General features: G+C 45.8%; 45 protein-coding genes (1 of these 45 running past the window's edge). 16 read left to right on the top strand and 29 right to left on the bottom strand.

Going from position 1 to position 57,671, the window contains the following annotated elements:
• The 4 genes from ACKLNH_RS18585 to ACKLNH_RS18570 all read left to right on the top strand — a co-directional run.
• Positions 1 to 1,034, top strand: the 3' portion of a protein-coding gene (locus ACKLNH_RS18585; RefSeq protein ID WP_413113759.1) for a DUF3549 family protein. Its footprint begins 1 nt before the window's first position; the window shows 1,034 of its 1,035 coding nt (coding positions 2-1,035); the start codon is cut by the window's left edge — 2 of its three bases fall inside, at positions 1 to 2; its stop codon occupies positions 1,032 to 1,034.
• 12 nt (positions 1,035 to 1,046) lie between these two features.
• Positions 1,047 to 1,361 (top strand): DUF3301 domain-containing protein, encoded by a 315-nt coding sequence (locus ACKLNH_RS18580; protein ID WP_413113758.1) that lies wholly within the window; start codon positions 1,047 to 1,049, stop codon positions 1,359 to 1,361.
• A 110-nt stretch (positions 1,362 to 1,471) separates the two neighbouring features.
• Positions 1,472 to 1,708: a DUF2789 domain-containing protein gene (locus ACKLNH_RS18575; RefSeq protein ID WP_413113757.1), complete on the top strand. Its 237-nt coding sequence runs from the start codon at positions 1,472 to 1,474 to the stop codon at positions 1,706 to 1,708.
• Positions 1,709 to 1,793: 85 nt separating this feature from the next.
• Positions 1,794 to 2,063 carry a hypothetical protein gene (locus ACKLNH_RS18570; protein ID WP_413113756.1) on the top strand — a complete coding sequence of 90 codons (270 nt, stop codon included), beginning with the start codon at positions 1,794 to 1,796 and terminating at the stop codon, positions 2,061 to 2,063.
• An 81-nt stretch (positions 2,064 to 2,144) separates the two neighbouring features.
• Here the strand turns inward: ACKLNH_RS18570 and ACKLNH_RS18565 are convergent, their stop codons facing one another.
• A complete protein-coding gene (locus tag ACKLNH_RS18565) occupies positions 2,145 to 2,921 on the bottom strand; it encodes a Zn-ribbon-containing protein (RefSeq protein WP_413113755.1) in 777 nt (258 codons plus the stop codon).
• A complete protein-coding gene (syd, locus tag ACKLNH_RS18560; protein WP_413113754.1) occupies positions 2,921 to 3,472 on the bottom strand; it encodes a SecY-interacting protein in 552 nt (183 codons plus the stop codon). Before syd ends, ACKLNH_RS18565 begins: the two co-directional genes overlap by 1 nt.
• A 63-nt stretch (positions 3,473 to 3,535) precedes the next feature.
• Here syd and queF point away from each other — a divergent pair, with 63 nt between their 5' ends.
• The 5 genes from queF (at position 3,536) to xni (ending at position 10,861) form a co-directional block, all read left to right on the top strand.
• The gene (gene queF, locus ACKLNH_RS18555) at positions 3,536 to 4,381 is read left to right on the top strand and encodes an NADPH-dependent 7-cyano-7-deazaguanine reductase QueF (RefSeq protein WP_413113753.1); all 846 of its coding nucleotides are present in this window, start codon (positions 3,536 to 3,538) and stop codon (positions 4,379 to 4,381) included.
• A gap of 136 nt (positions 4,382 to 4,517) precedes the next feature.
• Positions 4,518 to 6,746, top strand: a complete 2,229-nt coding sequence (locus tag ACKLNH_RS18550) for a GGDEF domain-containing protein (protein WP_413113752.1) — start codon at positions 4,518 to 4,520, stop codon at positions 6,744 to 6,746.
• A gap of 161 nt (positions 6,747 to 6,907) precedes the next feature.
• Positions 6,908 to 8,470 carry a GGDEF domain-containing protein gene (locus tag ACKLNH_RS18545; RefSeq protein ID WP_413113751.1) on the top strand — a complete coding sequence of 521 codons (1,563 nt, stop codon included), beginning with the start codon at positions 6,908 to 6,910 and terminating at the stop codon, positions 8,468 to 8,470.
• Positions 8,471 to 8,658: 188 nt separating this feature from the next.
• Entirely contained in the window at positions 8,659 to 10,014 is a 1,356-nt protein-coding gene (ppnN, locus tag ACKLNH_RS18540) for a nucleotide 5'-monophosphate nucleosidase PpnN (protein ID WP_413113750.1), read from the top strand.
• Positions 10,015 to 10,084: 70 nt separating this feature from the next.
• A complete protein-coding gene (gene xni, locus ACKLNH_RS18535) occupies positions 10,085 to 10,861 on the top strand; it encodes a flap endonuclease Xni (RefSeq protein ID WP_413113749.1) in 777 nt (258 codons plus the stop codon).
• A gap of 65 nt (positions 10,862 to 10,926) precedes the next feature.
• Here the strand turns inward: xni and rlmM are convergent, their stop codons facing one another.
• From rlmM to ACKLNH_RS18520, 3 genes are read right to left on the bottom strand one after another with little or no spacing between them, the layout of a single operon-like run.
• Complete coding sequence (rlmM, locus tag ACKLNH_RS18530; RefSeq protein ID WP_413113748.1) at positions 10,927 to 12,021, bottom strand: 23S rRNA (cytidine(2498)-2'-O)-methyltransferase RlmM; 1,095 nt, start codon at positions 12,019 to 12,021, stop codon at positions 10,927 to 10,929.
• A gap of 9 nt (positions 12,022 to 12,030) precedes the next feature.
• Positions 12,031 to 12,399 carry a DUF423 domain-containing protein gene (locus ACKLNH_RS18525; protein ID WP_413113747.1) on the bottom strand — a complete coding sequence of 123 codons (369 nt, stop codon included), beginning with the start codon at positions 12,397 to 12,399 and terminating at the stop codon, positions 12,031 to 12,033.
• Between the two features lie 36 nt (positions 12,400 to 12,435).
• A complete protein-coding gene (locus tag ACKLNH_RS18520; protein ID WP_413113746.1) occupies positions 12,436 to 13,338 on the bottom strand; it encodes a transcriptional regulator GcvA in 903 nt (300 codons plus the stop codon).
• A gap of 318 nt (positions 13,339 to 13,656) precedes the next feature.
• On the opposite strand from ACKLNH_RS18520, the gene csdA reads away from it, so the two are divergent.
• Positions 13,657 to 14,856 (top strand): cysteine desulfurase CsdA, encoded by a 1,200-nt coding sequence (gene csdA, locus ACKLNH_RS18515; protein WP_413113745.1) that lies wholly within the window; start codon positions 13,657 to 13,659, stop codon positions 14,854 to 14,856.
• Positions 14,857 to 14,887: 31 nt separating this feature from the next.
• The gene (gene csdE / locus ACKLNH_RS18510) at positions 14,888 to 15,310 is read left to right on the top strand and encodes a cysteine desulfurase sulfur acceptor subunit CsdE (RefSeq protein WP_413113744.1); all 423 of its coding nucleotides are present in this window, start codon (positions 14,888 to 14,890) and stop codon (positions 15,308 to 15,310) included.
• 149 nt (positions 15,311 to 15,459) lie between these two features.
• Here the strand turns inward: csdE and tcdA are convergent, their stop codons facing one another.
• The 3 genes from tcdA to ACKLNH_RS18495 all read right to left on the bottom strand — a co-directional run bounded on the left by tcdA (position 15,460) and on the right by ACKLNH_RS18495 (position 18,059).
• The gene (tcdA, locus tag ACKLNH_RS18505; RefSeq protein ID WP_413113743.1) at positions 15,460 to 16,260 is read right to left on the bottom strand and encodes a tRNA cyclic N6-threonylcarbamoyladenosine(37) synthase TcdA; all 801 of its coding nucleotides are present in this window, start codon (positions 16,258 to 16,260) and stop codon (positions 15,460 to 15,462) included.
• Positions 16,261 to 16,342: 82 nt separating this feature from the next.
• On the bottom strand, positions 16,343 to 17,404 hold the full coding sequence (gene mltA / locus ACKLNH_RS18500) for a murein transglycosylase A (RefSeq protein WP_413113742.1): 1,062 nt from the start codon (positions 17,402 to 17,404) through the stop codon (positions 16,343 to 16,345).
• A gap of 274 nt (positions 17,405 to 17,678) precedes the next feature.
• A complete protein-coding gene (locus ACKLNH_RS18495; protein ID WP_413113741.1) occupies positions 17,679 to 18,059 on the bottom strand; it encodes a DUF2850 domain-containing protein in 381 nt (126 codons plus the stop codon).
• A gap of 173 nt (positions 18,060 to 18,232) precedes the next feature.
• On the opposite strand from ACKLNH_RS18495, the gene argA reads away from it, so the two are divergent.
• Positions 18,233 to 19,558 carry an amino-acid N-acetyltransferase gene (gene argA, locus ACKLNH_RS18490; protein ID WP_413113740.1) on the top strand — a complete coding sequence of 442 codons (1,326 nt, stop codon included), beginning with the start codon at positions 18,233 to 18,235 and terminating at the stop codon, positions 19,556 to 19,558.
• Positions 19,559 to 19,593: 35 nt separating this feature from the next.
• Here argA and ACKLNH_RS18485 read toward each other — a convergent pair whose 3' ends face one another.
• The 13 genes from ACKLNH_RS18485 to ACKLNH_RS18425 all read right to left on the bottom strand — a co-directional run bounded on the left by ACKLNH_RS18485 (position 19,594) and on the right by ACKLNH_RS18425 (position 39,653).
• Complete coding sequence (locus ACKLNH_RS18485) at positions 19,594 to 21,471, bottom strand: hypothetical protein (protein WP_413113739.1); 1,878 nt, start codon at positions 21,469 to 21,471, stop codon at positions 19,594 to 19,596.
• A gap of 8 nt (positions 21,472 to 21,479) precedes the next feature.
• The gene (locus ACKLNH_RS18480) at positions 21,480 to 22,658 is read right to left on the bottom strand and encodes a mechanosensitive ion channel family protein (RefSeq protein WP_413113738.1); all 1,179 of its coding nucleotides are present in this window, start codon (positions 22,656 to 22,658) and stop codon (positions 21,480 to 21,482) included.
• Positions 22,659 to 22,728: 70 nt separating this feature from the next.
• Positions 22,729 to 23,304 carry a hypothetical protein gene (locus ACKLNH_RS18475; RefSeq protein WP_413113737.1) on the bottom strand — a complete coding sequence of 192 codons (576 nt, stop codon included), beginning with the start codon at positions 23,302 to 23,304 and terminating at the stop codon, positions 22,729 to 22,731.
• A gap of 9 nt (positions 23,305 to 23,313) precedes the next feature.
• Positions 23,314 to 24,588: a hypothetical protein gene (locus tag ACKLNH_RS18470; RefSeq protein WP_413113736.1), complete on the bottom strand. Its 1,275-nt coding sequence runs from the start codon at positions 24,586 to 24,588 to the stop codon at positions 23,314 to 23,316.
• Complete coding sequence (locus ACKLNH_RS18465; RefSeq protein ID WP_413113735.1) at positions 24,588 to 25,739, bottom strand: hypothetical protein; 1,152 nt, start codon at positions 25,737 to 25,739, stop codon at positions 24,588 to 24,590. Before ACKLNH_RS18465 ends, ACKLNH_RS18470 begins: the two co-directional genes overlap by 1 nt.
• A 5-nt stretch (positions 25,740 to 25,744) precedes the next feature.
• Positions 25,745 to 26,416 (bottom strand): hypothetical protein, encoded by a 672-nt coding sequence (locus ACKLNH_RS18460; RefSeq protein WP_413113734.1) that lies wholly within the window; start codon positions 26,414 to 26,416, stop codon positions 25,745 to 25,747.
• A complete protein-coding gene (locus ACKLNH_RS18455) occupies positions 26,406 to 27,347 on the bottom strand; it encodes a hypothetical protein (RefSeq protein WP_413113733.1) in 942 nt (313 codons plus the stop codon). The genes ACKLNH_RS18460 and ACKLNH_RS18455 overlap by 11 nt, the downstream gene beginning before the upstream one ends.
• Positions 27,347 to 28,624, bottom strand: coding sequence for a transglycosylase SLT domain-containing protein (locus ACKLNH_RS18450; protein WP_413113732.1), 1,278 nt, complete (start codon positions 28,622 to 28,624; stop codon positions 27,347 to 27,349). Before ACKLNH_RS18450 ends, ACKLNH_RS18455 begins: the two co-directional genes overlap by 1 nt.
• Before the next feature lie 9 nt (positions 28,625 to 28,633).
• Positions 28,634 to 29,362: an ETEC_3214 domain-containing protein gene (locus tag ACKLNH_RS18445; protein WP_413113731.1), complete on the bottom strand. Its 729-nt coding sequence runs from the start codon at positions 29,360 to 29,362 to the stop codon at positions 28,634 to 28,636.
• A 291-nt stretch (positions 29,363 to 29,653) separates the two neighbouring features.
• The gene (recD, locus tag ACKLNH_RS18440; protein ID WP_413113730.1) at positions 29,654 to 31,651 is read right to left on the bottom strand and encodes an exodeoxyribonuclease V subunit alpha; all 1,998 of its coding nucleotides are present in this window, start codon (positions 31,649 to 31,651) and stop codon (positions 29,654 to 29,656) included.
• Entirely contained in the window at positions 31,648 to 35,241 is a 3,594-nt protein-coding gene (recB, locus tag ACKLNH_RS18435) for an exodeoxyribonuclease V subunit beta (protein WP_413113729.1), read from the bottom strand. Before recB ends, recD begins: the two co-directional genes overlap by 4 nt.
• 236 nt (positions 35,242 to 35,477) lie before the next feature.
• Positions 35,478 to 38,843: an exodeoxyribonuclease V subunit gamma gene (gene recC, locus ACKLNH_RS18430; RefSeq protein WP_413113728.1), complete on the bottom strand. Its 3,366-nt coding sequence runs from the start codon at positions 38,841 to 38,843 to the stop codon at positions 35,478 to 35,480.
• Positions 38,844 to 38,966: 123 nt separating this feature from the next.
• Entirely contained in the window at positions 38,967 to 39,653 is a 687-nt protein-coding gene (locus ACKLNH_RS18425; RefSeq protein WP_413113727.1) for a DNA-3-methyladenine glycosylase I, read from the bottom strand.
• A 79-nt stretch (positions 39,654 to 39,732) separates the two neighbouring features.
• On the opposite strand from ACKLNH_RS18425, the gene ACKLNH_RS18420 reads away from it, so the two are divergent.
• The gene (locus ACKLNH_RS18420) at positions 39,733 to 40,017 is read left to right on the top strand and encodes a YebG family protein (protein ID WP_413113726.1); all 285 of its coding nucleotides are present in this window, start codon (positions 39,733 to 39,735) and stop codon (positions 40,015 to 40,017) included.
• A gap of 184 nt (positions 40,018 to 40,201) precedes the next feature.
• Complete coding sequence (dapD, locus tag ACKLNH_RS18415) at positions 40,202 to 41,233, top strand: 2,3,4,5-tetrahydropyridine-2,6-dicarboxylate N-succinyltransferase (RefSeq protein ID WP_413113725.1); 1,032 nt, start codon at positions 40,202 to 40,204, stop codon at positions 41,231 to 41,233.
• Positions 41,234 to 41,303: 70 nt separating this feature from the next.
• Here the strand turns inward: dapD and ACKLNH_RS18410 are convergent, their stop codons facing one another.
• From ACKLNH_RS18410 to ACKLNH_RS18390, 5 genes are all read right to left on the bottom strand, one after another.
• Positions 41,304 to 41,654, bottom strand: a complete 351-nt coding sequence (locus ACKLNH_RS18410) for a DUF2799 domain-containing protein (protein ID WP_413113724.1) — start codon at positions 41,652 to 41,654, stop codon at positions 41,304 to 41,306.
• Between the two features lie 9 nt (positions 41,655 to 41,663).
• On the bottom strand, positions 41,664 to 42,872 hold the full coding sequence (locus tag ACKLNH_RS18405; protein ID WP_413113723.1) for a multidrug effflux MFS transporter: 1,209 nt from the start codon (positions 42,870 to 42,872) through the stop codon (positions 41,664 to 41,666).
• Between the two features lie 320 nt (positions 42,873 to 43,192).
• Positions 43,193 to 45,145: a family 20 glycosylhydrolase gene (locus tag ACKLNH_RS18400; protein WP_413113722.1), complete on the bottom strand. Its 1,953-nt coding sequence runs from the start codon at positions 45,143 to 45,145 to the stop codon at positions 43,193 to 43,195.
• A gap of 87 nt (positions 45,146 to 45,232) precedes the next feature.
• Complete coding sequence (locus ACKLNH_RS18395; RefSeq protein WP_413113721.1) at positions 45,233 to 47,890, bottom strand: glycoside hydrolase family 38 N-terminal domain-containing protein; 2,658 nt, start codon at positions 47,888 to 47,890, stop codon at positions 45,233 to 45,235.
• Positions 47,891 to 47,912: 22 nt separating this feature from the next.
• Positions 47,913 to 49,868 (bottom strand): fructose-specific PTS transporter subunit EIIC, encoded by a 1,956-nt coding sequence (locus ACKLNH_RS18390; RefSeq protein WP_413113720.1) that lies wholly within the window; start codon positions 49,866 to 49,868, stop codon positions 47,913 to 47,915.
• 299 nt (positions 49,869 to 50,167) lie between these two features.
• Between ACKLNH_RS18390 and ACKLNH_RS18385 the strand changes: the two genes are divergently transcribed.
• Positions 50,168 to 51,073: a helix-turn-helix domain-containing protein gene (locus tag ACKLNH_RS18385; protein ID WP_413113719.1), complete on the top strand. Its 906-nt coding sequence runs from the start codon at positions 50,168 to 50,170 to the stop codon at positions 51,071 to 51,073.
• 187 nt (positions 51,074 to 51,260) lie between these two features.
• On the opposite strand, the gene ACKLNH_RS18380 is transcribed toward ACKLNH_RS18385, so the two are convergent.
• The 3 genes from ACKLNH_RS18380 to ACKLNH_RS18370 all read right to left on the bottom strand — a co-directional run bounded on the left by ACKLNH_RS18380 (position 51,261) and on the right by ACKLNH_RS18370 (position 54,413).
• A complete protein-coding gene (locus tag ACKLNH_RS18380) occupies positions 51,261 to 52,154 on the bottom strand; it encodes an ROK family protein (RefSeq protein WP_413113718.1) in 894 nt (297 codons plus the stop codon).
• Positions 52,155 to 52,353: 199 nt separating this feature from the next.
• Positions 52,354 to 53,145, bottom strand: coding sequence for a MurR/RpiR family transcriptional regulator (locus tag ACKLNH_RS18375; RefSeq protein ID WP_413113717.1), 792 nt, complete (start codon positions 53,143 to 53,145; stop codon positions 52,354 to 52,356).
• A gap of 203 nt (positions 53,146 to 53,348) precedes the next feature.
• Complete coding sequence (locus ACKLNH_RS18370) at positions 53,349 to 54,413, bottom strand: porin (protein ID WP_413113716.1); 1,065 nt, start codon at positions 54,411 to 54,413, stop codon at positions 53,349 to 53,351.
• Between the two features lie 394 nt (positions 54,414 to 54,807).
• Here ACKLNH_RS18370 and ACKLNH_RS18365 point away from each other — a divergent pair, with 394 nt between their 5' ends.
• Positions 54,808 to 57,264: a beta-mannosidase gene (locus ACKLNH_RS18365; protein ID WP_413113715.1), complete on the top strand. Its 2,457-nt coding sequence runs from the start codon at positions 54,808 to 54,810 to the stop codon at positions 57,262 to 57,264.
• Positions 57,265 to 57,671: the final 407 nt, after the last annotated feature.

The following is a 57,671-nucleotide window of genomic DNA, read 5'->3' as shown; positions in this document are numbered from 1 at the left end:
TGACGGCAATACATCATCTTAGTCAGCTCCTCACACAAGCAGGGTGCACATTTCAGATCTTTGATTTAGGGCGACGGGTCAGCCCCATCGCAACAGACATATTCCAGTCTATTGAGAAAAACCAACAACCCTACCCTTACCCCCTACAACATCACGCGCAATTTGCGCTAGCTTTCCGTCAGCCAACAGAAACAGAGCCCTTTATTTGGTTGCTTAAGTTTCCTTTGGATGAGCGTGGGCTACTAAAAAGTGCTGCCGTTGGCGACTTTATTCGCTACGTCGCTGAGGCAATGGGGCAACAACTGACGGCCCCGCTATCGGATGAAAGGCAGAAGCAACTCGCCGCTAACCCTTACCTGTTTAAGCCCAGCGAAGACAAGCTGGCGATGCTGCATGCTTTTCTACGCTTAGAGCAACACCTGCCGCCCAGTCATTATTATGCGCAAGCGCGACACTATTTATCCCTCCAAGGAGATAAGCAGACGTGGCAACAACTCGGGTTACAGGGGTTTGCTGATATTGCGGTGCGTCTCGATAACGATAACAACGCCACATTAGTAAAAGAGGCATTAGCACAACTGCCGCCACCTCCCTTGTTCGCACTGCTTGGGTGTCTCGAACATGTCGCACTGCCCACGAACATCATCACATCATTGGGTGAGATGCTTGAAGAAGGGCTGAATACAGCCCAACCAGACCATGCGCGCATCACTGCACTGGTACGTGCACTGGCTGGTGCCAGACCCGACACCTTATCGCATTATTTACATCTTGTTCTGGCTCACCCCCTGCTCAATACGGCTGACATGTTGATCGCCATTGCAGGTCGATGCTGGCAAGGATTAAATGAGGCACGAGTGCAACAGTATCTGCTGCGGCTGGCTGAAAATGGCGATCAAGCGCTCTTTAATGCCCTGTTTGCTGATCTGGTGGCCATTCCGACCCTGCGCTGCCATCTATTGCCGTTATTGCATCAGCCTCTTCCCGGCACTCTACAGCATGCGCTGCAAAACATGCAGTCAACACTACATTAAGCAGGACGAATAATGAACACAGAACTTGGGCTGATTGTACTGATAACAGCCGTTGCCTGCCTTTTTTGGCAACAGAGAAAACAGTCAGAACATGCCCAACGCTACATTCAACAGCGTTGTGAGCAACTGGGGCTACAACTGCTTAGCATTCGCCGCGGACGCTATCACTGGCGTAGTCCTGCAGGAAAAACTGGCTGGTTCACACGTTACTATTTTGAGTTTTCCGCCAATGGCAGTGACTACTATCAAGGCAGCTGTTGGTTACAAGGGGTGCACTTGGTCCGCTTTGACATTCCTCCTCACCACCTACCTGATGCTGATTACTAAAGCACAAAAGGTGAAGGAGGTAACACCTTCGCCTTCAAACAACAAAACTCCGCAATACGAACAGTTATTTCTATACTTATAACTACCATCATTATTACGGAGGCAGGGTCATGGAGCTATTTTCGCATAACCTCGCTTCATTGTTTGAACAACTCGGTTTAGAAAGCAGCCCTCATGCGATCAAAACCTTCGTTTCAAGTCACCACTTGCATACCGGAGAGAGGCTTCACGATGCAGACTTTTGGCGTCCATCACAACGCCACTTTCTCAACGAAGCACTAGACGAAGATGCGGATTGGGCCGAAGCCATCGACTTGCTCGCCACGTTGCTACGTCGCACGTACTGAACGTTACTGACACAGACTTGCTTGCCTCGCCGTCATGGGCACGCTAAGGTGTGCCGTGTTCGGTAACAAACATGAAGGAGAGCGCGTGGCTAATGAGATACAACGCCAACTAGAAATGGCAATACAATCTTTAGTGCAAGAAGGAAAAGAGCCGACCACCGCATTGGTCAGGGCACGCCTTACACAATCGATTCCAATGCCCGTCATTCTTTCCGCATTGCAGAGCTGGAAAAGAACCAAAACCGTGCCCGGCTATACGCAAGTAAAAGAAGAGATCACGCTTGAGAAGCGGGTAGAGATGTTAGAAAAACAGGTGAAATTGCTGACCGAGAAGCTCAATGCGCTAGAGATGTAACCCCCTATTTTACTCACACCTCTTTTGCTAACACCGATAAAGGGGACTCGCGTCCCCTTTCTACTTGCAGCCCTGCCACCCTTATTGAAAGTCCCACGATAGATTAGAAACAATCCGGCAAGGTTCACAACGAAAATGAAACAGATCATGCAGTGGCGCATCTAAACGCCAGTCTGCACTACCACATTTCGGGCAGCAACGGGTTAACTCTTCTTCTCGACTGTTGCCACCAACTTGATACTGATAGTAATAGGTCGGAATTTTAGTCAAATACTCAATCCGTCCGCGCAAATCCCAACCACGCCGGAACAGATCGCTATCGACATCTCTCATCTCATGCAAAGCGGCATGCTCAGCTTGGCACCCTGCAGCCATCTGCAATTCATCACACGCTTGCCACTCTGTCTGCCACTTAACCACCGCTTTATGATCCCCGTTAAACGTCGCTGGTAATTGATACAACGGAATCGGCATTAACTGATCACCGCATTTAAGCGGCGAAGAGGTATGAACATAGCTGGTATAAAGAACAAACCACGTAGGGTGCTCTGTATCACTAGAGGTATCAGAATTTAAATCTCGGCCTAGCACTTTAATTTTTGGAGAGAGTAGACTGGCTTGAGATAAACGCGCTAAACACGCTTTCACCTGTGGGCTATGATAGTCAGGGTGCAAGCTATCCGATTCTGGCGTCACAGCACGAACACTAAACACCCCTTCGCCAATCACAACAGGAAACTCTCGACCTAAAACTTGACCGTTATAACGTAAAGCATCCATTAACGCATTAATGCTTACCTCTACATCCGTGAACGTCGTGTTATCAAACAGGTCAAATTGCAATTCACACACATACATCAGCTTTTCACCACAGGCTTAAGTTCAGCTAAAAATGTTTCAATGTCTGGGGCTAACACCTCGCGCTGCTTTTTCCCCACCGTCTCAAGTATCACTTCACCTGAGAGATTACAGATAGAGATCAACTGCTCTTCACTATCCAGGGCGGCAATAAACACCGTGGGTTTTAATTTTAGTCGACGCTGCATCACCAAATGACCCAACATGTTTTCTTGCAAGCGCAGCAGGTCTTCATCACTCCAAACTTGCAGCAAAACCAAGTCTCGCCCGCCGTGGTTTGCTGGCATATCCGCAGAGTACTGACTGCCAAAAAAGATCTTAATATCATCGTGCAAACGCAGCTCAATGCCTTGTTCTACATTGGTAAAATCAGCTAGCGGCGACCGGGGCACGGCTTTCCAACTCACCTCGTAACCCGAGTCCCTTTCAATACACGGTGATGGCAAACCACTGAGCTGATCATCTTGAGCTAAAGCAAAGCCAGCCTGCTGCCAGGCTTCATGAAAATCAGCAGAAAATGCAAATAATGCGCTAGCAACGGAATGTTCCATTCGCAACCTCTTTAAAGATTCAGTAAACTTCACTTATTCTAATCGAAATGTGTCACTTTCAGTATGAGCAAATACAAAGATGCCCCAGCATTGTCTGGATTAACATTGGGACAAGCAACAGAGTATCAATGTCACTATGATGCGTCCCTGTTACAACCCGTACCACGCAGCCTCAACCGTGATGACCTAAACCTAGGTGAGGCGCTCCCCTTTACTGGGTATGATATTTGGACACTGTACGAGTTATCATGGTTAAACAATAAAGGCTTGCCTCAAGTTGCCATTGGCGAAGTTCGTCTGCCTGCCAATAGCCCAAACCTGATCGAGTCCAAATCTTTTAAGCTCTACCTCAACAGTTTTAATCAAACCAAGTTTAAAAACTGGCAGCACGTTGCTGATACCTTGCAAACCGATCTTAGTCAGTGCGCAGGGGAACACGTTGATGTGACCTTATCGCCATTAGAAGAGTTTGATCAACAGCCTATCATTGATTTTGGTGGGGAGTGTATCGACAATCAAGATATCGAAATAGACAACTACGATTTCGATGCGTCGCTGCTTAGCGATGCGGCACAGGGCGACACCGTTACAGAAACCCTACACAGCCACCTATTAAAGTCTAACTGCCTGATCACCAGCCAGCCCGATTGGGGGAGTGTGCGTATTGCTTACACCGGTAAAAAAATTGACCGCGAAAAGTTGCTGCGCTATCTCGTCTCATTCCGCAACCACAATGAGTTTCATGAGCAGTGCGTCGAGCGAATTTTTACCGATATTATGCACTACTGCCAGCCGGAGTTACTTACTATCTATGCTCGCTATACGCGTCGCGGCGGATTAGATATTAACCCATACCGTACCAACATGGGTAAAACCCCAAGCGATAACTTCCGTCTCGCGCGACAATAATCCCAAAAATCGACCACTATATGTGGTCGATTTTCGCTTAATTTCACCGACCCACCACACACTGTTGAATCTAACGCTAGACTTCACTCAATCAACCAGTAAGATAAGTGCATCTTCACTAACACATTGATGTGGTATGCGTTTATTTTTGTTGCTTTGTTATCTTCTCGCGGTGATCAGTTTTCCCTCTATCGCACGCTCTTACAATGTTCCAGCCCTTGCCGAGGCGAATGCCCTCGTTGAGACCGCGCCCAAAAAAGCAATACGCTTAACAACTAAATACATCGCCCAGTCAATCAACAAAGAGCGAAATGGCGTACGTGGTGATGATGTCGATTTGTCCTTACGAACGCCACTGAATGTTGTGCATGCTATGTTCATCCAGTCTCAAGCCGAAAGCTACTTAGAGCAGCACTATAACGCCCTAAACACACTGGATGATGCCATCGAATTGGCCAACAACCATGAACTGACGATGGCGGTCACCGAAGCCTACATTCTTAAAGCACAAATTTACTGGCAAGGGTTGCATGATAATGAAAGCGCATTGCGCCTTCTGACGCTAACCAATTCTCGCCTCAACGAGACAAACAGCAGTGTGCTGATTAACGCCCAGCGCCAATTACAATATCAATCTACCCTATTGCGAGCTCAAATCCAGTCGGCCTCCTATAATGAAGAGCTAGCAAATCAACACTTTATGAATGCGCAAAGTTACCTTGAGCACCTTGATAACATCGATAACAAAATCGACTATTACTTAGCCACCGGTGAGCATTATCTACGTTATCTGAACGATGATCTGGCTCTTGACCAACTCATTTCCGGATTCTGGCTCGCTGATGAATATGAAAGTCAGGCAAAAATCGCTCAAGCAAATCTCCTACTCGCTCGATTATATGAACGGCGGAAAATCTTCGATAAAGCATTGCAACACGCCTCAGCAGCGGGTGATTTTTATGAGAGTCACCAACGACAAAAGCCACTGTCGCAAACCTTAACCCTGATCGCGTCTATTTACGAACAACAACGCCGATATAACCTCGCGTTAGTGCACTACTTCAATGCACTCGATGTAGAAAATCAACTCAGTAAACACTCACGATCCAGCCAGTTACGTCTCAATATCGCCAGAGTATATTGGCAGCTATACAACTACACACAAAGTGAAAAGTACTTACTCTTTGCCAAGCGAGTGGCCATAACGAATAACAACGAAAATGTAATGGCACAAATAGAAATACTCTACGGCGAGTTAAGGCTCACGCAGAACCAGCTCGATGAGGCGTTAATACATCTTGAGAATGGGCTCGTCATCGCTGATCGAATTGGTGACACCGCCTTACAAATCCAAGGTGAGCAGTTGCGTTCCCAAGCTTTACAAGAAAATCTTGATTTCCAGAACGCGCTTTTAGCCCAACGTCGTGTCGAGCAATTGTTGCAAACACAACAACAGCTCCGTAATAGAAGTGAAATTGAAATCTTTAAAGGGCGGCAGCGAATGTTGGAGCGGAATCTTAAACTGGATGAGCTTGAGCGCCAACAACTCAAGCAGCAACTAGAGCTCTATCGCAACGAAAAGGTTATTTACAGTTTACTTGCGATTATCACCGTCATTCTTCTCTATGCCCGCAATCGCGCTGCCAAGTACGGTAAAGCCATGGAACAGATGACGTCACTACAAGAGAAGCTGTATGAGCATCCTCGAAGTGGGTTACGCAATCTACGTATGCTCAATGCACGCCTATCCGACTCCCTACGTAAAACCAGTGCTCACTTCGAACAATGGCACCTCGGCGAACTCATCAATGAACCGCTCAGCGATCGACTTCGCTTTGCACTGTTTGACGTGCCGCAGATCCGTCAAATTTATATAGAAAGCGGCTATGAACAAGGGTTACAGCTCGAGAAGTCTTTTGGTCACTTTTTAACGCAGGAGATATGTGAACCAGCGCGTATTTATCACTTTTCTGACGGGATCTTTTTGTACATTGAACCCAATGCAAGAATGAGCAGTAATCCACGCGAATTATCTGATTCGATCCAAAGCTTAGTGACTCGCTTCATGGAAGCACGCCAACTAACAACAACAACTCGCATTGGTATGGCAGAGTATCCTTTCTTGCCCAGAGCATACACTGCCATCAATGCACAAGAGTTAATGGATATATTACTAATGACGCTATACGCAGCGAAAAAAGAGAGCCTGATTAGCGAAAGCAGCGAATGGGTACACATTCAAGCCATCGATGCCGCTCCAGCCGCCAGTTTTGTTAATCGACCAATTCGCGAGGCGTGTCAGCAAGGATTACAAAACGGACTACTGCGAATTGAATGCTCATCAAATAATGATATTAGCTGGTGAGATAACGGATATGACATTAAGTAATAAACTATTAATTACTAATATTTATTCACTCAATAGTGGCTAATAACTTGAATTTTGTTACAGTGACGAAGCACATTTTTTAACAGCGCAATACGCCGTATGCATTTGCGGCTAAACATAACTGCAGTACAGTAAATATGACCAATAACAACTATGCCGATCAGCTTTCGCACATGCGAGAGCAGCTTGAAACCGCACAAGCAGAATATCGAGAAAGCACTCTCGCTGCCGTTAGAGATATTGGGCTAATGAAACGCACTCTTATTCATATTTGCACAGCCTTAATTGGCGATAGCCATGAACTCGATGAACTGCTTCACGATGTCTGCCCGCTACTAGAAAATAAAAATACGCTTATCAGCCAACTAGTGCCTAAATTGGCTCTGTTAGAGCGCTTGTGCCAAAGTCAATCCGCGAAGAAAGTCGATCACTTTAAGCGGCTAAACCAGCAAATTGAACAATCATCTAATGTAATAAATCGTACGCGAGAGCTTCCCGCTCAGTTCCAGCGAGATATCGCTAATCAACTCCATCGCACTGCATCTACAGGCCACCACGATACGCTTACACGAGTAATTCAGCTCCTCGATATTTACGAAAAAGCGATAAAATTACTCAGTACCGACACAGAGCGTGCACATCACGCTCCAATCGTACAAGATTTACTGCATAACCTCTCTAATGAGCTACAGAACTTAATCACAGAGCTAGATTTTGACAGTAAAGCTGGGGATTCATTGCTGGATATTCGTAACCAACTGCTCATTGGCGTTGACGGTGAAACCCTTATTCAACTGGCACTAAAAGTCATCCGCTTAGTTATTGATGGCACCCATGATGAACGCCAGCAATCACAGCTATTTCTCAACACCCTAAATGGCGACCTCAGCAGTTTACAGCAGGCGATGCGCCATAGTTTAGAACATAGCCAAACCATGGTGTCACATCACCGTGACCTCACGGGTGAGTTATCACAGATCCAGCAGAAATTACTCTCTCGCATTCAAAATGAAAAATCGCCCAATAACCAATCACTCATATCCAGTGTTAAAGAAGCTTGTGATGATATGTTGCACCTGGTGGAACGTAATCGCCTGTTGGAAAAACGCGAGCAAGCACTGTTGGAGCGTTTACGTTATAACGAAGCTAAAATTGCCAGCCTATACGGACAAACCCTCGACTATCGTCGGCGGCTAAATGACCAAGAACGCAAAATGTTCATGGATCATCTCACTAAAGTATACAATCGTGCCGCTCTCGTCGACCGCATGGAACATGAATACAAACGCTGGCTCCGCTACCAACACCCGTTATGTGTTGCTTTTGTTGATATTGACCACTTTAAAAACATCAATGATAACTATGGTCATATCGCTGGCGACAAAGCACTTAAAATTATCGCCAGAACCATATACAAGAATGTCTCTGATACAGATTTTGTTGCCCGTTATGGTGGTGAAGAGTTTGTCGTCATCATGGCTGAGCGAAAAAAAGAGACGCTCACCAAACAGTTAAATGCGGTTCGTCATGCGGTCGAGTCGCTACCCTTTAAGTTCCGAGATCAAGATGTCTCTATCAGCATCTCTATTGGTGCCACCCTCTTCAGTGGTAGCGATACACCAGACAAAGTGCAAGAGCGTGCCGACAAAGCATTGTATGATGCGAAAGCTTCTGGACGAAATCAGCTGATTTGGGTCTAAACCGGACCTCTCGATAAAGTTTCATATAAATAAGCTGGTCAGCCCCACAGATGCTGTGTAAGGTGATAGAACAACGAAAATAAAACAAGCATTTAACTTTATTGCTTGGGGCGTGGTTCTTTTGGGTTCCTGCAACATTCGCCAAAAGCACTTCTCGCCCGACATAAACCCAGTTTATGGAGGTCAATATGATCACACACATCAGCCCGACTGGGGCCATGAACTTGCTTTCACAGTTAGAGGTCGACAAGCTCAAACACACCGCCAGCAGCGAACTCTATCGTTTATACCGTAACTGCTCCCTTGCGGTCCTCAACTCTGGCAGCCATACCGACAGCTCAAAAGAACTACTCGAACGACATAAAAGTTTTGATATCAATGTATTAAGGCGAGAGCGCGGTGTGAAGCTTGAACTCATTAATCCACCAGAGCATGCTTTTGTCGATGGCCGCTTAATCAAAGGCATTAAAGAGCACATGTTTTCTGTGCTGCGCGATATCCTCTATCTCAATAGCCATGTTCTTACCCGTAACGATCTCAATCTAACCAGCTCCGTCCACAATACGAACCTTATTTTCGATATCTTACGCAACGCCGATGTATTACACCCAGGTCTCGACCCAAGCCTTGTAGTCTGTTGGGGAGGGCATTCTATCAACGATGTAGAATATGAATATACCCGTAAAGTGGGAAATGAATTGGGGTTAAGGGAGTTAAATGTTTGCACGGGTTGTGGCCCTGGTGCCATGGAAGGGCCAATGAAAGGGGCGGCAATTGGTCACGCTAAGCAACGATTTAAAGAAGGACGCTTTATCGGTCTCACCGAACCCTCGATTATTGCTGCCGAGCCACCAAACCCAATCGTATCAGAACTGGTTATACTGCCCGACATCGAAAAGCGTCTCGAAGCCTTCGTTCGCATGGGGCATGGCATTATTATTTTTCCTGGCGGCGTTGGTACATCGGAAGAGCTACTGTATATCTTAGGGATCTTGCTGCACCCCTCCAACGCAGATCAGCCAATGCCGTTGGTACTAACGGGGCCCAAAGAGAGTGAAGCCTATTTCCGAAATATCGATAATTTCATTGCCACGACTTTAGGCAAGGAAGCACAACAGCGCTACCAGATCATTATTAATGACCCGCAAAAAGTCGCCAAAGTAATGAAATCAGCAATGCCAAAAGTAAAACAGCACCGCCAAGCCAGTGGTGATGCATACAGCTACAACTGGTCTTTGCGCATTGAACCGGAATTTCAATTACCTTTTGCGCCGACCCATGAGTCCATGGCATCACTCGATCTGCATTTAAACCAACAACCCGAAGTCCTCGCAGCCCACCTACGGCGTGCTTTCTCTGGCATTGTTGCTGGTAATGTTAAAGATGAAGGGATACAAGAAGTTGAACGTAACGGGCCATTTATTATTGATGGTGACCTCAATTTAATGAAGGACATGGATAAACTTCTGCATAGTTTCGTTTCTCAACAGCGAATGAAGCTACCGGGCACAAAGTACGAACCTTGTTATAAAATAAAAACCTAATTCATCCACCCTTGGCGTTAAGACAGTGAGCCTGATATTATCAGGACACTGTCCATTATAATTCGCTGCTATGTCTCTTCATCTTGTCGTTATTGATGCACTTAATTTGATCCGTCGTGTTCATGCTGTTCAAGCTGATCCAACGGATATCACCACCACTGCCCGCGTCTGCACGCAGGCACTAAGTAAAATTATCAAGATGAGTCAACCGACCCATATCATTGCAGTCTTTGATCATCAAAGCAGTGATCGTGGCTGGCGAGCAGCGCTGATTCCTGAATACAAAGTAGGCCGAAAGCCAATGCCAGAGGCTCTACTAAAAGGCCTAGATGAAATTCAAGAAGCCTTTTGGGCAATTGGTGTAGACTCCTTGCTATCCGATGGCGACGAAGCCGATGATCTCATCGCCACCATTGCATTAAAAGTTGCCGATCGCGGTGAGAAGGTCACTATCGTATCAACGGATAAAGGGTTTTGTCAGCTGTTGCGTCCAACACTACAAGTACGCGACTACTTCCAACAACGTTGGCTAGACGGCCCATTTGTTGAAAAAGAGTTTGGTGTCCCCATCGAGCAACTTACCGACTATTGGGGACTGGCTGGGATCAGTTCCAGCAAAATTTCAGGCGTGCCCGGTATCGGACCAAAAGCGGCGAAAGAGCTACTTTCACTGTACCCAAACCTCGACGCCATACTCAATGCAGAAGATATTCCAGACAAATATGCCAAAAAGCTAGCAGGACAAGCAGAGAATGCCCTTAATGCTAAACAAGCGGCGAGCTTAAAAACCGACATCGCCCTCGGTTTCAATTTACAAGATATTCGCTACAACGAAACAAATGAATAACCGGTGTCAACAAGTACAATAAAGGCCGCTACATGCGGCCTTCTCTATTGTTAGTGCGCGTTATTTTAGTGTGGCGAAATGTCGCTCAACACTTGCACATGTACTGTGATTTCTTCTCTATCATGGTAGAGGTGCTTGGCTTGCATATTAAACTTCACCTTATTTTGAATCAGATAAAGCTTCATATTTTCAATGTCCTGCAACACTTCATCGTAACGCCCCTTCATCGGTAGCTTTAGATTGAAAATGGCTTCTTTTGCCCAGCCTTTTACCAGCCACTGCCCCATTAAATGAGCAACACGAGCTGGTTTTTCAATCATGTCACACACCAGCCACGTCACATTCTTACGTGGCGGTTCAAATTTAAAGCCATCGACCTCATGGTGTTTTACTTGGCCTGTCTCCATCAAGCTGTCTGCCATCTGCCCATTATCAATCGCATGAACAAACATTGAACGCTTCACTAACTGATAGGTCCATCCTCCTGGACAAGCGCCTAAATCAACACCCCACATACCGGGCGCCAAACGGGTATCCCACTCTTGACGGGGAATAAAGACATGAAAAGCTTCCTCAAGTTTCAATGTCGAGCGACTTGGCGCATCTGCAGGGAACTTAAGGCGCGGAATGCCCATAAAGAATGGCGAGTTATTGTTAGGTCGGGAATAACCAATGTAACACTGGCCTGGAGCGGTGAAAAACAGATGGAAAACTGGCTTCTTGAGGTTATCTTTCGCATACATCAGCCCCTGCTTACGCAGTGCTTGGCGCAAAGGCACGGTAAACTTGCGACAGAACTTAGACAGCTCTTTGCCTTCGTTGGTGTCTGGCATTTCCACGCGCAGGTCACCACAGCAAGGGAACTCGCCACTGTAATCGGCCAGTGCAGACAGAAGTGGTGTGATGCGATCATCAACAGGTAAATCGTTAACCTGCCCTGCCACCAGCACCATCTGACGTGCAAAAATCAGGCTTGAAAACGTTAGGGTCTCGACCAGCTTTTCGGCATCACCGGGCTGGTAGCACTCAAAAATAACATAACCGGATTGTGTTTTTACACGCGGAAAGCCGTAGATCTCTACCTGATTGGCCCTGTTCTGAACTTCCCCTGCGCACTCTTTTTCAAATCCTGGTCGACAATAAAGTAAAACCTGATTCACGTTATAACCTCAAGCATGACGCCAGACAGCAATAAACAACGCTATCCAGCCAACAATAAAACAGATCCCGCCAAATGGCGTGATCGGGCCAAACCACTTTATTCCGGTTAACGCCAGCAGATAGAGACTACCGCTAAATGCGACAATTCCGACAATGAAAAAAATGGCTGCGTATAATAGCGTAGTTGCCGGTAAAAATCGCATCAAAATGGCAACCGCGAGTAATGCCAGCGTATGGATTAGCTGATAATGCACCCCAGTTTGGAAAACAGCCACCATCGCTGGAGACAACACCGCCTTTAAACCATGGGCCGCAAAAGCACCTAAACCCACCCCCAATGCGCCACTAAATGCCGCAAACAGCAGAATCCCTTTCATTGACTATGGCCCTCCATTGCCGGTATTGATAACAAGTTAATTAAATACCTCTTGTTCACTGCTCGCTTTAGCTAGAATCCAATTACGGAATGTCGCAATACGCCCCGTCTCGGCTTGTTTTTCATGGCAAACGAAATAGAACGCATTGTGACTGATCAATTTCTCTTCAAACGGACAGACCAAGCGCCCTGCTTCTAACTCAGGCTGCGCCAGTACATTGTTACCCAACGCAACTCCCTGACCGTGCACGGCTGCTTGCAAGACCATAGTCGAATGGCTAAAGATGGGGCCCTGGTTGTAGTTGCTCCCTTCTAGACAGAACTCACGGAAAAAGTGTTTCCACTCCTTGCGCGACGTGTCGTGTAGTAGGGTATGTGACTTGATATCAATTAAGTTGCGCAGCGGCTTGTCGCCAGTCAATAACATGGGTGAGCAGACTGGCAGCAAATATTCTTGATACAACTTGTCACATCGCAAACCATTCCAGTTTCCACGCCCATAATAAATGGCCACATCAACATCATCGGTTAGTGAGCCTTCATCCATATCAACCGCTTTAATACGTACATCGACTTCAGGGTGCTGGCGATGAAAGTCACTTAACCGCGGCACTAACCATTGAATAGCGAAGCTTGGTGGCAGGCTAATTGTCAATGCCCCTTTCGAACCACGTTCCAGCACCTTGTCCGTCGCTTCCGACAGCATAGTGAACACATCTTTTATATCTAAAAAGTAACTTTGTCCCTCTTCGGTTAATAGCAAAGAGCGATTTCTTCGCCGAAATAATTTTAATCCGAGGAACTCTTCCAGTGCTTTTATCTGGTGACTGATTGCTGCCTGAGTAACAAACAATTCATCGGCAGCTCTAGTAAAGCTAAGATTGCGTGCCGCAGCTTCAAAGGCTTTTAAGGAATTTAGGGGAGGTAAGCGTCTTGCCATTCTTTAGCTCTCAATAGATTAGTTTTTTTTATCTCAAATATTATAATTTGTCGATTGTCTCCTGGCTAGAAAATCCCTATAGTTCCCCTGTAATAAATACTACGCTGATGCGAGAGTACTTATTGCGATGTTGTGTTTGCATTTATCGGCACTTTTGCCGATTTGGGTATTCAATACCCTTCAATTCCTGTATTTTTGACCTGTCTGTCAAAGTTCTACATTAGCATCGTGCTTATTAACGGTGCTATTTTTTTGCTTGCAGTTTCGCAAGATTAAGCCACCATATACCCCAAATAACCCATTGTAGTAATAATTGTCATGTTTGATATCGAAAAGATCCGCAGCCAATTTCCTGCTCTGCAGACACCTGCAGCTGTTTATCTCGACAGTGCAGCCACGGCACAAAAACCACAAGCCGTTTTAGACGCCATTCAATCCGTATATCAACAGGGCAATGCCAATGTTCATCGCGGCAGTCACTCCATGACAGCAACGACAACAGCACAATTTGAGCACGCACGCACCACCGTACAACGCTTCATTAACGCCAACTTCGCGCAAGAGATCATTTGGACCCGAGGCGCGACCGAAGCCTTAAACCTGATCGCTCAAAGCTATGCCCGCCCATTATTAGAACTCGGCGATACGATTCTGGTCAGTGAAATGGAGCACCATGCCAATATTGTACCTTGGCAAATGGTGGCTGAGCAGACTGGTGCGCAAGTAAAGAAAATCCCCATGAATGCGGACTGCACACTCGATATGGCGGCCTTTCAACAACTGCTCGATAGCAGTGTGAAAATCGTTGCCGTCGCCCACATGACCAACGTGACAGGCACGCGCCTGCCCGTTGAAACCATTATCGAGCAAGCACACCGTATTGGCGCGGTGGTGGTGGTTGATGGTGCGCAAGCCATTGTGCATGAAAATGTCGATGTGCAGGCGCTTGATGCGGACTTTTATGTCTTTTCAGGTCACAAGCTCTTTGCACCAACTGGCATTGGTGTACTTTACGGCAAAAAGGCGCTACTCGATAACATGCCACCATGGCACGGCGGAGGAAAGATGGTGGAAAAGGTCTCCTTTTCTGGCACCTCGTATACTGGTTTACCGGGTAAGTTTGAAGCTGGAACCCCTAACATTGCAGGGGCTGTTGGCTTAGCCGCCGCCATTAATTGGCTCGAAGCTATCGATCGCGATGCTGCAGAAGCACACCTGCTTGCCTTACGCGATCGCGCCGTTGAGGGCATTAAGGCTATCGACGACCTGCGCTTTATTGGCTTACAAAAGCACAGTAGCGTTTTCTCATTCGTTATTGATGGCGTTCACTACCAAGATATTGCTATGTTATTGGATCAACAAGGGGTGGCGATCCGCAGCGGAAATCACTGCGCCCACCCACTCTGTGATGCATTAAACCTTGCGGGGACTGTACGGGTCTCAATTGCGCTATATAATACCGAACAAGATATCGAGCAGTTTATTGCTGCCCTGCAAAAGGCCAGTGATATGCTTTAAGTGTAATTCCGACAACAAGAGATAACATTTCATGCAATCACACCCGTTTGGTAACGAGATTACTGTTGAGACCATTACGACAACATTGGCCGCATTGCAAGGGTGGGAAAATCGTTACCGTCAGGTGATTTTATGGGGCAAGCAGCTGCCCGCACTGCCAGATGACATGCGTGACGAACAACACAAGGTCAATGGCTGTGAAAGTAATGTGTGGCTGTATTGGCACTTAGATGAGCAACAGCAGTATCAACTCTATGCCGATTCTGATGCGCGGATTGTGAAAGGGCTGGTTTGTCTGGTTCTTGCTGCCTATAACAATAAAACCGCAACGCAGATCCGTGCCTTTGATTTTAATGCTTACTTCAGCAGCCTTGGCATGGAGCAGCACTTAACACCAACCAGAAGTAACGGCATAAAAGCGATCGTCGAGCGTATTCAAGCACTGGCTGAATAGAAAAGAATCGCAACCTATAATAAAAGCCCGGCAGGCTACCACACCTGACCGGGCTTAACTGTTCAACGAGGATCAAACAGTAAAAAACAGAGTATCAGTTTTGCTTGGCGAACACGCCATGGGACATAGCGTGTTCTCATGGCTAACGCTTACTTTGCGGTTAGCTTGGCAATAATCCGTGACACAGCAACAAAGCCAAAGGTGGCTGTCACCATTGTCGCGGCACCAAAGCCGCTTGCACAATCCATTCGCTTTTCTCCCTCAGCGGTCGCTTTCATTGCACACACCGAACCATCAGGCTGTGGGTATTTGAGCTGCTCGGTCGAAAACACACATTCGATGCCAAACTTACGCTTCGGATTCTTGGGAAAATTGTGATGGCGACGCAAAGTATCTCTTAGCTTCTTGGCTAGCGGATCTTGAATCGTCTTGGTTAAATCTGCGACTTGAATCTGGGTTGGGTCAATTTGACCTCCAGCCCCACCGGTTGTGATCACCTTGAACTTATTACGCTTACAATAGGCCAACAGAGCCGCTTTCGGTTTCATGCTATCGATAGCATCTAGAATATAATCAAAACGGCCATCAATATATTCGACGATGTTTTCCGGCGTAATGAAGTCATCAATAAGGTTTACCACGCAGTCAGGGTTAATCAAGCGAATACGCTCCGCCATCATCTCAATCTTGCTTTGCCCAATCGTGCCTGTCAGCGCATGGATCTGACGATTAATGTTGGTCACACAAACATCGTCCATGTCGATAAGCGTAATTTCTCCAATCCCAGAACGCGCCAGTGCTTCAGCCGCCCAAGAGCCGACACCACCAATACCAATCACGCAAATATGCGCACCACGTAGGCGCTCAACATTGCTGTTGCCATAGAGGCGGCGAGTACCGCCAAATCGCTGCTCGTATTGTTCGCTAGCAGGAGAAAGATCTTCACGCATCGTGCTTATTCCGGAATCAAAAACAACTAGAGCGCGTTTTATACGCGCTCTTTCTCTATTTGTCCAGATTGGGGCAGCCAGCCTACTGTGCTAGCCCTAACGTCCACACCCGACCAAAGTGCTTGTAGTGACCTGCTTTTCGCCCTGCGTCGCTGCCCATGCCATGATAGAGGTCAAGGTGATTTCTCTTCACTGCGCCGCCAGTATCTAAGGCTACGACTAATCGTAATTCATGCTCACCCGTCCACAGCCCTGTTTCCGTTAGCAAAGGCACCTCAACCAACAACACGCTGCCCATTGGAATGTAATCGCGATCTGCTGCAACACTGGCTTCTGCCAACAATGGAATACCCGCACTACCTATCACATCCAAGGCGTCATTAGCCTTAAAAAAGACATATGATGCATTCTGCTCCATCAATTCAAAGACGCTCGCTTCATCCTGCTGCGAAGCCCAAAGTGTAATCGCTTCCAGTGACATCTGCTCAGCAGGTACTTCGCCGCGCTCAATCAATACTCGCCCAATGCTGCTATAAGGGTGGTTATTCTTACCGCTGTAAGCGAAATACTGTAACTGATCGTCATCACCAAAGTGCACAAAACCACTGCCCTGCACTTCCATCATGAAATTCGCTAGTGGATCAGCACTATAGCCCAACTCTAAGCCTTGCCCGTCAAGGGCTCCCCAGTAGATTTCCGCGCGTGACGGGCAGTTATCTCCACATTGAGGGTTCGCATAGAGCGGATATTGATAAGTGGAATCAGGTTGATGGCGCAACTCAATCACTGGCGAAAAATAGCCAGTCATCAATACATTACCGTAACCATCACTGCCTCCAAGCTGCTTTAGATCCAAGTTAACGTAAGGGAGGGCGTCAATATGCCCGCCCGTTGTTAGCCAAGCATTCACCATCTCATAGAGTTCAGCATACTGTTTTGCCATCGATGGCGAACGGCTCAATACCAACTCACTCTGAGCCAAAAAAGCCTCAGTCTCTTTAAGACTTAACGCCGTATTAATTTCAGTAACGGGATTTAGCATCTCTTCAAACTGACCGTCTAAATACTGCTGCCCTTGTTCGACATTTTTGGCACACCCTGTCAACAGAGCGCCCAATACACATACCTTAATGAAACGTACCAAAATGATTCCTTGTACCCATGATAAAAATAACTATCACTTATTGTGCATCATGTCGCTCAACAACGTGAGCAATGATGACAGAAATGATGGCTTGCACGTTATTTCGTTGCAGCTTATGCCACAAACGAGATAGCAAACCGAAAAGAACGAGTATAGGGTGAGAAAAGGGCAAAACTGTCATGCTTTTGTTTGTCTTCTAACAAGCATTCCCCCCAAAGGAGACGCTAAGTTGCCACCCCAAACACATTTACCACTGAATAAAGATGGCGACGAGTTATGACCCACTTAAGCGAGACTTACGCTCAAAGCGCGCTCGATAGGAAGGGCTTAAACGCACTAACGTTTCCGCGTTGAGTTCGTATTCATACTGCTCCTGACCAATACGGTAACGTAGACTATTGCCATCAAACTCATATTGTGTGGTCACTATCGCGCCACCAACCAAAATACCATCAACATGAATCTCAAATTCATCGGCATTATAGGGGGGAGCATCTTGTTCGCTCCACACCCCATACAGCTGCGAAATAGATATCGCCCCCGTTGAATGTTGTTGTAACACACCAATCGTTACCACACCCATGATGAATAAGCTCAGACCAAGAAATGAAAACAGCATTATTGATTGAAACAATTGGTGGTGTTTGGCTTTCATATTGCTACAGCACTCTCATCAGTAAATTACACATACAAACTGGCAAGTGAAGCATACCTATCAGCTTATTTATCAAATGATTATGCCATCATACACGTAAACACTTGCACTTTCACAAATAGTTCGCTTTAATCTGAATTATTATTCATTTTTTTATCATAGAATGTCAGATTATGAGAATTCGAAGTACCGCGCTAGTCAAAGGATTTAGACAGTCCGCCCCCTACGTTAATGCTCATCACAACAAAACGGTAGTGATTATGTTAGGTGGAGAGGCTATCGCTGATAATAACTTTAGCAATATTCTAAATGACATTGCGTTGTTAAATAGTCTAGGCCTCAAAGTTGTCGTGGTGTATGGCGCTAGACCACAAATCAGTGAACTGCTACAAGCTCACGATATTTCAACCCCATACCATAAAGGTGTTCGCATTACCGATGAACGGAGTCTAGAAATAGCGAAACAAGCGGCAGGGCAACTGCATTTAGATATTACCGCGCGTTTCTCAATGGGTCTTAACAATACACCAATGGCGGGATCGCAAATCACCGTAGTCAGTGGGAACTTCGTTATTGCACAGCCAATTGGGATTGATGACGGCATTGATTACTGCCACAGTGGGCGCATTCGTCGACTGCATATCGACGCAATTCAACGTCAGCTCGATAATGGCAGTATTGTTCTTATGGGCCCCATTGCCAGCAGCGTCACCGGAGAATGCTTTAATCTCAGCTCGGAAGATGTTGCGACCCATGTCGCTATTGGCCTCCATGCCGATAAGTTGATTGGCTATTGTTCACAGCAAGGGCTCACGCTAACCGATGGTGAAGTCATTTCTGAACTTCTCCCCGATGAAGCCGAGATCCATTTAAAACACCGCGAAGCGTTGGGAGACATGCAATCTGGCACCAGCCGATTTCTACGCGGTGCAGTACGCGCTTGTCGGGGGGGCGTTACCCGTAGTCATTTAATCAGCTACAAAGAAGATGGCGCATTAATTCAGGAGCTTTTTTCCGTTGAAGGGATCGGTACGCAAATTGTCATGGAGAGCGCAGAAAGAGTTCGCAATGCTACCATCAACGATATTGGGGGAATTCTTGAGCTTATTCAGCCACTAGAGCAAGACGGCATTTTGGTGCGTCGTTCGCGAGAGCAACTCGAACAAGAAATCGAACGTTTTATTGTTATTGAACGCGATAATGTCACCATTGGTTGTGCTGCGTTATACCCGTTTCCTGATGAAGGCATGGCTGAAATGGCCTGTGTCGCTGTGCATCCCGATTACCGTGATGGCGAGCGCGGTTTAACACTATTAAATAAATTAAAACAGCAAGCGAAAGGGATGGGATTACAGCACCTTTTTGTACTCACTACACGCAGCCTTCACTGGTTCCGAGAGCAAGGTTTTATTGAATCCGATGTCGAGCAACTGCCTGTGGCGAAGCAAGCACTCTACAACTTTCAGCGCCGCTCAAAAATATTGGCGCTGAAGTTGTAGGGGGAGTTAAAGCCATTTAATGAACATGCGAATAATTAGAATATCGCATTGAACTGCACAAATGGGCCGTGCCAAAGATCGGTTCGTTCATAAAGCAAGTAGTATTCATCGCTACTTGCACTATCCGAAGGTGATTGATATGTCCAGTCAACTTTGGCGCGATAGCCTGCTTGCAACGAGAAACCCAAACCGCGCAGCCTAGCTGAACGGCGCTGGTAGGTATAGCCCAACTCAACCGCCGAGGTCACCGCCAGCGCATAGCGACCGTAAATTTTACCCTCGCGGCTACCCACTGCATCTTCCAGTGCATCACGACTTACATTCAACTTATTTAGGCCTAAGCCGAATTCACCATCAATATAGAAGCGGTTATAGTCCAATTCGTAACGACCACCATACGATGTCTCATCGTAACCAAGAACTAGCATATAGCGGTCAACTGAAAAATCACGATCAAACGCTGCACCTTGATAACGGCCATTTTTTTTCTCAAAACCCACTGCGCTTGGAGCATCATAATTAGAAACTCTCAAGCCCAGATACAAGCCCTCTTCCATCACAAACGAGAGACCATACATGTTGTAGTCCGTCTCAAACGCATGATGAAACGCATTACTGTTATCATCGTAATAGTTGACCGTACCACCTGCCGCCATCTTTTCTAGCTCTAGACGCAGCGTCATCGCACCATCAAAGAACCCATTGAAGTCAACAACCGCGGTTAATAACTCAGTACCTTTTGAAACTAAGTTATTGTCACTCTCTTCGGCTTCGCTCGTTAGGTAGTTTACTGTGACCTGCGTGTCTCTGTAGCGGCCTTGCATATAGTAGTTATGCAAAATACTATCATTCATGTCATAGGTTGCGCGTGCGCGCGTGTCATCCCCAGTGCGAATTTTTTGGTTTACTTCCCAACTATTTTGCGTCACGCCATAACCAAACATCATATCAATAGATGATGCGCGTGGCGAAGCCATGCGAACCTCTTCACCAGCCTCATCTAAACCGAGGTTCCATAAATCGTACGTACTCAACTGGTATGTTTGTCTATCACGTGTCGACGTATTCTGAGCCGTCACATAAAGATCAGATCCACGACCAAATACATCCATGTTAGATCCGTAATTGAATCTAGGCGTATTAACTAGGTAGCCACTAGAATATAAGCTGTTGTTACTAAAGCGATAAAGAGAGACACCGCGATTTCTAACATTTAGCCACTCATAAACGCCAACAACCGTTTCATCATTTTTAACCGGGTACGGTGCAACTATGCCATTGAAGTCACTACGGTGATGCAGGTTCGTCTCTGCTGACACCCAATTCGCATACGAGTTAGATGTGTAGAGTTTATTGTCATCATGACCAATAAATGCCACCGCCGTTTGGCCGCTTAAATTATTACCAATCGCCCCAGTACCATAACGGGCTTTTACGGGAAGTTCGATGTTTCGAATATGCCCGCGACTGCCATGTAGCTCCAGCTTATCCTCGTGCAGGCACATCAGATTGCCATTACCATCAACATGCCGTGTCATCGCACGACGACATGATGGCCCAGGAAAGCGCGTCGCATTATGAGAAGAGTACATCGTGTAGTCACGGCAATCGCGTCGCTCACCACACTCGTATTTCACTCTTACGTAAGCGTAAGCGGTGTTTCCGTATTGTGCTTGAGCAAAAATCTCGGCATCGCCCGCACGTCGCGTTTGGTAACCTCGACCATTGCCCATATTAACGGTATAAGCACACTCACCTGTACAGTCCTTATTGGTCTTATAAATAGAGACTTCAGGTGCTCCGTGTTTAGCATAAAAGTCTGCCAGTTCAATGGGAGACTCAAGTGGTTCTTTATATTCATATGCAGATAATGGGTAGACAACAAACAAAAGAGACCAAAACAAATAACGCATTACTTTTCCTAACTACGAATTAATCCATGAATATTGGTGAGATGCTGATAAACCTTTAAATCAAACAGGTTAACCACAGCATAAAGGTGCTCAAATATTTCCGATTGAACATTTTCAAAATGACACCAGTTTGTATCCTTAGTAAAACAATAAATTTCAATCGGAACACCTTGTGAGGAAGAATCTAATTGTCTGACTAATAAAGTGTGTGCATTATTTATGTCATCTCTCGATTTAATATATGACTCAACATAAAGCCTAAATAGACTGGCATTAGTAACACACCGTTTATTCAAGTTATCCCCCACCTTAACAAGGTCATTTTCATGACAAAGCTGAGTGATTTGCTCTTGTATCAGAGGGATTTTTGCTAAGGCTTCTATTTCGCGCATATCTAAAAAACGAATACTGTTCACATCCAATGATATATTACGCTTTATCCTACGCCCCTGGGTCGTCATGCTGCGCCAGTTCTTCAGACCAACATTCAAAATTTCATAGGTAGGAATAATCGAGGTTGTTTTGTCCCAGTTCTCCACTGTCACAACACTTAACGTGATATCTTTAACCTCTCCATCAGCACCATATGCGCCCACTTCTATCCAGTCGCCTTTTCTAACCAAGCGGTGAATATTGATTTTTACTGCTGTAACGGTGCCCAAGATACTGTCTTTAAATAACAATAGTAAAATAGCAGACATCGCACCAACACCACTAACTAGGGCCATAGGAGGAATTTCTAGCAAAATAGCGACCATCATAAAAAACAAAATTGCCACACTAATTAATTTAATTAGCTCAGCAAAAGGCTTGATCGGTATTTCTCCGCTATTCTGACGATGACTAAATTTATATTCAAAGAAATCCAATATAGAGTGAGCCATTAACACCGCAAAAATGGCAGCACCGGCTTCGGACAACTTACTGTACCAACCATAAACATCAAAATATCTAAACCAAAAGATGGAAAACAAAAAACCAACAAAATACTGCGCACGATGTATAAACTTAACCTCATGCGCTTTTTTCTCACCACTTGCTCTAAAGTTCAAAAATATACTTAATGTCGTTCTTACCAACCAAGGGATAATACAAAATGAAAACAGTGTGACCGCAATTTGGAAAAAATGCTTTTCAAACTCTGAAAAAGTGATATAAAAATTCTTTAGCGATTCTAAAAACTGCACAATTCTAACCATATAGATGAAAGAAGAGCTTAAGCAGCACAATGCAGCTCAAGCTCTTTTTAGTTTTATGCTATTGCGTCAAACGCAATAATTCTTCTTCTAAGCTATCCAATGCTTTTTGAGTACGAAACTCTTCGTACATCGCCGCTTCGTTCGTTGGGTCTATAACCTCACCAGATGCGGTAACGATATCAGAGAAAATACCTTTAACCAGCTCCTCTGGAATCGCCGCCATTGCACAAATTTGGGTCTGACCATTAATCAATCCAGTATCAACGTTCACAATCTGTGCGCCAACCATGCGTACATCAGACACACTCTTCGCGACACTCTCAAACGTCTCACCAGTCTGTGTGCCTTCCGCACTGTTATTCATACGCGAATAAGTGCGATCCATGACGCTGGCTTTAACATTGATGCTTTGTGCCAGCGAGTTACGAGCGCCCGCTTCAGCATGACGCTTATCGATATTGAAGTTATTGGTGGCATTGACACAACTCGACGCAGCAAGACCATCGGTCACTGACGGAGACAATACCCAACTTGGTAAATCATACGCTTTGTGTTCAGCAACGCTTTCTGCTGTTGACGCACATGCCGTTAAAAGCGTGGCCGCAGCCAAAGTAAAAATAATATTACGTTTCATCTATTTTCCTCAATTAAGTAATAATCGGCCATCTTTATCTATTGAGAGCTGCAAGGCACTGTTCGTTTCAGCAACGGTTAACGCTATCAGCTCACGAGACAAGCTCTCTATAGATAGACGACTTCGGAACTGCAGGATTTGAACACCGTCATCGTCAATGGTCTTTAGACTATTGACGTAAGGTGATTGTCGTAGCGTCTGTGCAAGATCAACGACCGCTATATTCGCAGAGCGAGAAAGCGCAATTTCACGCAAAATGCCACCAGCTGCATGCAAGGCTAATAACGCGCTATCGACGCTGTGCATAACAGCTTCGCTATTCTGATTTAAATGCACATTGGCGAGGCGCGTTTGAATATCATCGGCGATTGGCAAAGAAAGACTTCTTGCTTCATTACCCCAACGACCAAGCTGCAGACCGTCTTTATCAACAAACGATAAATGAATGCCTAATTGCGCATGTTCGTCCGCGGTATTCAATGACGTCTCTGCAACAATCACAATATCGGCATCACCCACACGTTGACTACTCAACCAACCGCGTTCGGCCATTTGTGCTTGAAGATAGTGAGCGATCGCAGGGGTATCAGTGTGAATTAAAAAGCGCGGCTGACCAACTAACTGGTAATGATCCTGCGCTAGCTCAGCCAAGGCGTCTTCATCTAGCTCCATTTCAACAATTACTGTTGCAATGCCATTTATCTCGTGGCGCTCTAAAACCAGCCAATTTTTAACAATGGATTGAGGCACGACAGCGAGATGAGCAAAACCAGAAACATCCTCAACCATGCCCGTTAACGCACTAACGATACCTTGGCGAAGCGCTGCAACTTCTGCAGCTTGAACAGCTGAATGTTGCCCGCTTGCCGCAGATGACGCTTGAATGCGCAGTTGCACGCCATCATCACTCTCCCACTCCCAATCAAGCCCATCGCTACTATTTTCTATCGTTAACTCATAGTGAACCGGAAGGCACGTTTCACTGCCTTGCAGGTACGTTGAACCATACGAGAAGCGGTCTTGCTCTTGATGTACTCGTTGAATAAATTGCTCGTTAGTTGGCAATGATTCACTCTTCGAAAGGAGCAACCGTTGTGACTCAAACGCACGAATCGCATGCTCTAGCGCGGCATCTTTTGCGTCAGCAATCGCGCTCGCTCCTCGGCCATAACTGCACGTGGAAAACGCGAGCTGCCAACCATTATCCATTTCAGATAACTGCTGAGCTTGTGCCGATGCTAAGAGAAAAAAGGCGCCCGTAAGCGCCATTTTTTTTATCACCATTACAGCGTACCACTCGCCGATATACGATTTTGCAAGAAACTCTTCGGTGTGCCGACACTAACAGCAAACAGTTTTGCGTCTGCGGCAGGACGATAAATACCGTCTTTCGATTCGCCTTGAATACGTTTAGCATCACGAGAGTCTTTCCAACGAATAATGCGCCCCTGTGATTCAATATCACTTGGATTAACCGTTGCGACACCAATTGGTTCTGCAAAACCATAACTGTATTCAAACACTACCATCGTTTCTTCAGGTAGAATGCCCGCATTCTGACCACGGTCTAATGAGATACGGTCACCACGAATACCCAGCACTTGTGCGGTTGCGGGCATCTCTGACAGCATACGGCTTAGTGCAATACCAAAACCTCGCGCCGACATATCATTGAATACGCTAGAAACTGCATTCGCATCAAAGAAGTCAAATCCGCCTTCTATCTTGCCCGACTGCATCCAGAATTGCATTTCGCTCATCGCTTTCACATCTTGCGTGCGAACTTTGATACGACCAACATTGGGATAGCTAATCTTTTCGCGAGTATACGGGTCTAAAAATCCAATGGTAAAATCCAAACCAAAATCAACAAGGTTGCTTGATCCCGCCTGAACTAACTCGCCCATTTTTACGGTATCAATTGTCATTGCATAATCCGGATGAAGAACACCATTCTTCATTCGGTGTGCCAATTCGGCGTCAGACATATCTTGAGAGATATCGCCTAAGATGTTCATTGCTCGCTCATCGCCAGAAACAATACGGAAACGATTCAAGCCAACAATTTGGTTTTCGAACTGATTTAACAACTGACTATTATCGTAGGCACGCACTGTAGACAACCAATCATTTGGGTTATCACCGTCTGCCGTGGTTGGATCTGTCATGTAAAGACGAAGGACTTTTTTACTTAATGGGCACTCTGGATGCTCATTGTTAACTTCAAACGTACACTTATCGATACCACGCGTGCTGTAATACGCTGGTAGCTCAATATCTGCATCGGTAAATTGCTCTGCTGGCTTGCCATATTCATAGCCGGACGAGTTTCCCGTCGTTTCTGTTTGCAGTCGCGACTGAGGCTGGCTTGTTGACTGACACCCCGCCAAAACAATTCCAGTGGCAAGTAAGGTAATAAGATGGCGTTTTTGCATAGTAATTATGCTCCTTCGGCAATAGAAATTCGTTCTTGAAGCGCTTTATCAGCCGCCTTCATATCATCAAGGAAACTCTTCTCAGCATTGATAAGAGATTGCCCTTCGTTAACAATCGAAAGGCGTGTTTGCATCTGTTCAAGCGTTAAAGGCAAGGTGTCACCTTCAGGGTCAAGCTCGCCTTGAATGCGCTTTATTACTTCGATTTTGGCAATCGTTGTCATATTCTCTGCAAATAGCAGCGTCGTTTCCGCCGTTACGAGTCCAAGCTCAATCGCTAACTCCATATTTTGCTCGAAAATCGCGTCTTGAGCCTGTTGATATTGAGCAAATTTTTTCGCCATTTCCTCATTATCAATCAGTTGCTCTGCTATCTCTTCATTGCTCAAACCTAACGCTGCGTGAGCAGCAAAGAATTGCTCAACATCTTTATGGTTTTCACGAATAGTTCGGTACTCACCAGCCGCAGCACATTGACGGCGCGTTACTGCCAATAGGGCTTGAGAAGCTTGATCAAAGGTTGGTGAATATTGTTGATAACCTGATGTATGGGCTTCACAGCGCTGGGCAAGATCATTTAACAACTCTTCACGATCATCCCAAATACCAACTTGGGTACTTGAGCAAGCAGAAACCAATAGCGCGCCTAGCACAACTGATAGTAATTTAATTTTCATTGGTGTTTATTCCTACAATCCGAACTAATCCATTAACTAAGAATGATTCACGTACTTTTTTATCTAGGTATGCCGTTGCCGCTGATTTTGAATGCAATGGCTCACTCATAAAATCCAATTCACGTTGCAGAACATTATCTATTTGTCCCTGCTCACGAACGTCGATAACTAACCTTCTCGCTGCGACGATCTTCCCAGATGAAGAGGCCTGCTTTTCTTTCGAACGCACAACCAGTTGCAATGGTGCGCTAGGGTGGATCGCGATACCTAATGCCAGTGCATTGTCATGCAATGCTTCGATAGCTACCTGACTACGTGCATCACCTGTTACATTGAGTGACAAAGGCTGAATATTTTGAGAATGGACAGCATTGAGGTGTTGGTATCTGGCCACTAAATGTTCGGTTTCTTTAGAGTCAATATCTAAACCAATCAATACTCGGATATAACGCTGACTTTGAGACAACAACACATCGTTGCTGATTGCTTGAATTAACTGACGATATGCCGACGTAGCTGGCGTGTTGGTAATATGGCCTTCAACTTGGTTGAGCGCATTCTCTGCTTCTAATTGATAAAGAGACTCGATATGCGCACGTTCAACTGAAATAACAACTTGTTGCTGACCAGCAAATTCATTACGCTCAACAATGGTGTAGGAAGGTATCAATAATTCATCGGTGTGGACGGTTGATGCTGACAAAAACTGACTACCAGAGACTCCATTTTGGCTAGAAAGTAGTGTCTTCTCTTCAACGGAAATCCGAGCAGAGAGACGCATCGCAATTTGTGCCAACGCATCTCGCTCTGCCTCCGATGACACCTCACCATAACCAATCCCAAAAATAGCGTTTTCGGTATCGCTTGGTGCCTGAGTTGCCATTGATGATAAAGAACAAAACAGAGTGACGGCGAATAGAATTCTGCGCATTATATCTGCCCCTGGTACATCTCTTTACGCTCAGTCACTTTTTTCAGGTAATGAATGGTTTCTTCGTAAGGCAAGTTAGCCATAAGGTTTTCATAGACCTCTTGAGGGCTCAGTGTGTTGATTTTCTCCACTGCGGCAGACAAGCGACGCTCACCAAAAGCTCGAGCCACATTGCCCGCCCCTGTGTTGTATGCTGCAATCACACAATACTCTCGGCTTTGCGGATCTTTAATTGCGCGCAAATAGCGTGAATTAAGAATGTCCAAATATGCCGTGCCAGCTTCAATGTTATACTCTGGCTGATAAAGATCTTGCTCATTCATTGGGCGATCGACGTTATGCACGATACGGTTTACGTCATGTCCTGCACTAGTCGTGACCACTTGCATGAGTCCAAATGCTGGAATTGGCGACCGTGCCCGTGGGTTGAAACTTGATTCTGAATGCATAATCGCAACAATCAGCGCAGGTTCAACATCAAATACCTCACTTTGATGGTAAATGTCATCAAGGTAAGGGGCCACGCGCTTCTCCAAGCTGCTGTTCGGCATTTTCAATCGATAAGTAATCACTGGAGTCTCATCTATCGTCATATCTCTCTGCTCTTGATACAACGCTGAGAGCTCATTCATGCGCGATTTAGCATCAACAACTAAGGTCTCTTTCTCTTGGCGAAGTAAATCGTCATCAATGGTATGTTGCGACATCATTTCAATAGAGCTGGCCGTTTTATCGATATCTTGCAGCTGTAAGTTGGCCTGCTTTAATATTTCTCGCAGCGCTTCGCGCTCTTGCTCGACTGAATAAGAAATATCGCGCTGCTCTATTACAACCGTTTCTTTAAGATCCTCACCTTTGAGGTGGAAAACGTTTAACTCTGGATTTGCCAGTTGTTGCGAAATAAACGATTCAAGTTGTTCATTCGAGAGCATCTCTCCGTCACGAACCTCTATCACTAACTCATTCGCTTCAAAGTCGATCACTGTTCGCTGGTTCTCTTCATAAAGTACCGCAACATGCTCGCTATCGACTTGGGTATCACCCCACGCAATCACGGATGACGCCCGCTCTGCATCCCACTTTTCAAGAAAGGCTTTTCGCCAAGTTGAGTATTCCTGCAGGTGTGCTTTGTACCAAGCTTGGAATTCCAATCTATCCTCTTCTGGAGAACGGTTTAATTCTGCAACAGCCTGTTCTAGATCAGCGAATGAATCTGCGTAAATAGTCGAACTGAAAAGGACACAGCTTATCACTGAAGGAAGGAGATATTTTTTCATCTTGGTTCCTTAAAGAAAATACATCGCATATTCGTAACGAGTCAGCATCATGTCCAATGCTTCATCCACATCGTTTTCAAAAACAATAAAAGTATTCGCCAGCTGTTGGCGTAGATCGTTTTTGAGAGACTGAGTATTCTCTTTTTGATTCAGTACATAACCTCTATCTAAAGAAACAATTTTTTCTGGTGATAATTGATGCTCAGGGATGTAGTTATACTGTCCAACAAGCACTTGTTGGAAGAGTGCATTTCGGCCCATTTCAACGGCATCTAAATAGTATTCAACATTGCCACTTTCAAAGAAGTAATCATCAGGGTATTCAATCATCTCGTTATTAGACTGGGTGAACAGTGCCCCTTCGATATAAGGGATATCAGCCTTAAATTCCGTATTGAGCGCCTGAATGGCATAGCCAGTAATTCGGTTATTTTTATGGCTAATCGAGAGTAAGAATTTATCGAAGTTGAAATAGCCAAAATGTAGGTCTGGATCGATACGCGAAGTTTTAACCGCCTGAGGTAATCCAATTGATGACAAAACATACTCATACGAATGACCAACACTAATTCGATTAATCAATGCGTACTCATTTGTATTTGTCCAGTTAGCGACAACCCGCTGATAAGCATTAATCAGTACCGCTTCTGTATCATTCCAATTTCCAATAGAAACGATCATTGCTGCGACATAAAAAATAGCAGATTTAGCTTTAATAACATCTAGGCGAATTTGCATAGGTAAACATTAAATACGTGACTTTAATTCAGAATAATACCTATAAAGCGTTAAAACTTCCTTACATACATTAAAAAAGTGTTCAAGCTCCAAAAATAGTCAAGTTAATTTAGCGTCAAGATTAGCTCAGTAATCAATCGATTGTTAACAAGTTAACAATCCAAAACCAAGGGATAGTTAAATGCTATACCTGCAATGAATTATAGGCTCTGCACTATTTACTGGAGATATACAGCGTGAGGATTGCAAGGGGGAATAGCCCCCAAGAATAATTGTAACAAAGAGTGTCAGTTAATTACTTCCGTATTTTTTAAGCCCGCTAAATCGATAAATTCGCTGCGAAACACCTTGCCGCATTACTTCACTTGATGCATATAAAGTGAGTGCCTTTTTAGAGCGTGTAATACCGGTATAAATTAATTCCCGCGTCACAATAGGGCTCGGTTTCGCGGGCAACAGCAAATATACATTATCAAATTCCGATCCTTGGGATTTGTGAATCGTCATCGCATAGGCTGTTTCGTGGGTTGGTATACGGCTGGGTAGAAAACCTTTAATGGTTCCATCAGGCAACTCGAAGTAGACCCGCAGTCGCTGCTGCTCGGCATCAAACAAGGTGATGCCTATATCACCATTCGATAAACCTAATGCAAAGTCATTGCGGCTGATCATAACCGGACGCCCAACGTACCATGTCTCATCTCGTGCTCCAATCAAACCTTGCTGGCGTAAAGCCCGCTCTATGCGCTGATTCATGCCTTCAACCCCAGTATCACCTTCACGCAGTGCACACAGCAGTCGCACTTGATTGTAATACTTTAAAACCGCCGGTGCTGATTGACCCTCTTTCGCAGCCACAAAATAACGACGGTATTCAGTGATCAAACGCTGGATCAAGCCGGCATAATTTTCAGCGCTCAGTTCATAGCGAGCTATATCACTATAATGCTGAGCCCAAACCTGCTCAACCTGAGCGACATTGCCCGCATTCACGGCACTAGCAAGCTGTCCAATCCCCGATTGAGCATGAAAGCGGTGGCTCTTTCGCAACATGCACAAGCCATCAGCCAGCGGCTGCGATCGACCGCTAGCAGGTAGAGAGTAACCTGTCAGCATCGACAATGCTTGAGCCTGCTCAGGTGAGTAGCCCAACTCAGCCAGTTGACAAATATCTCCAAGCACACTGCCGGCTTCTACTGAAGCCAGCTGATCTTTGTCACCGAGCAGCACCAGTCGTGCATGAGGGGGCAAAGCTTCTAGTAAGCGCGCCATCATACTTAGGTCAACCATCGATGCTTCATCCACCACCAGCACATCAAGGTGCAGTGGGTTCTGCGAATGATGCCGGAAACCCGCACGGTGCGGAATGGCTCCCAGTAGCCGGTGAATCGTCGTGGCATCAGTTGGAATATGGTTTTTTAGTTCAGGTGAAACTGGCAAAGATGCCAATGCCCCCCCTATCGATTCGGTTAAACGGGCAGCCGCCTTTCCTGTGGGTGCGACGAGCTTGATCAATGGCGGTACTTCATCATCGATCAATGCGGCCAACAAACGGATCACCGTCGTGGTTTTTCCTGTCCCTGGCCCGCCAGATATCACACTGAAACGGCGTGATAACGCCACTGCTGCTGCCACCTTTTGCCAATTCAAACAAGCGGACGTGGGGACCAACTGATCGAGCTGTTGCAACGTTTCAACCCGTCCATCTGCAGCCAATACCTTGTCAATCTCTTCCCAAGGTAGCGTTTGAGGTGAGACGACGTCTAATACATCAATCAGAACTTGGCGACGTGCCTGTGTTGTCGCGCAATGACTTAACTTATCACTTAAGAAAAGGTAGCGTCGTTCAAAGAGCCGCCCTAAGCGTTGTACATGTTGTTCGTCGAGAGGCTGAGGGGTCAATTTCGACGCTAAATAGTGAGTGATCACTTGCTCATCTCGCCAAAAGCGTGCCAAGTAGAGGCGATTGTCCTCTATCACCAATGGTGTCGGGTCGCTGCCATGCCCTATCGCAATACAAGCAGCCATTGCGGTGAGCGGCTCATCAAGAACAACCCCTTCCAATAGCCAAAGACGATCTTGCGTGGACAGTTCAAACCAATGCTGCGACTGCGCTAGCGAAATGCAAGTATGTCCTTGCCCTGCCCGATAGCTTAATTGCGCAGCCCAGAGTACCACGGTAGATGAGGCGCCAGATTGCAAAGAAATGTAACGCGCGAGCTGGTAATCAATCGCTCTTAGAGTACCGCGATCCATTAGCTCCGATAGTTTAATTAATAGCGTTTTCACTGCCCTTGCTCTCCTTTCATAATGGCATCAAATGCCACAACCAACGATTTATCAGGGCGGGCATAATGAATCCCTGTTTGCCCAGCAGCATCAATACCACGTAGAAAGAGGTAATAGACCCCACCAAAATGCACGTCATAGTCGTAATCCGTTATTCGACTAGAAAGGTAGCGGTGGAGGGCTAACGTATAAAGCTGGTACTGTAAGTCATAGCGATGTTCAGTAATCGCAGTTTGCAACTTTTCAGGGGTATAATCCGAGGGCTGCTCGCCCAACCAGTTGGATTTCCAGTCCAAGACATAGAAACGCCCTTGGTGTTCAAAGATCAGGTCAATAAAGCCTTTCAGCATTCCACTCACCGTTTCAAAACCGAGCTGGGGTGCTTTTGCAGCAATAGGATCATGGGTGGCCAACAGCTTATTTACGGCATGGGCTGTCAAACGTTCAACTGGAAACATAAACTCCATTTCAGTCAACCGCTGCGCACTGCATTTACTGTTTAGGCGCAAGCTATCGCCATCTAATGGACAGGCCAATACTTGGTCGATCAGCAATTGGATCACGGGTAGCCAATCGCTATCATAGCCCTCTTTTTCAAGCTGATGCAGGATAACACCTTGATTGACTTCACTGCTCGCGGGTTGGGTAAAGTCCACTAACTCAAACAGCGTATGAAGAAAGGTGCCGGGTCCTGCCCCTTTCGGAAAGTCAGCAATTGTTCGTACGCTCTCCAATGCTAGCCGCTCTTCAATCTCGGCTGTCGGGGTTGCGGCATCGAGGTCAAATCCAGGCATCTCAAACGAAGCGTCGTAATGATGCCCTTGGCGACTTAAGCCAGAATAACTCGTCAACCACCAGTTTGCGCTCGGGCCACGTTGGAAAACTGCAGCGTCAATCGTGGTCGTGATCTCTGCTGGCGGCGTATATATGACGTCACTCTCTTCCATTGTTAAACTGCACGCCTGTCCACTGTATGCTATATACCGTGCCACCGCAGCAGACCAATCGGCACAATTTCCCGCATCAGCCCCTTGCCATAACCAACCAATCGCAGTGTGGTGCATACCCGTCGGCTCTTTACTGCTGCGCCCATTGCGGATCGGAGCAACGCCGAGGTAACACCCATACACCGCGCGAGTCACTGCCACGTAAAGAAGACGTAAATCTTCAGCCAGGCGCTCTTCATCCGCTTTTTCGATATTGCTGGATTGATTATATAGATCCAACAATGCCGCACTTTGTCCTTCCTGGTGATATAGCGCCGTCGTCGCCATGCGGTAATGACAAATAAATGGCAAAAAGACCAGATCATATTCCAGCCCTTTCGATTTATGAATCGTCACTATTTGCACCAGATTGCGCTCAGATTCCAGACGAACTTGCTCATCATCACTCTGCTGGGCAGGCAAGGAAATTTGCTGCTCAAACCAGCGTAACAGCGCCGGGTCACTGTCTAGCTCTTGGCGTTGACTTTGCAACAACTCACCAATATGCAATAAATCAGTCAGCTGCCGTTCTCCATCTTGCTGTGCCAATAATCGCTCCGCGATTTGGCGGCGCTGGAGCAGTTGCCGCAACATCGGCATGACACCACGACGTTGCCATGCCTGAGCATAATCTCGAAACTCCGAAACAACCTTTTCCCACTCTTGTTCATCGTGATTGAGTCGGTCAAGCTGTAGTGCTGTTAGCGAAAACAGTGCTGTCGCTAAGGCTGCACGCAAACGCTGCTCATCTTCTGGCATCAACACCGCATGAAGGATACGCACTAAATCCATCGCGATCGGTTGAGAAAATACACTATCACGGTTCGACAAGTAGACACTGTCAACACCTCGCTCAGCCAGTGCCTGTTTGATTAAACGCGCTTCGTAACCCGTTCGCACTAACACCGCCATATTTCCCGGCTGTAGCGGTTTAACTTGCCCTTCTTGGCCCAGAACCACATCGCCCTGTTGCGATAAAGAGAGCAATCTCGCCATCTCTGCCGCAGCGGTCACTGCCATCTGCTGGCGATAGACTTCAGCACTGAGTGGCTGCGACTCTTGCCCTTTTTTACTCTCTTTCACGGTTGCCGCCGCTTGCCATATCTGCATGGCAGGCATGCGCTGCCCGTCTACCCACCAGCCACGCTGCTCTGCCCCTGATGCTGGGTTCACCGGAAAAAAGGGAATATCGTCATCGTAAACAAATGGCTTATCCGCCACAGAAAAAACCGCATTAGCTGCCGCGATCATCTCTGCAGATGAACGCCAATTGGTATTCAGTGTATAGTGGGCTGATACTTGCCTACGCGCTTGAATATAGGTGAAAATATCGGCGCCGCGAAACGCATAAATCGCCTGCTTGGGATCGCCAATCATCAGTAGTCCAGCATCGGCCACGGCAGAGGCGTATACCGAAGAAAAGATATGGTATTGCAGCGGATCGGTATCCTGAAACTCATCAATCATCGCCACCGGATATAATTCGCGAATACGTTCCGCCAACAGCGCACCATTTTCTTGATCCAGCGCCCGACTCAATTGCGTTAATAAATCATCAAACGACAACCAAGCATTCTGCGCCTTTAAGCTGGCTAACCCTTGACGGCAATGTCCAATGGCATCGGCCAGCAACGGTGCCTTCAGGGAAGGAGGAGATGCCAACAGTTCGGTAATTTGATCAAACACATCATGGATTGGTGGTGTCCCCTTGGCCGTTTTTTCAATAAGTACTTGCTGGTCGAATTTTTCAAGCGCCTTTGGAAGTTGATAATCAACAGAAGGCGCTTGTGCCCATTGCGTAACCTCATCGAGCGCTTTAGGCAAACTGGTTTTTGTGTAGCTGCGCTTATTTACCCCAGACTCACTGATCAGCGCATGAAACGCATGGGCATCCGCTAGCCAAGCCGACTTAACGGCTCCAATTCGCTCAAGGTTCTCTTTATGTAGTTGTTCGAGTTTTTCTGGCGCGGCCTCTGTTTCAATATGCAGTGGGGCACCGCTCAAATAACTATCGATCTCTTTGTAGAGCTGATAGGGGCTTTGCCATTCAAGTCGAATTAATTCTGCCAGTTCCGCTTGTAATGGATAGAAGCGTCGACGCCAGTAATCAGCGACCGCTTGATAACGCAGACGACTTTCATCAGTAATAAATTCATTTTCAAATAGAGCGCCAGACTCAAACGCATTTTGGCTCAGCATACGTTGGCAAAAGCCATGAATCGTATAAATGGCAGCTTCATCCATCTGTCGCTCAGCTTCTAACAAGCGCTTGGCTGCCATTCGATGGTCTTGTGTGGCTTGTAACAACGGCGCGATGACGGGATCGTCGCTCTCCCCTAACGTAAAAGCGCATCGAGCATCGTGAATCCGGCGCCGAATTCGATCCCGCAGCTCCGCGGTTGCAGCTTCCGTAAACGTCACCACTAGAATTTCATTCACATTCAATGGCCGCGGCGCAGCGCTGTCACCACCATGACCAAGCAGCAAGCGTAAATAGAGCCCTGCGATGGTAAACGTTTTTCCGGTGCCGGCTGACGCTTCAATTAATCGCATTCCGGTTAATGGCAAGGTCATTGGGTCGAGTTGTTCTGGCACTTGCGTCATTCTTTCTCTCAATTCAATCTAGTGGTTGCGATAACGTCGCACTTATTTTTGTGATCTACCCTGAAAATAGCGTCATCAGTGTCTAATAACTATCTATCTATCTATCAAGATGAGAAGTGATTCACGGTTTCTTCGTGCCGCCTTCAGTAGAGTACCAATCCAGAAACAGGTCACCTCTGGCCGGTGGTCGTCAGACAAAAACCCCTACATAAAACAATATATTGTCGGCGACCACACTACTCTCTCTTCTCAATTACCACCCAATCTAATGCAGGCTTTAAGTACTGTTGCGCGAGGCTTTCTAACATCTCTAACGGCACACTCTCCCAGTTAGGCCATACACGCTGGATATATGGGTCACTCCCTTCTCCAGGCACAAAACCTGACTCGAAAGCCGTCTGCATTTTACTGGCTGCTTTTTCCGGATCATTTAACCCTGCCAATGCTGTTTTAGGGAAATAGACCATTGGCTGATTCATGCCGTCTTGCAGACCACAAAAGTAAGGTTGCAACAGCGACATCGCGGTACTTGATGGCAGTGGCGCAAAATGCAGCTCCGCATCCATCGCAATAAACCAGCTCGGTTTAGCATGCCCCATTGCGTTCAGACACAAGTGCTCTAACCACGTCGCCAGCAGATCCACGCTGCGCCAGTTGCCGGGACGATAGCGGATCATGGCGCTGGGGTAGATCTGTTTCAACCACCCTTGTAACTTAAATCCACTCTCATCAGACAGTCGCACTTCCACATCCATCTCTGGACAATGCGATAACGCACGAATTCGTCGCGCCAATGGCAACACATCACGCTCAATATCGGTTAATGTCAACGCACCAAATGCCGCATGTGGCAGTCGACCCGCCGCTTGCTGTTGAGCTCGAAAATTGGCTAATGTAGCCTCATCATCGCCGTGTAAAATCGCCCACTCCAGCAAACTCGCACGCATCTGATAACGCTCCAAGGCTTCAAAAGCAAACGGTTCATCATCGTTGTTCTCGGTGACATCCTGACCAAACCACACTTTTAAACGTCGATTGAAAAAGTACTGAACAGGTAAACGCCAAAATCGCAGCAATTCTGGCAATGCTATCGGTTCTATCGGCAGCTCAAATACGGGTAATGGCTGTTGGTCAAATACTGTGCCTTCCCCTGTACTTCCTTTTGCCACAGGCAACCACTCCTTAGCAAAGCTTGGTGCGTCCCCCGCAAAAGCCGCTGGACTATATGGCACCATAGGATGAGCTTGAATAAGGTGTCGCTGCAGCATACGCGAAGATTCGGTTGGGTCTAAGGATTGCTGCCCTTCAAGACAATAGCCCTGTTCACAATATTCCAGCAGTTCCGTCACTAACAACGAAGGCATTTTCTCGGTATTGTCTTGAATCGAACGTCCAATATAGCTGATATAGAGACATTGCTGTGCCGATAACAGCGCTTCTAAAAACAGATAGCGATCATCATCTCGCCGCGAGCGATCGCCGCGGCGCGGGTCGGCATTCATTAAGTCAAACCCTTCTGGCGCGGTACTGCGTGGATAGCTGCCTTCATTCATGCCTAGTAGGCAAACCACTTTAAACGGAATCGAGCGCATCGGCATTAAGGTGCAGAAATTAACCTGCCCCGCCAAAAATCGTTGTGAAACACGTTCATTGTTCAGGGCTTGTTTATAGTAACTAGTCACAATGGCAGGGCTGATTTCATCAAGGTAGGCAGCATCTTCTAGCTGGGTTAGCAGTTGCTCTGTTTTGTCGCGGATCAGGGCGATAACTCGCTCATCATCTAGATCGAAAACAAACATTGAATCTAGAACTTGATTAATCAGGTGCAGCCAGTCATGAGGGGGTTGTGGCTGACTTAATGCACGGCGCAAACCAATCACCGTTTCCACAAACATGCCCAGCTTACCCGCCAATTCAGCATTCAGCCCTTGTACTTCGTCGTAGGCCATCTGTCCCTGAAATAACCCCATCTCAGATGGCATGGCATAACCTAACACCATGCGTTGCAAGCCAAATAACCATGTGTTTGCGTGCTGGCTTGGCAAAGCAAACTCTTCTGCAGTATGCGCATCCAAGCCCCAACGCACACCACACTCTTCTAACCATTGAGCCAGTTGTGGAAGGTCTTTCTCTTCGATAGCAAAGCGGCGCATCACGGCGGGCACTTCGAGCAACGTCTGCAATTCCGACGCGGTACAACGCAGTCGAGGTAGTGCTAGAATATGATGGAAAGCCAACAGGATTGGGTTCTCGGTATCTGCGCTGCGATCGGAAATCGAGAATGGAATGTAACGCTCTGCACTGGCATTACCAAACACAGACTGGATGGCTGGACTATACCGATTAATATCAGAGACCATTACAACAATATCACGGGCATGTAAGTTGTGGTCAGCATCCAGTTGAGCAAGCAATTGATCATGCAACACTTCAACTTCTCGCATTGCGCTATGGCAAGCATGAATGGTTAAACTGCGGTCATCACTGGCTAAGCCGATTTTATGTTGGCTATCGAGATAAAGTGTTTCACTGTTGCGGTCTTCTAACTCTAAAATATCAGCCTGAATATGCTGCAGTAAGCCAGTGCGCTCTATCTCTACAAACGCATCAATTTCAACCGCCTCCTTTTCAGCCAGTAAACATAAGTTATCCCGTCCTAGTTTACCCATAGAGGCTAGTAAACTATTACCCAGTGGGTTAAGGTGATGCGCCTCTTCGAGGTTATCTTCTGGCTGCCCTTTCAAGGTACTTTTCTCACCAGCCATTTCACTATGGTCATCTAACCAAATGATCTGACGGTGGAAACGTTTTGCCATTTTGTCGATAAAACGCTGATCGCGAATATCTCCCCAATAGTGCCGGCAAGGGTTAGTGAACATCAAATGCACATCGATATGCTCACCCAGAGCTTCCAGTGCATCCAAATAACGGGGCGGAAGGGCGGAGATGCCAAAAACAAACAGGCGTGGCGGCAATGATGCGGGCAAAGCGCCGGACTCTGCACACTGGCTTAACGTTTCAATCAGCTGCTGATACAGGTTTCCACGATGGTAATGAGATTGACCCAACGCCAGTGTTTGTTGATAGAGCGCACGCCATAACAGTGGCTGCCATGGATGCTGCCCTTCATGCAGATCCACATCTCGCCCCTCTTCCCAAGCGGCAATCCACTCTGGTCGATAAACCAAATACTGGTCGAATATATCGGCAATTTTTGCGGCCAATTGATAACGTTTATACCCATCGTTATCTTCCGCTAAGTACGCGGCTAAGGGCGCAAATTCAGCTTGAGTTAACATTTCAGGTAACAGACCAACCAATTTCCATGTCATGGCATCCTTATTGAATGCACTCCGCGACGGAACATCCCCCAGAACATCAATAAAAAGCTGCCAAATAAACGTCGCTGGCAGCGGGAAATGCAGATTGGCAGCAATGCCTTGCTCTTGAGCAAGCGCCAATTTAAGCCATTGCGACATACCTGGACTTTGCACCAAAATGCATTCCGCTTGCAAAGGATTGCTTAGCGGTTCACGGCGAATCAGCTCAACAAGCAATGACTTTAAAATATCAAGTTGATTGGAATGGTAAACGGTAAACACATCGGCTCCCAGTTTGTTCGGTTAGTGGCTGAATTGTCAGTGAATCGCCCTCGCCTGTCTAGTATGAATAACATTCCTACCCATCAAAACAACACAATCGGCGTTATCGTCGACCATAACAGATTAGAGGCGGTTTTCACCGACGCTAAAAGCAACAATTTGGCTAATTTCTGTGAGACTTAAACCACTCTCCTGCTGCCAGTGATTAAACGCTCCCTGTGCTGCCGCGTGGCTACGTTTAGTGTGCAAACCACCCGTTATCACCCCAGTATGACGCAGATAATCCTCCACATCGCGGGTCAAGAGAAAGGTCTCTTTGCCCATAATACGTAACGTATACGGACCCGTATTGCCGCCTAAGCGTTGGCCCGTTTGTTTGAGAATACCCCAAAGTCCAATAATATTGTCGCTGGGCCAATTCGCCACAAAAGCACTAAAACTGCCATGCTCGCGCTGCAGGTGATAGATCATCTCGGCATTGGCTTTAATGGTTTTCACCTTGCGAAAGTGGCGGATAATCCGCGTATCTTGCGCTTTTCTCTCCCACATATCATCCGGCATCATTAACAGCTTCTCAATATCAAAGCCCCAAAATACCTCTTCGAAACCCGGCCATTTATTTCGTACTACCTGCCAGCTAAGGCCCGATTGGAAAACTTTCTGGCTCAAAGCCGCCAACCAACGATCATCGGTTACTGCCAGTAACTGCTCCGACGTTAAGGGCGGCGATAATTGGCGAAGCAGTGCGTCTTCTCCCCCCTTCCTTTCAGCAGCCCGTTGAAAAATTGTGCTAAATTTTTCTTGAGTCATCGCGTTTTTCTCCTCCTGACTAGACACCATCTTCATGGTACTGTATAAAAAGTCAGTAAATCAACTTGGAGACTTGCCCATGGCTGTTATCATTAAATACGTGGTAGAGCGAAACGGAGAAGAAAAGATGACGTTCACATCTAAAGCTGAAGCCGATGCATATGACAAAATGCTAGATATGGCTGATGCCTTATTCGCCGTTATCGAGAAAAGTGATCTCATTGAGAACGAAGAGAAACGTGAAGAACTAGCGCTATTCTTAGCCGAGAACCGTGAAGATGTTCTTGATGCGCTAGGTGCCAAGCGAAAAGCAACACCAAAAAAGAAAGCAACCAAGCCTGAAGTGGTTGAAGACGCAGCGTAATTCTTTCCTCTAGTACATAAAGCCCATTTCGTGGGCTTTATGTTCTCCTTTAATAAAATTTGTTATTTTTTCAAAATTATCGATAAAGGCTTCACTCTAATCGACTCTGTCTTTATTATGGCTAAACACTTTTTTGGAATCGCGTCTGTGTGCGCATTAACATTTTTGAATGGAGACAACATACATGGCTAGCTTTGCTCTTGCGTTGGGCACCGCAACAAAAAACCGTGATGATAAAATCATCGAAGCTTTCTTCCCTGCGCCAATCCTAAATCCTAGCGATACGCTTGTTAAAGCCATTTCTGAAATTGCTGACTACAACGGTGGCAACCAAACTGTTGAGGTTAATGCTTCACAAATGATCGCACTAGCCAGTGCTTTTGAGGCTGTTGACGAACACCAAGCTGCGCTATTTGCAACAAAAGCAACCAATAGTGACCAACCGCTGGTTATCGTATTATTAGCAACAGATGAAAAACCGACTTCGGTTGCAGAGGCTTTTCTAAAGCTGCAACTTATCTCTCATCGTATGGCGAAACCACACGGCATCGTGTTAGACGGTATCTTTGGCCTACTGCACAACATTGCTTGGACGAACCAAGGTCCAATCGATTTGCCAGAACTCGCAGAACGCCAAATGGAAGCACGTCTAAAAGGGGAAAGCCTTACCGTTGATTGTGTTGACAAGTTCCCGAAAATGGTCGACTACATTGTTCCAACTGGCGTACGTATTGCTGATACATCTCGAGTTCGCCTTGGTGCACACGTGGGTGAAGGTACCACTGTAATGCATGAAGGCTTTATCAACTTTAATGCGGGTACAACTGGCGTTAGCATGGTTGAAGGGCGTATCTCTGCAGGTGTCATGGTGGGTAACGGCTCTGACATTGGTGGCGGTGCTTCTATTATGGGCACCCTATCTGGTGGCGGTAAAGTGGTTGTCTCTATCGGCGAAAACAGCCTACTTGGCGCTAACGCTGGTCTTGGCTTCCCTATGGGGGATCGCTGTACCATCGAATCTGGCCTGTATGTAACGGCTGGTTCCAAAGTGCGTATGCTTGACGCTGACGGCAAAGAAGTTGAATACGTGAAAGCACGCGATCTTGCTGGTAAGCCTGATCTTCTATTCCGTCGTAACTCAATGACGGGACAAATCGAGTGCTTAACCAACAAATCAGCGGTTGAGTTAAATAGCGAGCTGCACAGCAATAACTAATTGTGAGTAAACGCTCGCAAAAAGCCAGAGTCTTGCCAATCAAGATCTGGCTTTTATTTGTCTTGCGTTTCTACCATTGTAACCAACGCTCACGTCCAGCATTATAATCTTGCTGAAAACTCCAACCATGCGCTAAGTCTTGGCAAATACCGCGATACGGTCTCCCCAACCTACCGAGACTCCATGCCTGTTCAGGCTGACAATAGGCGGATTTTCCCATTTGATAGCCGACCAAGTACGCCTCTTTTGCCTGTGCGGAATAACCATCAAATGATGACAAGTCACGCTCCCAGTATCCGTTCACCGCATCTTGCTCACCCAGCGCTTGCCATTGCTGATTCTCCGCGTACTCCGCAACATATGGAGCACTACAGCCACCGACAAGCACTAAAGAAAGTAGCATTAATTTTATAGGCTTCATCAGTACCTCCTATTGCCCGCTCATGCATGCAACAACGTCATTGCCTCCTTTTAGCGAGCGAAACCCTAACCTTATTAGCATAGAGCTGATCAAACTTGCCAGCATAATCAGTACTCCCATATGCCACGCCTGACTAATGCCGAAAGACATCAACGTCATGCTAAGCAGTGATGCAAAAACCATTTGGCAAGCCCCTGATAACGCAGCAGCGGCACCGGCATTTTTCTTAAATGGCAGCAGCAATTGAGATTGCGCACAAGGAAACGCGATACCATTACCTACCACCATAATAAATTGCCCAATCATCATTGCTACTGGCGTTAACGGCGCTAATACTAACCAGACACCAGCCGACAATTGGATAAAAGGCGCAATTTTTAACATTCGCTCTGTTCCAATACGTGGACGTAACCGATTACAGATCATTCCACCCACCAAGAGCCCCCAAGCAGGGAGTAGTGCCCAAAGTGCATATTCGTCCGATGTCATCCCGATTTGCACTTGCATAACAAAAGGCATTAAGGAGATGGCAACCACCACTAAGCTGTAATTAAACCAGCCAATACCCGCAAAACTAATAAAATACGGCGACACGATGAGCTGCTTATAGTCAGAGAGAACCTGTCGCAGAGAAGGCACCGCTCGACGCTCTGAAAGCGTCTCTTTGAACAGCAACATCAAAATCAACCAAACTAAGGCGATATAACTAAGCAGCAAGACAAACACACTAAACCAACCAAAATGGTGGTTAACGAAGCCGCCAATGACAGGTGCTACGATAGGTGAAAATGACGCGACAACAGCCAACCAGGTTAATGCTTGCGGCAAGTGATTAGGGGCATAGCTATCTCGCAATGAAGCCCTTGCTAGCACAGCACAACACCCTGCTCCAAGGCCCTGAATAAAGCGCCCCCATAATAGCCACTCAAACTGATTGGCACCATAGACAGAAACACTCAACCCCAACATCGCTAACCCCAATCCGGATAACAACATAGGCCTACGCCCAACAGCATCTGAGATCGGGCCATACAATAATTGAGAAGGTCCAAAGCCCAATAAATAAAAAGAGATTAACCGCTGCACCTGTTCTGCAGTAAGGTGAAAATCACTGGCAATCCAAGGCAAAGAAGGAAAGAGTAAGCCAACGCTTAATTGACCAATACTAACAATAAGACACGCCAATAATACTGGGCGCCAATAGAACTTTTCTGGCATGATTCGCCTCCTACCGACTATTATCCTCTGATTAGTGCTTTTGTGTGCGGATTTATTGTTACGAGATTCGTTCCCGATGGGAAATAAACCCCAAATAGGTATGCTGATAGCTCATCCTCTTGGAGCAAAAAAAATGGCACCACGAAGGGTGCCATGCATCATATTATATTAAGCAGCAAAGCCATGCAGCGCCTAGCCTTTAACACAGTTCAACAATAACTTGTTGCCACTCATTATAAAAACAGAGCGAACCAACAAATGAATAGAGTAATGACACAGGGGGGGGTCAACTCTTATTCTATCGTCAAAGCAGCGTTGATTTAACTGGCAAGCTGATTGATTCCACTGTTAACATCATTACGGCAGTAAGCGATGCCAAGCTTATCAAGCTCAAACAAATGATTGTTCAATTTATGTAAAAATTGATACCACTGGCGTGATTCAGACCATGCAACTTCTGCGGCCGCAAATAGCCGTGGATAAAGTAAATAATCAAACGTTGCCTCATCGACCACTGTTTCAGACCACAAGGCAACCTGCACGCCTAACACTTTGTGCTGTTTCTCAATTGGAATATTGGCTAACGGATCATAATGGTAGACCTTTTCAAGCGGCAGTATCGCCGCCCAGTTTAGGCCCGGCTCATCAACGCTATCGCTTTGCACCATATCAAGATAGAGTGATTGACCCGGCTGAAGTACCACATCATGACCTTTCTCGATACACTCCAATGCAGCTTGCTCACTCTGCCATGAGTAAACTACGGTATCGGTACTCACCTTGTCGCCATGCACCACTTCTTCCCAACCCAACATTCGACGGCCCTTTTGCGCCAAATATTGCTCAACAAAACGCAGCAAATGGCCTTGCAGCTCTTTCGGATCCGTATATTTTAACTCGGACATCAACGTCTGACAGCGTGGACTCTTACGCCATACTCCTTCTGGCACTTCATCGGCGCCCATATGGACATAAGGTGCAGGAAAAAGCTCGCACACCTCATCAAGGACGGTGCGAAGGAAAGTGTAGGTTCCATCCAATGCTGGCGAGAGCACGTTATCATGAAAGTGTTGCACGCTCGTATAGTCAGAGCGGTCATCAGCATCGTGAAGCAACTCAGGCAACGCTTTAATCGCTGCGCGCGAGTGACCCGGAATATCAATTTCTGGAATCACCGTGATGCCACGTGCTGATGCATAGGCAACCACCTCTCGGATCTCTTGCTGCGTATAAAAGCCACCGTAACGCTCGGTAAGATGGCTATATTGCGCAGGTAAAACCTCATGCGGACCACGCCATGCACCAATGTTGGTTAATGCCGGGTAGGCGTTAATTTCAATTCGCCACCCTTCATCATCTGTCAAATGCCAATGGAAGGTGTTGAACTTTAATCGCGCCAATTGATTAATGAGCTGCTTAACTTTGTCTACCGAGTGAAAATGACGCACACAATCCAACATCATGCCGCGATAGTCCATTCTCGGCGCATCTTGGATCGCGACGCAAGGCAAGGAAAATGCCTCATGCGTGTCAGAACTCAGTGGAACCAGTTGCAATAAACTGGCTACCGCTGCAAAGAAACCACGCTCGTCACTGGCACGAATCAGCACCTGCTCGGCGGTCACATCAAGTTGATAGCTACCCGTTTGAGACTGATCGCCCAATCGAAAAGCGATGCTTCTGCGACAATTGAAGGCATTACTATTAGCAATAGTCAGCTGGTGACGCTCAAACAGCTCATCCTTAAACCACGAACACGCCGCGTCAGCCAATAACACATCACATTGGATATGGCAGGTACGATCAAGGCTAAACGTACCAGGCTGCTGGCTCAGCGTTGCTGGCTGCGGAATAATCGCGATCGACGCGGCACTAGCACTGATCACGTCACTTCTCTGCTTGCGAAAAGGCAAGTTGTCACAAAACTGCAGCGGTACCACGTCAACGTTGTACATCGTCTGTTCAATCACCACTGCAGCTTCAGTAATACCATGCCCCTGCAAAGTTAAGTGAGGAAGAGTAATCTCAAACTCGGCATAAAACAGTTGCCCAGGTTTAAGCACGCTGAATGACTCAGGGGGAGTAAGTCGGTACAGCGTGCCTTCCTGTGCAATACTCCCACATGTTAGGGAGTTAGCCGCTATACGGCGAATACAACTAAAGTCAAGATGCCAATCATCTAAGATGCTGTCACTTTGATTTGTCAGGGTGATAGACAGACGACTGCCAGTTTCACCGTTAGCAATCAAGTGGTGTTCTAAACGTAGACGCATTGCAGTGTCTCTTTCAAAATAATCAAAATTACAAATAGAGGAGCAGGCAAACACCTACTCCTCTTGGGGCGGCCTTACTGCAATACCTTACTTCAAGATAAAGCTACGGATCTGTTTCGGCTTAAATAGCCCAAGTCCATACTGACCATTGAAAGGTTGTGCGTCCGCAATCGGCTGTTCCAGCAGATTAACTTCAGTAATCGAGGTATGCGCAGTAGCTACCTGAAGATAGCCAGCCGCAGCAACAGCTTCACTGCTTGGATTGTAGAGACGAACTAGCGTACCTTCACCATTATCCGCAGGTTTAATTGCACTCACGACCAAATCCACACTATCAAGCGCAATACCCGTACCATGATCGGCAACCTCAGTGGTCAGAGGGTGCATCACAAAATACTTCAACGTATTGGTAAACTGATTCAGTGATTGATTTTGATAGACCAACGCCTCGATCGCATACTCCTGCCATACCTTTTGTACGCGCGCAGGGTTGAAGGTATCTTCAATAACTAAGGCGCATTCACAGTGTAGCGCACCCAACAGCTGGCTATCCGGTGTTGGAATATACTTAAACTGTTGGCCTGATGCGATACCAGGGCGACGGATCAAGTCAGGCTTACCTAACCAACCGACGCTACGGAACAGCGTCAGAGCAATTTGGTTATTTGCTCTAACTTCATATTCCTTAATGCCTTTGGTTAACAAGGTAAGGCTACATGATTGATCGTGCATGTTAGCAAGGTGCAACATTGGGTAGATCGGACTAGGTTCTTCTTTCCAGCCCTTTTCACGCCAATCAAGCAGACGCGCAGGCACGTTATCACGCTCAACAACCCCAAACGGCGTATCAGACCAGTTCGTTGTGGTTTCAAATGGCGCCGTAACGACCAATTGCACACGGTGATCTTTGACTTGGTTGTCAAACTGAGCATCAATCGTCAATGGCAATACTGACTCACTACCCGATGCAGTGTGCTGCAGACGAAGGGTAATCGTATATCCCATAGACGCTGTGCATTGCTGTTTTGCTCGCTCTGCCAGATCTTCAGGTAATGACCACACACCTTCAATCATGATTGACTCTGAGAAACCTTGCTTCACCACCTTCATGGTCGCTTGACGCCAATCCAGTTGGATTAGCCAATCATTCGCCGGAGGAGAGTAATCATAGGTATCGCCATCATCACCCATATCGAGAAGGTTAATACAGTTATCCCATACACGATTACGCGCTTTATCAAGCAGCACAAATTGTCCCTGCTCAAAGCTTAAGCGATACGTGTCGTTTTCAATCTCGATGTTATCGCAAGCAACAGCTGTCGTTTCAGCCTCATTATCACACTCGATCAACTGCAGGCTGGTATGGCCCGATGCTGGCAGCGAATAATAAAACTCAACGTCACTCTGGTAATAATAGAGTGAAGGATCATTCATCGATTCGTCACGCTGAATGCTGCCACGATAAACGCGTTGTGAAGATAACACATCCACCTTGATCGCTTGACCATTCAGGTCCAATAGCGTGAAGCTTGGTGCTGTGGTCGATATCGTTGTCTTGATCAATGCATGTCGTGTATATGGCAAGGTGTTAAACAAGGTAACACGCCCGTCAATACCACCCTGCTCTGCCGTTGGTTGTGATTCAGCCATTTTTCTGACTAAATAGTCCACCGCGGAATCTGATGTCTGATCCGCTTCTTCAAAGCGCGACAAAATGATCTTGTTGGTTTTATCTGTATTACAACCACCAGCACTATCATGAGCATGGTTGCGCAGAATGGTTTTCCAGATATTGTTTAACAAGGTTGGTTTTGTCTCGATACCTTCCGCACCCGCCATCACCATTAATGGCTCTAACTGGTAAGAGAGACGTCGCTCTACCTTATCGTTAAGATACTTATGATCGTAACGAGAAGAGTAGATTGAACGGTGAATTTTCGAGACTTGACCATCGATCAACTCGCCAGTAATCGTCTGCAGATCAAGATTTTCAGCGGCAATATCAGCAAAAAGTTTATCGTAACTACTTTCAATCAGGTGATAGTCTCTGTTCGATGCATTGCTAATATCAAGGCGTGACTTCAGCTCTTTATCAACAAAACGTTGATCACCACCCAGCGGAATAGCAATGTTTGCCGCTAGAGAGCCGTCTTCAGCCTGTTGGCATAACGGCGTTGGATCATCCGAATACATAACATGCGAGCCGACAAAATAGCCATTCTTAATGTTATAAGCTAATACTTGGCTACCATCTTCGCTTTGCCAGTTAAACTCACGAGCCGCGCAAACATCAGTAGAAAGACCACGCCAGAAGACCGTTTTATCAATGCCAACACCTTGGTAGATCTTTGGCATGTCAATACTTTGTCCGAAGGCATCGGGCACATAGCCGATAGCCATCACAGGGCCTAGCTCTTCAGCTAGGCGAATACCTGTTTGAAGGTTACGTACAATCGATTCACCACTGATAATCAGCTGATCCGCCTGCGTATACCAAGGACCAATCTTCAATTTGCCTTGTTGAACCAAGGCCTGAACACGCTCAAGCTGCTCTGGACATTGCTGAAGGTAATCCTCAATGATGCTCAGTTGACCATCCAGTAAGTAGGTGTCATTGTCACCATTCTCCAGCGCTGACATCACCTCATCCATATGATAGACCAGTTGGATCAATGACTCGTGCGCTGAAAAATACCACTCATAATCCCAGTGGGTATGAGGAATGACATGAAATACTTTTTGCATAATTTCGTACTTTCCTGTCAACTTAAGCAATCGCAGCTGCGATAGTTAAATCAACTTTATCACTGTCTTTATGACTCAATGTCTCGCGGAATTGGTCATCCATCATGCTACGGGTTAGTTTGGTCAAGATCTCAACACTCTTCGTATCACCCTCAGCAGGAATGCTCAATGCAACGGCGGTTTTTACTGGTTGATCATCCATAGTTTCCCAATCAATTGGGTTACTGAAGCGAACTACAAATACACCCGCATTTTTTGCTGCTTTGGTTTTGCAGTGTGGAATCGCCATACCATCTTTAAAGCCAGTGCTTGATTGCTTCTCACGTGCTTTTAGACCTTTGGCATACTCTTTCTCTGAAGAGACATAGCCCAGCTTGTATGCTTCTTTAGCAATGAATGCAATCGCTTCGTCTTTTGACTTAGACGTTGTATCCATTAGTACGTGTTCTGGTTTGAAAACTTCTTTTGAAGCTACTTGACCAAGATCTGCAACCGTAGAACCAGCGCCGTCGTTTTGGGTTATTGGCTTACGCCATAGGCCAATGATTAGCGCTGTTAGCGTAATACCTGACATGGTACATAAGATCCAAGTAACAAACGGGATAGGCTGTTCGATATAACCAACAAAGGTACCTAATGGAGAACCGATACCACCGTAGAACTTAACATCGAAGAAGCCAACCAAGCCACCCGCTAACGCAGAACCAGCAACACTCGCGGTGATCATTTGCACTGGGTTAGCTGCTGCGAATGGAATGGCTCCTTCAGTCACACCAACAATGCCCATACCAAATGCAGAGTCGGCAGAGATTTTTTCTGTTTCAGTGAACTTATTTTTGAACAGTTTCGACGCTAGGAAAATACCTAGTGGTGCTACCGAGATAGCAGCCTGTGCAGCGGTACCCGGAACAAAGTTAGCCCCTTCAATACCGTATCGAGCAACGGTATCAGTCCATACTGCAGTACCAAAGATCAACGCCGTTTTGTTAACAGGTCCGCCGAAGTCAAAACCAATCATCGCACCGATAATGGCACCGATAATGAAGGTTGATGATGAATAGTTAGTGGTCATCCACGTTAACCATTCATACAATGCCCCCATACCTGCTGCGATAGGTGTGCCGATCATGTATTTAACGATAATGGTAATAATGAAAGTGGCAATCAATGGAATAATCATGATTGGCAACAGTGGCTTACAAATCTTAGGCCAAGGTACCATCTTCAAATAACGAACCGTGTAACCAGCAATGAACGCTACTAGGATAGCTGACAGAAAGCCCCCCCCCGTATCAGTACCAAGGAAACTCGCATCGTTCGCGATATAAGCACCAATCATTGCTGGTGCAATAGCAGGTTTAGAAGCAATAGAGTTAGCAACGAAGCCCGCAAACAGTGGGATCATCAGAAGGAAGCCGACTTGACCAACCTTGAATAGATGGAACATCAAATCGCCAAAGAACGTGCTTTGGTCAAAGCCCCATGCAACGAGACGACCAAGATCATCACGTTGGAAGGCAAAAATGTTAGCAATCGCCAGCAACAAACCCGCCGAGATAACCATCGGTACCATGTAAGAGATACCGCTCATCACGTGCTGGATAAAGCCATTTTCAGATGTCTTGCCTAAAGTGATGTTACCCACCTCAGTACCTTTACCACCAAAAACCGTACCTTCTTTCATCGCAATATCAATCAATGCTTTTGCATCTTTCATCGCAACTTTTGGTCGGGTGACATAAATTTTCTTACCCGCAAAACGTGCTTTCTCAACTTCAACATCAGACGCTAGTACCACAACATCGGCATTCGCAATCTCTTCTTCTGTTAGAACATTCTCAGGACCAATTGAACCATTGGTTTCAACTTTAATATTGAAGCCATGCTCTTTACCAGCATCTTCCAACGCCTTGGCGGCCATGTAAGTGTGCGCGATTCCCGCTGCACAGCCTGTTACCGCTACTACATTAATTGTCATTAATTGAAGCTCCATAAATCTTACTACGTCAATTCGGGCGTCATTATGTAAATATTTTCAGGAAAAATATGTGACACAACCACCAATTCTCACAATGTGGTAAATTTTTTCATAGAAACTTGCCTGTCATACCTATATAAATCCCCCTACACGATGATTACAACCCATTAAGTATGCCACTAGTGACATATTAGGATCGATACCATGAAAATATTTTCACGATATCCACTGTAAATATTTTCAGCCTAGCCGTCATATTTTGACTCTAATTACCTGAAACAATTGAGAAGACGCCAATAATGAGCTTAAATTTGCTATCAGCAACGGTTAATAATCAGTCTCAGAACCTTGATCCAATCTATCAAGCTGATCCCATTACCCACCATTTATCTCTGCTCGTTGAAGACCAGAGTGCGATCAGTGCAATTAATTTGGCAACCACTAGTCACACTCCTCCTCCCAAAGCATGGCAGCTTGATTTGCCACGTATTGACATCGTGTTGGCCGGAAGTATTGATATTCTGTATTCCATTGGCGAACACCAAAGCCAATTACATCGCTTTAACGCCGGCGATGTCCTATACCTTCCTGGCATGAGCTGGAGTCAGCCACAATGGGGGGAGGCTGTCACACTACTCAGTATCAATATCGCGCCTCACAAAGTGGGATTTAGCTTGCATACTTGGAATGGCAACGGTTTTTCTGATGTCTATAAACGACCTTCGGTCCGCCGTCATCAGGCCATTGGCAATGGGCTAATTCATGTACTACAAGAACTCGGAAGTGCCAATGCTGACACTCACACCATAAGCTTAGTTTTACGCTCGTTGCTGAGCCACCTTATGATAATGGAAAACGTGCCAGATAAGATCCCTAGCCGTCAGGAAGAATTGTTTCATAAGATTACGAAATACATTAACGAGAACTATAACCAGTCATTAAATCGAGATGAGGTGGCACGGGTATTCTATATCTCCCCCAATTACCTATCGCACATTTTCCAGCAACAGGGAAAAACCAGCTTTAAGGATTACCTCTGTCATAAAAGAATGGAAAACGCGCAACGTCTGCTAGAAATGAACCATCAAAGAATCAAACAGATATCCCAAGCGTGTGGCTTTGCAGACAGCAACTACTTTTGTCGCCTATTCAAACAAAAGATTGGCGTAACCCCATCTCAATTCAGGGCAGGGCTTGCAGCATAAAGTTAACTCGTTCAACAAGATAAAACCCAGCGCATAGAGTTTGATATTCTCTTACCGAGTTGTTTGCTATTCCGTCATGCATTGTTAATTTTGGGAAAGGGCTTAATACAACAAACGAATAACATCGTGGATGGGTATCAGTTCCCCCTTCGTCACGAGAGGGAGAAACTGATAATCGTTAGATAAGTTATCTATTTAACCAAGCAGCGCCTCGTACGCCACTGCTATCACCATAAACGGCACTTCTAACCGTTACTACTGGTTCGTTTGAGAATATATATTTACTCATCGCCATTGGTAGATCTTTATATAGGCGTTCAACATTTGACATACCACCGCCGAGCACGATGACATCTGGATCAAGAATATTACTAATTGAAGCAAAACTTCTCGCCATTTGATCCAGCATCAATTGATATGCTGCAACCGCCTGCTCATCTCCCGCATCAACCAAAGCCATAATTTGCTGAGAGTTCAAATTCGCTTGGTATTTATGATTGTATTGGGCTGCAAATCCGGTTCCAGAGATATATTGCTCTATGCAATTTGTTCTACCGCAATAACACTGGCCGATATCACCGTCAACATCAGAGTTATAGCCTGGTAGAGGGTTATGGCCCCACTCACCGGTAATCGCATTGGCACCACTGATGATATTTTGGTTAACCACAATGCCACCACCACAGCCTGTGCCAACAATGGCACCAAATACAACACTACCGCCAGATCCGGCACCATCCACTGCTTCAGAAAGCGCAAAACAGTTCGCATCATTGGCTATTTTCACCGTTTTTCCCGTTGCTTGGCATAAATCACCAACAACATCGCGACCATTTAGAAACGTACAATTCGCATTTTTCATCTTGCCACTCATTGGGCAGATTGCACCAGGAAGCCCAATTCCAATCGCACTAAAATGACCTAGCTCACTGTCGACGTCTTTGACCATGTCAGCTATCTTTTGCACGAAAGCATCATAGCTATCGGGCGTTGGGTGGCGCAACTTATATAGCACCTCACCTTGTGCCGATAACACCTGAACCTCTATTTTTGTACCGCCAATATCAAAGCCTACTAGCATAATTTCATCTCATACATTTCTATATAAACTAACTTAGAATCAAGAATAACGACCCAACCTGCGTGACGTCATACGGGAATATAAAGTGTAATTAAGTGCCTCTCGAGTTAATAGCCCTAACACACAGCAAGCACTTGCTGCGATAATAAACATATATATTTGTTTACTACCGCTGGAACCAAATTTAATAATTTAAATTTTACTCTTCAAAACTTTGCTCTGTTTTAACCCACTTCTGAATTGAATCACGATACAAAGACACATAACGGAAATAGATGTGATCGAATGCAATCAGCATAGGTAACTGCCCGGAAATCATCCCGGTAGATTCTTCCCCTTTAAGGGTCACTGTTAACAATGATTTATCCACGTAGTCTAACAATCGTGATTTTTCATTTGCCGTAATACACAATAATTGAACACCTTTCGCTTTCAGCTTTTCTGCTGAGTGAAGCATTCTGGTATTATTCCCTTTTAAGGAAAGCAACAGTACCAGCTCACCTTCACCTAAAATGGAACTGATCATTTCTATTGAATCGTTATCGTGAACGATCTCTATGCACTTCCCTAGACGGGTTAATCGAAACTTAAGATCATGAGCAGCAAAAGCACTGTACCCCAAACCAAAAACGTAAATGACTCGATGTTTATTGATCAACTCACAAAAGGCATCAACATCATTTTGATTCAGCCTTTGATCAAACTGCTGTAACAGTTCAAAATATTCACTTTGCAATGTGCGCGTTTCACTAAACTCAGGGTGATCAGAGTCCAGTTGATTTTGATATAAGTAGAGAAATTCTTTGAAATTATTTAGACCAATTTTTTTACAAAAACGGGTAATAGAGGCGGTTGACACACCAATTTCTGCAGCCAGTTCTTCTATATTCTTGGTCGGATTTAGAGCAAGAAAGTAATCTGCAATTTTTTGATCAGTATAAGTAAATTTGAGACGAGCATACTCAAATAACAACCTGAAATCTTTATTCATATCTACCCGCTTCTTTCCCAGCCAAAGAATTACACCTAAAGATAATCTACAATGAAAATAATTTCATTTCAATGTTGTATAATCATTTCTCTGCTTGATGATAAATCTCAACCTCCATGCACATTTCAGCGTCGTATTGCTCAAAGGGTGAGCCAATAGCTCACCCTTTTATACACACACTGTGAATTATCAATCTATCTAACTTAGAAGTAGTATTCGATACCTAGACGTACTTCTTTAAAGTCTGTGTCATTAAGTTCCATTGTTTTCGCACGGAAGTATACTAACGCTGAATCATCCAAGAAATAAATCGCTTGACCAGATAGAACGCTATCTGCTGTTCCACCCACCTTACGGCTATCAATTTCTAGATCACTGTTTGCTGAGTAACCCACTTTTAAATGCCAATGACCAATGTCATACGTTGCACCAATAGAATACGCTGTTTGATCTTGTTTCTGACCAATCGCACCTTCGATAGTGCCGGCATCTGCACCACCATTATCATGATCAGCGTAATCCGCCGTCATGACTTTATACGCACCAAATAGCCCAATACCATGATCAAGCGCGACTTCGAAGCCAGCAATATAAGTTTGGTAGTCAGAGTTAGCCGTCATTAGTGACTCTGATACAACATCTTGCATCTCAACCCGACGCTCAGTACCGTATTCGTACCCCGCATGAAGTTGCAATGTGCCAACACGATAGTGTGCAGAAGCCCCGTAGAAGTTACTGCTTGAATTTTCTAGATTGTTACCACGTCCTGCTGCCAATACCATGTTAAAACCATTCCAGTTCGGGCTATCCCAACTGATTTGATCAGCCTGACGATCATAATAAGCACCACCCGCTATATCACTACCCCAATCGAATACGTTACCTAGACCTGGGTTTGAATAAGGCCAATCAATAATTGCATATGCTGGCGTTAGGAAGCGACCAAAGCGCACACGCCCCCAGCTCTCATCTTCGAAACCGCCAAAGGTATCACGTAGACCTAGTTGACCATCACCACTATTCTCACCTGTTCCAACATTATTCCCTTCAATCTGCCAAACAAGCGTAGGTGCGCGCTCTAACTCTGCAGTGCCTCGAAAACCGACTCGTGACTCATTGTCCAGACGATTTACAGTATCTTTGCCATCTTCAGCAAGGCTATACATAGAAATTGCAACTTGACCATAAACTTCAACATTGTCATTTGCTGTTACTGCTGAGGATAGCAAAGCAGCCGCACACATTGCAGCACAATACTTAACTTTCATAGGGCATCCTATTAAAACTAATAAATAAAAGAGACAGACAATGCAATATCAGAAACATATCTCTAATCAGAAAATGTTAATTTAGCGTTACTAAGTCTGCCTTGATGGTTCCTGAATAATATCTGGACTTAGGACTACGTGAATATTGGATATTTATCCTTTTTGTAGCACAAAGAGACAACAGAAAGAAAAACATGATCTTCTTCAAGTTTCTCAACACTGAATTAATATGATGAGTATTAATGTCTCAACATACTGTATATTTAACCTCAATGCATATTATACGTATCTCCAGTATATAGAACCTATCTCCACTTTATATGGCAATAAATATTTAATAGAATATTAACCATTTATTGTTCAGATTAAACAAAACCCACCCAAGGAGTTCTTCGTGTCCACTTTGTTACTTGATGGTAATTGGCTGCTGACATCACCACAGCACCCAAATATCAATATTTCTTGCGCATTACCAGGTGACGTACACTCAGCGTTAATCAGCGCTGAACTACTAGAGAACCCTTACCTCGGCTGCAATGAACGCGATGTTCAGTGGGTTGGTGAGAGTGAATGGCATTTAGAAAGAGACTTTAACATTGAAGCTGATTTGCTCAGTGCTCAGTCCATTGATTTAAAGCTAGAATTTGTTGACACTCTTGCCGAGTTTACGATTAATGGTCACCACGTTGTAAGCTGTAGTAACATGTTCAGACGTTATAGCGTCAATGTTTTGCCTTACCTGAAACCAGGGCAAAATAACATTCGGATAGAGTTAAAGCGTGCGGATGTAGAAGCAGCAGCGCGCGCCAAACGCCTCCCCTTCCCTGTGCCATGGGCAGTGGGCAACAATCAAATTCCGCATATGAATACCCTGCGTAAAACCCAATGTCACGCTGGATGGGACTGGGGAATTTGTTTGCTCGTCAGTGGTATCTATCAATCGATTGTTTTAGAACCAATCCATCAGACCCGTTTAAACCGTGTTCACACCGTGCAACACTGGAAAGAAGATGGTAGCTGCGACCTTGATGTTAATGTTGATTATGACGTAACCGCTTGTAGTGAAGCACCTAGCACCATTGAGATTGAGTTTGATAACCAGATTCATCACCTATCGGTTAACATGAGCCAACTAGGCGCACAAAGTGCAAACTTTACCATTCATGTTGCCAACCCTCAGCGTTGGTGGCCTGCTGGCTACGGTGATGCCCATCTTTATCCGCTCAATGTGACGCTAAACCAACATCAGATCACTAAAAAGATCGGTTTGCGTAAACTTGAGCTAGACACCTCTTCTGATGAGATCGGTAGCGCGATGACCTTTGTGGTTAACGACCAAGCCATCATGGCAAAAGGGGCAAACTGGATTCCATTGGATGCACTTCCTTCATCCCATACACCAGAAAGCTATCGTCGCCTACTAGAAGACGCGAAGGCTGCTAACATGAACATGATTCGTGTCTGGGGTGGTGGAATGTATGAACATGACATCTTCTATGAGTTATGTGATGAACTCGGTTTAATGGTTTGGCAAGACCTGATGTTTGCGTGTGCTCTTTATCCTTCAACAAAAGAGTTCATGAAAGATGTTGAGTTAGAAGTCATTGATCAGGTACGCCGCTTATCTGATCACCCGTCACTTGCTTTGTGGTGTGGTGATAATGAAGTGATCGGTGCCATCGGTTGGTATCCTGAATCTAAAACAAACCGCGAAAAGTATGTCGTTAACTATGACCGATTAAACTTCATGCTTGCACGTGTGGTAGAACAAGAAGATCCAACGCGTCGCTTCTGGGCAAGCTCACCATGTAATGGTGAATTAGACTTTGGCGATGCATGGCATGATGATAACTGTGGCGACATGCACTTCTGGGACGTTTGGCATTCAGGTAAATCGCTTGATGCTTACTACAGTGTGAAGCCGCGATTCTGCTCAGAGTTTGGTTATCAATCTTGGCCATCTCTGCCAACTGTAAAAACGTACGCTGAAGAGAGTGATTGGAACGTTACATCGCCAACGTTTGAACAGCATCAGAAGAATGGCCGCGGTAACAGCATTATTACTGAGATGTTTACCCGCTATTTCCGCTTCCCGAACAACTTTGACAACATGCTTTATCTCAGCCAAGTTCAGCAAGCACTCGCCATTAAAACAGCCAGTGAATACTGGAGAGCCTATAAAAATCACTGTCGTGGTATTCTTTATTGGCAGCTAAATGATTGCTGGCCGGTGAGCTCTTGGTCAAGCATTGAGTATACAGGTCGCTGGAAGCAACTGCACTACCATGCAAAACGCTTCTTCGCTCCACAATTGGCTACCTTCATCGAAGAGAATGATGTGGTTACCTTGCACTTGGTCAACGACCAACATCGTTCAGTGGCGCTGTCAGGCGTTGTGAAAAAAATTGGTTGGGATGGCACGGTGATCGAGTCTTGGCCAATTGAAACCACGTTGACAGCTGATGGAGTGGCACAGCCTTGGACTCTTGCATTGGATAAGAGTAGCCCGCAAACGGATTACTTCCTCCATGTAGAGCTAAATGACCAAGAACAAGTGTTAGAAAATACATTCTATCCTGCACTATACAAGCATGCTGACATTCAGAAGAGCAAAATTGAATGGAACATTATCACTGAAGAAGGCCAACACTATATCGAGTTGGATTGTGATAAACCTGCGCATTTTGTCCATGTTGAATTTGATGGTGAAGGGCGTTTTGATGATTCTAGCTTTACCCTTCTGCCGAAAAGCATCAGTGGTTCAAAACGTAAAGTAAAATACATTGGTGATGCATCTTCTGATGCGTTGCAGTCAGGTATCACTATTTATGACCTGCGCAGTACTTACTAAACCGTCGACTGCGACATTTCAATAGCTGACAACGTAATGTTTAACGCCGATGATAATTTCTCGGCGTTTTTTTTGCTCGCAGTTTTTGATGCTTGCTAACCAAATAGCCTGAGTTATTGTCCACAATAGGGCTCTTGCTATCACCCACCCACGAAATACCTTAAATGCCAATGCCCAATGCTACTCATGTACGCTGACAGGGCTTCTTAATAAGTGGCAGAGCGGACGGGACTCGAACCCCGAATGCCTACGGCCGCGTGACAGGCCGCTGTCTTCAAGGCAAATAGGCTAACCAACTGAGCTATCACGATATCCAAATACAAAAAAGCCCTGTCATTGCTGACAGGGCTTCTTGATAAGTGGCGGAGCGGACGGGACTCCCTACTCTCAAAAGCCCAGCGCGACCC

It is taken from the genome of Thaumasiovibrio clandestinus, assembly GCF_047250365.1.
Classification (GTDB): Bacteria; Pseudomonadota; Gammaproteobacteria; order Enterobacterales; family Vibrionaceae; genus Thaumasiovibrio.
This window is presented reverse-complemented; position numbering and strand designations above follow the sequence as displayed.

Bases quoted from the DNA above. Each gene is read 5' to 3' on its own strand.
- ACKLNH_RS18580 (WP_413113758.1), top strand. From the start codon at position 1,047: ATGAACACAGAACTTGGGCTGATTGTACTGATAACAGCCGTTGCCTGC.
- ACKLNH_RS18575 (WP_413113757.1), top strand. From the start codon at position 1,472: ATGGAGCTATTTTCGCATAACCTCGCTTCATTGTTTGAACAACTCGGT.
- ACKLNH_RS18565 (WP_413113755.1), bottom strand. From the start codon at position 2,921: ATGTATGTGTGTGAATTGCAATTTGACCTGTTTGATAACACGACGTTC.
- syd (WP_413113754.1), bottom strand. From the start codon at position 3,472: ATGGAACATTCCGTTGCTAGCGCATTATTTGCATTTTCTGCTGATTTT.
- queF (WP_413113753.1), top strand. From the start codon at position 3,536: ATGAGCAAATACAAAGATGCCCCAGCATTGTCTGGATTAACATTGGGA.
- ACKLNH_RS18550 (WP_413113752.1), top strand. From the start codon at position 4,518: ATGCGTTTATTTTTGTTGCTTTGTTATCTTCTCGCGGTGATCAGTTTT.
- ACKLNH_RS18545 (WP_413113751.1), top strand. From the start codon at position 6,908: ATGACCAATAACAACTATGCCGATCAGCTTTCGCACATGCGAGAGCAG.
- ppnN (WP_413113750.1), top strand. From the start codon at position 8,659: ATGATCACACACATCAGCCCGACTGGGGCCATGAACTTGCTTTCACAG.
- xni (WP_413113749.1), top strand. From the start codon at position 10,085: ATGTCTCTTCATCTTGTCGTTATTGATGCACTTAATTTGATCCGTCGT.
- ACKLNH_RS18525 (WP_413113747.1), bottom strand. From the start codon at position 12,399: ATGAAAGGGATTCTGCTGTTTGCGGCATTTAGTGGCGCATTGGGGGTG.
- ACKLNH_RS18520 (WP_413113746.1), bottom strand. From the start codon at position 13,338: ATGGCAAGACGCTTACCTCCCCTAAATTCCTTAAAAGCCTTTGAAGCT.
- csdA (WP_413113745.1), top strand. From the start codon at position 13,657: ATGTTTGATATCGAAAAGATCCGCAGCCAATTTCCTGCTCTGCAGACA.
- csdE (WP_413113744.1), top strand. From the start codon at position 14,888: ATGCAATCACACCCGTTTGGTAACGAGATTACTGTTGAGACCATTACG.
- tcdA (WP_413113743.1), bottom strand. From the start codon at position 16,260: ATGCGTGAAGATCTTTCTCCTGCTAGCGAACAATACGAGCAGCGATTT.
- ACKLNH_RS18495 (WP_413113741.1), bottom strand. From the start codon at position 18,059: ATGAAAGCCAAACACCACCAATTGTTTCAATCAATAATGCTGTTTTCA.
- argA (WP_413113740.1), top strand. From the start codon at position 18,233: ATGAGAATTCGAAGTACCGCGCTAGTCAAAGGATTTAGACAGTCCGCC.
- ACKLNH_RS18485 (WP_413113739.1), bottom strand. From the start codon at position 21,471: ATGCGTTATTTGTTTTGGTCTCTTTTGTTTGTTGTCTACCCATTATCT.
- ACKLNH_RS18475 (WP_413113737.1), bottom strand. From the start codon at position 23,304: ATGAAACGTAATATTATTTTTACTTTGGCTGCGGCCACGCTTTTAACG.
- ACKLNH_RS18470 (WP_413113736.1), bottom strand. From the start codon at position 24,588: ATGGTGATAAAAAAAATGGCGCTTACGGGCGCCTTTTTTCTCTTAGCA.
- ACKLNH_RS18465 (WP_413113735.1), bottom strand. From the start codon at position 25,739: ATGCAAAAACGCCATCTTATTACCTTACTTGCCACTGGAATTGTTTTG.
- ACKLNH_RS18460 (WP_413113734.1), bottom strand. From the start codon at position 26,416: ATGAAAATTAAATTACTATCAGTTGTGCTAGGCGCGCTATTGGTTTCT.
- ACKLNH_RS18455 (WP_413113733.1), bottom strand. From the start codon at position 27,347: ATGCGCAGAATTCTATTCGCCGTCACTCTGTTTTGTTCTTTATCATCA.
- ACKLNH_RS18450 (WP_413113732.1), bottom strand. From the start codon at position 28,624: ATGAAAAAATATCTCCTTCCTTCAGTGATAAGCTGTGTCCTTTTCAGT.
- ACKLNH_RS18445 (WP_413113731.1), bottom strand. From the start codon at position 29,362: ATGCAAATTCGCCTAGATGTTATTAAAGCTAAATCTGCTATTTTTTAT.
- recB (WP_413113729.1), bottom strand. From the start codon at position 35,241: ATGACGCAAGTGCCAGAACAACTCGACCCAATGACCTTGCCATTAACC.
- ACKLNH_RS18425 (WP_413113727.1), bottom strand. From the start codon at position 39,653: ATGACTCAAGAAAAATTTAGCACAATTTTTCAACGGGCTGCTGAAAGG.
- ACKLNH_RS18420 (WP_413113726.1), top strand. From the start codon at position 39,733: ATGGCTGTTATCATTAAATACGTGGTAGAGCGAAACGGAGAAGAAAAG.
- dapD (WP_413113725.1), top strand. From the start codon at position 40,202: ATGGCTAGCTTTGCTCTTGCGTTGGGCACCGCAACAAAAAACCGTGAT.
- ACKLNH_RS18410 (WP_413113724.1), bottom strand. From the start codon at position 41,654: ATGAAGCCTATAAAATTAATGCTACTTTCTTTAGTGCTTGTCGGTGGC.
- ACKLNH_RS18405 (WP_413113723.1), bottom strand. From the start codon at position 42,872: ATGCCAGAAAAGTTCTATTGGCGCCCAGTATTATTGGCGTGTCTTATT.
- ACKLNH_RS18400 (WP_413113722.1), bottom strand. From the start codon at position 45,145: ATGCGTCTACGTTTAGAACACCACTTGATTGCTAACGGTGAAACTGGC.
- ACKLNH_RS18395 (WP_413113721.1), bottom strand. From the start codon at position 47,890: ATGCAAAAAGTATTTCATGTCATTCCTCATACCCACTGGGATTATGAG.
- ACKLNH_RS18390 (WP_413113720.1), bottom strand. From the start codon at position 49,868: ATGACAATTAATGTAGTAGCGGTAACAGGCTGTGCAGCGGGAATCGCG.
- ACKLNH_RS18385 (WP_413113719.1), top strand. From the start codon at position 50,168: ATGAGCTTAAATTTGCTATCAGCAACGGTTAATAATCAGTCTCAGAAC.
- ACKLNH_RS18380 (WP_413113718.1), bottom strand. From the start codon at position 52,154: ATGCTAGTAGGCTTTGATATTGGCGGTACAAAAATAGAGGTTCAGGTG.
- ACKLNH_RS18375 (WP_413113717.1), bottom strand. From the start codon at position 53,145: ATGAATAAAGATTTCAGGTTGTTATTTGAGTATGCTCGTCTCAAATTT.
- ACKLNH_RS18370 (WP_413113716.1), bottom strand. From the start codon at position 54,413: ATGAAAGTTAAGTATTGTGCTGCAATGTGTGCGGCTGCTTTGCTATCC.